General features: G+C 69.3%; 56 protein-coding genes, 1 tRNA gene and 2 pseudogenes (2 of these 59 cut by a window edge). 29 read left to right on the forward strand and 30 right to left on the reverse strand.

Annotated elements, in window-relative coordinates; genetic code table 11:
* The 4 genes from ribA to AC1RTO_RS14275 all read right to left on the reverse strand — a co-directional run.
* Positions 1-863 carry the 5' portion of a GTP cyclohydrolase II gene (gene ribA / locus AC1RTO_RS14260; RefSeq protein WP_493161468.1) on the reverse strand. It extends 196 nt beyond the left edge of the window, so only the first 863 of its 1,059 coding nucleotides appear in the window; the start codon lies at positions 861-863; its stop codon lies off the left edge, out of view.
* The gene (locus AC1RTO_RS14265; protein WP_493161469.1) at positions 860-1,651 is read right to left on the reverse strand and encodes an exodeoxyribonuclease III; all 792 of its coding nucleotides are present in this window, start codon (positions 1,649-1,651) and stop codon (positions 860-862) included. Before AC1RTO_RS14265 ends, ribA begins: the two co-directional genes overlap by 4 nt.
* A gap of 443 nt (positions 1,652-2,094) precedes the next feature.
* A complete protein-coding gene (locus AC1RTO_RS14270; protein ID WP_493161470.1) occupies positions 2,095-2,712 on the reverse strand; it encodes a LolA family protein in 618 nt (205 codons plus the stop codon).
* A gap of 125 nt (positions 2,713-2,837) precedes the next feature.
* Positions 2,838-5,153, reverse strand: coding sequence for a DNA translocase FtsK (locus AC1RTO_RS14275; protein WP_493161471.1), 2,316 nt, complete (start codon positions 5,151-5,153; stop codon positions 2,838-2,840).
* 144 nt (positions 5,154-5,297) lie between these two features.
* Between AC1RTO_RS14275 and AC1RTO_RS14280 the strand changes: the two genes are divergently transcribed.
* Both AC1RTO_RS14280 and AC1RTO_RS14285 read left to right on the forward strand, forming a co-directional pair.
* Complete coding sequence (locus tag AC1RTO_RS14280; RefSeq protein WP_493161472.1) at positions 5,298-6,512, forward strand: UbiH/UbiF/VisC/COQ6 family ubiquinone biosynthesis hydroxylase; 1,215 nt, start codon at positions 5,298-5,300, stop codon at positions 6,510-6,512.
* Complete coding sequence (locus AC1RTO_RS14285) at positions 6,509-7,033, forward strand: MAPEG family protein (RefSeq protein WP_493161473.1); 525 nt, start codon at positions 6,509-6,511, stop codon at positions 7,031-7,033. The genes AC1RTO_RS14280 and AC1RTO_RS14285 overlap by 4 nt, the downstream gene beginning before the upstream one ends.
* Before the next feature lie 3 nt (positions 7,034-7,036).
* Here AC1RTO_RS14285 and AC1RTO_RS14290 read toward each other — a convergent pair whose 3' ends face one another.
* The 5 genes and pseudogenes from AC1RTO_RS14290 to AC1RTO_RS14310 form a co-directional block, all read right to left on the reverse strand.
* Positions 7,037-7,210 (reverse strand): Trm112 family protein, encoded by a 174-nt coding sequence (locus AC1RTO_RS14290; RefSeq protein ID WP_493161474.1) that lies wholly within the window; start codon positions 7,208-7,210, stop codon positions 7,037-7,039.
* Positions 7,207-7,833, reverse strand: a complete 627-nt coding sequence (locus AC1RTO_RS14295; protein WP_493161475.1) for an LON peptidase substrate-binding domain-containing protein — start codon at positions 7,831-7,833, stop codon at positions 7,207-7,209. The genes AC1RTO_RS14290 and AC1RTO_RS14295 overlap by 4 nt, the downstream gene beginning before the upstream one ends.
* Positions 7,830-8,723 (reverse strand): tetratricopeptide repeat protein, encoded by an 894-nt coding sequence (locus tag AC1RTO_RS14300; protein WP_493161610.1) that lies wholly within the window; start codon positions 8,721-8,723, stop codon positions 7,830-7,832. The genes AC1RTO_RS14295 and AC1RTO_RS14300 overlap by 4 nt, the downstream gene beginning before the upstream one ends.
* 227 nt (positions 8,724-8,950) lie before the next feature.
* Positions 8,951-9,202: pseudogene (locus AC1RTO_RS14305) on the reverse strand (flagellin); the annotation flags it as partial.
* A gap of 1,320 nt (positions 9,203-10,522) precedes the next feature.
* Positions 10,523-10,930: pseudogene (locus AC1RTO_RS14310) on the reverse strand (flagellin N-terminal helical domain-containing protein); the annotation flags it as partial.
* A gap of 271 nt (positions 10,931-11,201) precedes the next feature.
* Between AC1RTO_RS14310 and AC1RTO_RS14315 the strand changes: the two are divergent.
* The 18 genes from AC1RTO_RS14315 to fliS all read left to right on the forward strand — a co-directional run bounded on the left by AC1RTO_RS14315 (position 11,202) and on the right by fliS (position 28,291).
* On the forward strand, positions 11,202-12,536 hold the full coding sequence (locus AC1RTO_RS14315) for a sigma-54 interaction domain-containing protein (protein WP_493161476.1): 1,335 nt from the start codon (positions 11,202-11,204) through the stop codon (positions 12,534-12,536).
* Positions 12,533-12,895: a flagellar hook-basal body complex protein FliE gene (fliE, locus tag AC1RTO_RS14320; protein ID WP_293875904.1), complete on the forward strand. Its 363-nt coding sequence runs from the start codon at positions 12,533-12,535 to the stop codon at positions 12,893-12,895. Before AC1RTO_RS14315 ends, fliE begins: the two co-directional genes overlap by 4 nt.
* A 3-nt stretch (positions 12,896-12,898) precedes the next feature.
* Entirely contained in the window at positions 12,899-14,581 is a 1,683-nt protein-coding gene (gene fliF / locus AC1RTO_RS14325) for a flagellar basal-body MS-ring/collar protein FliF (RefSeq protein ID WP_493161477.1), read from the forward strand.
* Positions 14,578-15,603 (forward strand): flagellar motor switch protein FliG, encoded by a 1,026-nt coding sequence (gene fliG, locus AC1RTO_RS14330; RefSeq protein ID WP_493161478.1) that lies wholly within the window; start codon positions 14,578-14,580, stop codon positions 15,601-15,603. Before fliF ends, fliG begins: the two co-directional genes overlap by 4 nt.
* Positions 15,596-16,354 carry a FliH/SctL family protein gene (locus AC1RTO_RS14335; protein WP_493161479.1) on the forward strand — a complete coding sequence of 253 codons (759 nt, stop codon included), beginning with the start codon at positions 15,596-15,598 and terminating at the stop codon, positions 16,352-16,354. The genes fliG and AC1RTO_RS14335 overlap by 8 nt, the downstream gene beginning before the upstream one ends.
* Positions 16,354-17,679: a FliI/YscN family ATPase gene (locus tag AC1RTO_RS14340; protein WP_493161480.1), complete on the forward strand. Its 1,326-nt coding sequence runs from the start codon at positions 16,354-16,356 to the stop codon at positions 17,677-17,679. Before AC1RTO_RS14335 ends, AC1RTO_RS14340 begins: the two co-directional genes overlap by 1 nt.
* Positions 17,672-18,103 (forward strand): hypothetical protein, encoded by a 432-nt coding sequence (locus AC1RTO_RS14345; RefSeq protein ID WP_493161481.1) that lies wholly within the window; start codon positions 17,672-17,674, stop codon positions 18,101-18,103. The genes AC1RTO_RS14340 and AC1RTO_RS14345 overlap by 8 nt, the downstream gene beginning before the upstream one ends.
* Before the next feature lie 39 nt (positions 18,104-18,142).
* A complete protein-coding gene (locus tag AC1RTO_RS14350; RefSeq protein ID WP_493161482.1) occupies positions 18,143-20,896 on the forward strand; it encodes a flagellar hook-length control protein FliK in 2,754 nt (917 codons plus the stop codon).
* Positions 20,897-20,918: 22 nt separating this feature from the next.
* Positions 20,919-21,539 (forward strand): flagellar basal body-associated FliL family protein, encoded by a 621-nt coding sequence (locus AC1RTO_RS14355; RefSeq protein ID WP_493161483.1) that lies wholly within the window; start codon positions 20,919-20,921, stop codon positions 21,537-21,539.
* Between the two features lie 4 nt (positions 21,540-21,543).
* Entirely contained in the window at positions 21,544-22,482 is a 939-nt protein-coding gene (locus AC1RTO_RS14360) for a flagellar motor switch protein FliM (RefSeq protein ID WP_493161484.1), read from the forward strand.
* A complete protein-coding gene (gene fliN, locus AC1RTO_RS14365; RefSeq protein ID WP_293875895.1) occupies positions 22,479-22,778 on the forward strand; it encodes a flagellar motor switch protein FliN in 300 nt (99 codons plus the stop codon). Before AC1RTO_RS14360 ends, fliN begins: the two co-directional genes overlap by 4 nt.
* A gap of 8 nt (positions 22,779-22,786) precedes the next feature.
* On the forward strand, positions 22,787-23,044 hold the full coding sequence (locus AC1RTO_RS14370) for a flagellar biosynthetic protein FliO (protein WP_163957265.1): 258 nt from the start codon (positions 22,787-22,789) through the stop codon (positions 23,042-23,044).
* Positions 23,041-23,940: a flagellar type III secretion system pore protein FliP gene (fliP, locus tag AC1RTO_RS14375; RefSeq protein ID WP_493161485.1), complete on the forward strand. Its 900-nt coding sequence runs from the start codon at positions 23,041-23,043 to the stop codon at positions 23,938-23,940. Before AC1RTO_RS14370 ends, fliP begins: the two co-directional genes overlap by 4 nt.
* A gap of 10 nt (positions 23,941-23,950) precedes the next feature.
* Entirely contained in the window at positions 23,951-24,220 is a 270-nt protein-coding gene (gene fliQ / locus AC1RTO_RS14380) for a flagellar biosynthesis protein FliQ (protein ID WP_293875893.1), read from the forward strand.
* Between the two features lie 217 nt (positions 24,221-24,437).
* Complete coding sequence (fliR, locus tag AC1RTO_RS14385) at positions 24,438-25,208, forward strand: flagellar biosynthetic protein FliR (RefSeq protein ID WP_493161486.1); 771 nt, start codon at positions 24,438-24,440, stop codon at positions 25,206-25,208.
* Positions 25,208-26,347 (forward strand): flagellar type III secretion system protein FlhB, encoded by a 1,140-nt coding sequence (flhB, locus tag AC1RTO_RS14390; RefSeq protein WP_493161487.1) that lies wholly within the window; start codon positions 25,208-25,210, stop codon positions 26,345-26,347. Before fliR ends, flhB begins: the two co-directional genes overlap by 1 nt.
* Positions 26,348-26,396: 49 nt before the next feature.
* The gene (gene fliD, locus AC1RTO_RS14395) at positions 26,397-27,893 is read left to right on the forward strand and encodes a flagellar filament capping protein FliD (RefSeq protein ID WP_493161488.1); all 1,497 of its coding nucleotides are present in this window, start codon (positions 26,397-26,399) and stop codon (positions 27,891-27,893) included.
* On the forward strand, positions 27,893-28,291 hold the full coding sequence (fliS, locus tag AC1RTO_RS14400) for a flagellar export chaperone FliS (protein WP_493161489.1): 399 nt from the start codon (positions 27,893-27,895) through the stop codon (positions 28,289-28,291). The genes fliD and fliS overlap by 1 nt, the downstream gene beginning before the upstream one ends.
* Positions 28,292-28,319: 28 nt before the next feature.
* Here fliS and AC1RTO_RS14405 read toward each other — a convergent pair whose 3' ends face one another.
* The 5 genes from AC1RTO_RS14405 to argH are packed head-to-tail and all read right to left on the reverse strand — an operon-like array spanning position 28,320 to position 32,910.
* On the reverse strand, positions 28,320-29,273 hold the full coding sequence (locus AC1RTO_RS14405) for a zinc transporter ZntB (protein WP_493161490.1): 954 nt from the start codon (positions 29,271-29,273) through the stop codon (positions 28,320-28,322).
* Positions 29,270-30,031 (reverse strand): precorrin-2 dehydrogenase/sirohydrochlorin ferrochelatase family protein, encoded by a 762-nt coding sequence (locus AC1RTO_RS14410; protein WP_493161611.1) that lies wholly within the window; start codon positions 30,029-30,031, stop codon positions 29,270-29,272. The genes AC1RTO_RS14405 and AC1RTO_RS14410 overlap by 4 nt, the downstream gene beginning before the upstream one ends.
* Entirely contained in the window at positions 30,028-31,290 is a 1,263-nt protein-coding gene (lysA, locus tag AC1RTO_RS14415; protein ID WP_493161491.1) for a diaminopimelate decarboxylase, read from the reverse strand. The genes AC1RTO_RS14410 and lysA overlap by 4 nt, the downstream gene beginning before the upstream one ends.
* A 22-nt stretch (positions 31,291-31,312) precedes the next feature.
* Positions 31,313-31,546 carry a hypothetical protein gene (locus tag AC1RTO_RS14420; protein WP_293875886.1) on the reverse strand — a complete coding sequence of 78 codons (234 nt, stop codon included), beginning with the start codon at positions 31,544-31,546 and terminating at the stop codon, positions 31,313-31,315.
* A complete protein-coding gene (argH, locus tag AC1RTO_RS14425) occupies positions 31,543-32,910 on the reverse strand; it encodes an argininosuccinate lyase (protein WP_493161612.1) in 1,368 nt (455 codons plus the stop codon). Before argH ends, AC1RTO_RS14420 begins: the two co-directional genes overlap by 4 nt.
* A 16-nt stretch (positions 32,911-32,926) precedes the next feature.
* Between argH and AC1RTO_RS14430 the strand changes: the two genes are divergently transcribed.
* On the forward strand, positions 32,927-33,538 hold the full coding sequence (locus AC1RTO_RS14430; RefSeq protein WP_493161492.1) for a TlpA family protein disulfide reductase: 612 nt from the start codon (positions 32,927-32,929) through the stop codon (positions 33,536-33,538).
* On the opposite strand, the gene AC1RTO_RS14435 is transcribed toward AC1RTO_RS14430, so the two are convergent.
* The 3 genes from AC1RTO_RS14435 to AC1RTO_RS14445 all read right to left on the reverse strand — a co-directional run bounded on the left by AC1RTO_RS14435 (position 33,535) and on the right by AC1RTO_RS14445 (position 35,030).
* Entirely contained in the window at positions 33,535-34,092 is a 558-nt protein-coding gene (locus AC1RTO_RS14435; RefSeq protein ID WP_493161493.1) for an isochorismatase family protein, read from the reverse strand. The genes AC1RTO_RS14430 and AC1RTO_RS14435 overlap by 4 nt on opposite strands.
* Positions 34,093-34,099: 7 nt before the next feature.
* Positions 34,100-34,939, reverse strand: coding sequence for a DUF429 domain-containing protein (locus AC1RTO_RS14440; protein WP_493161494.1), 840 nt, complete (start codon positions 34,937-34,939; stop codon positions 34,100-34,102).
* 17 nt (positions 34,940-34,956) lie between these two features.
* Positions 34,957-35,030, reverse strand: a tRNA-Gln gene (locus AC1RTO_RS14445).
* A gap of 172 nt (positions 35,031-35,202) precedes the next feature.
* On the opposite strand from AC1RTO_RS14445, the gene AC1RTO_RS14450 reads away from it, so the two are divergent.
* Complete coding sequence (locus AC1RTO_RS14450; RefSeq protein ID WP_493161495.1) at positions 35,203-36,237, forward strand: Ppx/GppA phosphatase family protein; 1,035 nt, start codon at positions 35,203-35,205, stop codon at positions 36,235-36,237.
* A gap of 25 nt (positions 36,238-36,262) precedes the next feature.
* A complete protein-coding gene (locus AC1RTO_RS14455; protein ID WP_493161496.1) occupies positions 36,263-36,943 on the forward strand; it encodes an RlmE family RNA methyltransferase in 681 nt (226 codons plus the stop codon).
* Between the two features lie 383 nt (positions 36,944-37,326).
* Here the strand turns inward: AC1RTO_RS14455 and rpoZ are convergent, their stop codons facing one another.
* On the reverse strand, positions 37,327-37,671 hold the full coding sequence (gene rpoZ, locus AC1RTO_RS14460) for a DNA-directed RNA polymerase subunit omega (protein WP_254288973.1): 345 nt from the start codon (positions 37,669-37,671) through the stop codon (positions 37,327-37,329).
* 134 nt (positions 37,672-37,805) lie between these two features.
* Here rpoZ and AC1RTO_RS14465 point away from each other — a divergent pair, with 134 nt between their 5' ends.
* Positions 37,806-38,975 (forward strand): phospholipase D-like domain-containing protein, encoded by a 1,170-nt coding sequence (locus AC1RTO_RS14465; RefSeq protein ID WP_493161497.1) that lies wholly within the window; start codon positions 37,806-37,808, stop codon positions 38,973-38,975.
* A 153-nt stretch (positions 38,976-39,128) separates the two neighbouring features.
* On the opposite strand, the gene AC1RTO_RS14470 is transcribed toward AC1RTO_RS14465, so the two are convergent.
* The gene (locus tag AC1RTO_RS14470) at positions 39,129-39,614 is read right to left on the reverse strand and encodes a MarR family winged helix-turn-helix transcriptional regulator (RefSeq protein WP_293875864.1); all 486 of its coding nucleotides are present in this window, start codon (positions 39,612-39,614) and stop codon (positions 39,129-39,131) included.
* A gap of 89 nt (positions 39,615-39,703) precedes the next feature.
* Positions 39,704-40,315: a class I SAM-dependent methyltransferase gene (locus AC1RTO_RS14475; RefSeq protein ID WP_493161498.1), complete on the reverse strand. Its 612-nt coding sequence runs from the start codon at positions 40,313-40,315 to the stop codon at positions 39,704-39,706.
* A gap of 182 nt (positions 40,316-40,497) precedes the next feature.
* On the opposite strand from AC1RTO_RS14475, the gene AC1RTO_RS14480 reads away from it, so the two are divergent.
* Positions 40,498-40,821 carry an antibiotic biosynthesis monooxygenase family protein gene (locus tag AC1RTO_RS14480; protein ID WP_493161499.1) on the forward strand — a complete coding sequence of 108 codons (324 nt, stop codon included), beginning with the start codon at positions 40,498-40,500 and terminating at the stop codon, positions 40,819-40,821.
* Positions 40,818-42,107, forward strand: coding sequence for an MFS transporter (locus AC1RTO_RS14485; RefSeq protein WP_493161500.1), 1,290 nt, complete (start codon positions 40,818-40,820; stop codon positions 42,105-42,107). The genes AC1RTO_RS14480 and AC1RTO_RS14485 overlap by 4 nt, the downstream gene beginning before the upstream one ends.
* On the opposite strand, the gene AC1RTO_RS14490 is transcribed toward AC1RTO_RS14485, so the two are convergent.
* The gene (locus AC1RTO_RS14490; RefSeq protein ID WP_493161501.1) at positions 42,104-43,186 is read right to left on the reverse strand and encodes a metallophosphoesterase; all 1,083 of its coding nucleotides are present in this window, start codon (positions 43,184-43,186) and stop codon (positions 42,104-42,106) included. The genes AC1RTO_RS14485 and AC1RTO_RS14490 overlap by 4 nt on opposite strands.
* A 136-nt stretch (positions 43,187-43,322) precedes the next feature.
* The gene (locus AC1RTO_RS14495; RefSeq protein WP_493161502.1) at positions 43,323-45,614 is read right to left on the reverse strand and encodes a CDC48 family AAA ATPase; all 2,292 of its coding nucleotides are present in this window, start codon (positions 45,612-45,614) and stop codon (positions 43,323-43,325) included.
* A gap of 257 nt (positions 45,615-45,871) precedes the next feature.
* Between AC1RTO_RS14495 and AC1RTO_RS14500 the strand changes: the two genes are divergently transcribed.
* The gene (locus AC1RTO_RS14500; RefSeq protein ID WP_493161503.1) at positions 45,872-46,756 is read left to right on the forward strand and encodes a LysR substrate-binding domain-containing protein; all 885 of its coding nucleotides are present in this window, start codon (positions 45,872-45,874) and stop codon (positions 46,754-46,756) included.
* 121 nt (positions 46,757-46,877) lie between these two features.
* Here AC1RTO_RS14500 and AC1RTO_RS14505 read toward each other — a convergent pair whose 3' ends face one another.
* Positions 46,878-47,336, reverse strand: coding sequence for a peptidylprolyl isomerase (locus AC1RTO_RS14505; RefSeq protein ID WP_493161504.1), 459 nt, complete (start codon positions 47,334-47,336; stop codon positions 46,878-46,880).
* Between the two features lie 128 nt (positions 47,337-47,464).
* Here AC1RTO_RS14505 and mgtE point away from each other — a divergent pair, with 128 nt between their 5' ends.
* Entirely contained in the window at positions 47,465-48,868 is a 1,404-nt protein-coding gene (mgtE, locus tag AC1RTO_RS14510; RefSeq protein WP_493161505.1) for a magnesium transporter, read from the forward strand.
* A gap of 43 nt (positions 48,869-48,911) precedes the next feature.
* Positions 48,912-49,313 (forward strand): DUF1489 family protein, encoded by a 402-nt coding sequence (locus AC1RTO_RS14515; RefSeq protein WP_293876031.1) that lies wholly within the window; start codon positions 48,912-48,914, stop codon positions 49,311-49,313.
* Positions 49,314-49,320: 7 nt separating this feature from the next.
* Here the strand turns inward: AC1RTO_RS14515 and AC1RTO_RS14520 are convergent, their stop codons facing one another.
* The 7 genes from AC1RTO_RS14520 to AC1RTO_RS14550 all read right to left on the reverse strand — a co-directional run.
* Positions 49,321-50,022: a GIN domain-containing protein gene (locus AC1RTO_RS14520; protein ID WP_493161506.1), complete on the reverse strand. Its 702-nt coding sequence runs from the start codon at positions 50,020-50,022 to the stop codon at positions 49,321-49,323.
* A gap of 265 nt (positions 50,023-50,287) precedes the next feature.
* Complete coding sequence (locus AC1RTO_RS14525) at positions 50,288-51,022, reverse strand: head GIN domain-containing protein (RefSeq protein ID WP_493161507.1); 735 nt, start codon at positions 51,020-51,022, stop codon at positions 50,288-50,290.
* A 65-nt stretch (positions 51,023-51,087) separates the two neighbouring features.
* On the reverse strand, positions 51,088-51,813 hold the full coding sequence (locus AC1RTO_RS14530; protein WP_493161508.1) for a head GIN domain-containing protein: 726 nt from the start codon (positions 51,811-51,813) through the stop codon (positions 51,088-51,090).
* Positions 51,814-51,969: 156 nt separating this feature from the next.
* Complete coding sequence (locus AC1RTO_RS14535; RefSeq protein ID WP_038664094.1) at positions 51,970-52,503, reverse strand: CarD family transcriptional regulator; 534 nt, start codon at positions 52,501-52,503, stop codon at positions 51,970-51,972.
* A gap of 218 nt (positions 52,504-52,721) precedes the next feature.
* Complete coding sequence (fdxA, locus tag AC1RTO_RS14540) at positions 52,722-53,063, reverse strand: ferredoxin FdxA (RefSeq protein ID WP_163957239.1); 342 nt, start codon at positions 53,061-53,063, stop codon at positions 52,722-52,724.
* 83 nt (positions 53,064-53,146) lie between these two features.
* A complete protein-coding gene (locus AC1RTO_RS14545; RefSeq protein ID WP_293875852.1) occupies positions 53,147-53,440 on the reverse strand; it encodes an RNA-binding S4 domain-containing protein in 294 nt (97 codons plus the stop codon).
* Positions 53,433-54,911 carry the 3' portion of a helicase-related protein gene (locus AC1RTO_RS14550; RefSeq protein ID WP_493161509.1) on the reverse strand. Its footprint extends 1,002 nt past the window's final position, so the window shows 1,479 of its 2,481 coding nt (coding positions 1,003-2,481); the start codon falls outside the window, past its right edge — the gene reads right to left on this strand; its stop codon occupies positions 53,433-53,435. The genes AC1RTO_RS14545 and AC1RTO_RS14550 overlap by 8 nt, the downstream gene beginning before the upstream one ends.

Here is a 54,911-nt window from a genome sequence, read left to right on the forward strand (position 1 = left end):
AAATCGCGGGCGTCGACCGCGAATCCCAGCCGCGTGTTGGCATCGACGGTGTCGTATCCCTGATCCTGTAGGGCATAGGCGCGCAGTTTGTTGACGAGGCCGATGCCGCGCCCTTCCTGACGCAGATAGAGCAGGATGCCCCAGCCATTGGCGCGGATCGCCTGGATCGCGGCGCGCAGTTGCGGACCGCAGTCGCATTTGAGGCTGCCGAGCACGTCGCCGGTCAGGCATTCGCTGTGCAGCCGCACCAGCGGCGGCGATCCGTTGGGCTGGCCGATGAGCAGCGCGACATGCTCGTCGCTCGAATCGGCGGCGCGAAAGGCGACGATCTCCGCATCCTCGGCGCCGTCGACCGGCAGGCGCGCGCGGGTGGCGAGGCGCAGCGTCCCGGCGTCCTGATGCCGGTCGATACCGGCGGGCGTGATCGTCAGTTCGGGGTCGGCGCCGTCGACGAAGAAGGCGGGCAGCAGCCCCGCGATCCGCGCGAGCCGGATCGCGGCGAGGCTGGCGACGGGGCGGGTCACCGCCGTGGTGCGGAAGGGGCCTTTCAACGGGGTCGCGAGATCGAATTGCGGGTCGGCGAGCGCGACGGCGGTGTTGAAGTCGAGCCAGGGTGTCGGCTCGATCACCACCGGCGTATCCGGATCGGCGGCGGCGTGCTGGTTGGTGAGCTTCAGCGTCGCTGCCCGCCCGCTCGAGATCAGCAGCGGAAACCCGCCGGGCGCGAACGCCGCCAGTCCGACCGGATCGGCGGTCTCGACCGCGAGCAGGGGCAGGGGGGGCTCGCCCGGCGCATGGATCGCGATCGGCCAGCCGCGGCGCAGCGCGTCGATCGCGCGCGCGACGTCGCGGGCCGCGGTCAAAAGGCGAACTCGGTCATGATCGGCACATGGTCCGACGGCTTGAGCCAGCTGCGGCAATCCTCGAACACGGTGTGGGCCACCGCCTGTGCGGCGACGTCGCCGGTCGCCCACATATGGTCGAGCCGCCGGCCGCGATCGTTCTTCGTCCAGTCGGGCGATCGATAGCTCCACCACGTATGGAGCCGGGCAGGGGCGGGGTGGAAGTGGCGGCCGAGATCGACCCAGTCGTTCGACGCTTGCAACCGGTCGAGCGCCGCGACCTCGATCGGGGTGTGGCTGACGACCTTGAGCAGCGCCTTGTGACTCCACACGTCGCTCGGCAGCGGCGCGATGTTTAAATCGCCGGTCAGGATCGTCGGCACCGCCAGATCCTGCGACCAGGCGGTCATCCGTTCGACGAAATCGAGCTTCTGCCCGAACTTCGGGTTCACGTCGCGGTCCGGCACGTCGCCGCCGGCGGGGACGTAGACATTCTCCAGCCGGACGCCGTTGGGCAGGCGGATGCCGACATGCCGCGCCTCGCGATTGGCCTGCCAGTCGAAGCGGTCGTCCGCGACGATCGGCACCCGGCTGAGGATCGCTACGCCGTGGTGCATGCGCTGGCCGTGGATGACGATATGTTCGTAGCCGAGCGCGCGGAAGGTCTCGAACGGGAAGTCGGCGTCGATCACCTTGGTTTCCTGCAGGCACAGGATGTCCGGTTCGGCCTCGCGCAGGAACTGCTCGACGATGGCGATCCGGAAGCGGACCGAATTGATGTTCCAGGAGACGATCTTCACACGCCGCATCTAGGTCGGGCGCGGGGGGCGGGCAAGGTCAGGGAGGCGTGCGGCAGGTCGCCGGTCGTGCCGGCGACAGGGACAACATGAACATCTGAACGGAAACGATGTTCTCCCATCGTTTCCTTTTTGCAGCGATAAGAAAGCGCCGGATGCGAAGAGGCGCGGGTAGCGGGTCGATTTCGTGCGGGACAGCGCGTGGCGCTCGGCCTTTTGAATCAGGGCGTTATCGCGAGGATCGTCCAACCCATCGGATGCGATCGGCCAAAGGGTGGTCGACGCAGAAAGGCCCCCGCTCCGGGGGCATGGAGCGAGGGCCGACCTAGCGTTCGTCACGCAGGCGGGAAGTGGTGATTATCGCCCGGGCAACAGGGGGAAAAATCCCGGACGCCCCACATCCGCCCAAGTCTTCTAGGCCAGCAAACCTGTCGCGTGGATGAATGGCGAACCGGTCAGCGGACGTTCGGCCGTCGCGGGTCGTTCCATTTGAACGTTCCGTCGCTCACCGGCACGCCGAACCGCTGATTCGACAGGCGAATCGTCGTGCGGTTGTTCTGGCTGTCGAGCGCGACCCAGCCCTGCAGCGCGAGTCCGGCCGGCGCGGCGCCGTCACGGGCGAAGATCAGCGTGATCTTGCCATATTCGGGATGCTTGGGGTCGTTCGCCTCGACCGAGACGACCCGGTCGTTGCCGGTCTGGACGAGCCGGGCATAGCGGGTGATGTCGCGCGACGGATCGAGCAGAACGCCCAGCGGCGAATTGCGGATCGGCCAGCGCTGCACCTGTCGTACCGAATAATCGATGAAGGTCAGCGCGCCGCCCTCCGCGACGATCAGGATCGGCACGCCCTTCTCATACTGGAAGCGCAGCTTGCCGGGCTTCTTGAGCGTGAAGGTGCCGGTCAGCACCTTGCCGTTGCGGTCGGTCTGGGTGAAGTCGGCGGTCATCGTCTCGACCGACTGGAGGTGGCGCTGCACCGCGGCCAGATCGCCGGACGCCTGTGCGGGCAGGACGGCGGGCGCAGCGAGGGCGAACGGTGCGGCGGCGAGGGCGAAGGCGTGTCGGATCATGGGGGTCCTGTGGATTTTGCGCATTGAATGCCTGCTGAACCGGAGCGTTCCCGTTGCCCTCACCATCGCCGCCTCTCCCTCTGCCGGCGGGAGAGGGAAAACAGGGTCGGGGCAGGCGGGAAACGCTAAATCGCATGCCCTTCGGTATCGCGCAGCACCTCGCGGCGGCCGACATGGTCGGGGCGGCTAACTATGCCGTCCTTCTCCATCTTCTCGATCAGCCGGGCGGCGGAATTGTAGCCGATGCGCAACTGGCGTTGCAGCCAGCTGGTCGAGGCCTTCTGCGATTCGCAGACCAGCTGGATCGCGCTGCGATATTGCTGGTCCTCCGCCGAATCCTCACCCTCCGGCGCGCCTTCCAGCGCGAAGCCGTCCTCGGGCTCTTCGGTGACCGAGCTGATGTAATCGGGCTGGCCCTGGCTGCGCCAGTGATCGGCGATGCCGCGCACCTCGTCGTCGCTGACGAAGGGGCCGTGGACGCGGACGATGCCCTTGCCACCGGGCATGTAGAGCATGTCGCCCTTGCCGAGCAGCTGTTCGGCGCCCTGTTCGCCGAGGATGGTGCGCGAATCGATCTTGCTGGTGACGTGGAAGCTGATCCGGGTCGGCAGGTTCGCCTTGATGACGCCGGTGATGACGTCGACCGACGGCCGCTGCGTTGCCATGATGAGGTGGATGCCCGCCGCGCGCGCCTTTTGCGCGAGCCGCTGGATCAGGAATTCGACCTCCTTGCCCGCGGTCATCATCAGGTCGGCGAGCTCGTCGACGATGACGACGATCTGCGGCAGCGGTTCGTAGTCGAGCTGTTCTTCCTCATAGACCGGTTGTCCGGTCTCGGGGTGATAGCCGGTCTGGACGCGGCGGCCGAGGCGCTGGCCCTTGGCCTTGGCGGCGCGGACCTTGTCGTTGAAGCCCGCCAGGCTGCGCACGCCGACCGAGGACATCTGGCGATAGCGATCCTCCATCGTCTCGACCGCCCATTTCAGCGCGCGGACCGCCTTGGCGGGGTCGGTGACGACGGGGGAGAGCAGGTGGGGGATGTCGTCGTACATGCTCAGTTCGAGCATCTTGGGATCGATCATGATCATCCGGCACTGGTCCGGCGTCAGCCGGTAGAGCAGCGACAGGATCATGCAGTTGAGCCCGACCGACTTGCCCGAACCGGTCGTGCCGGCGACGAGCAGGTGCGGCATCGGCGCGAGGTCGGCGATGACGGGATCGCCGGCAATGTTCTTGCCGAGGATGATCGGCAGCTGCGCTGCCTGATCCTCGAACGTCTGGCTGCCGACGAGTTCGTGCAGGCTGACCGATTCGCGCTTGGCGTTGGGCAGTTCGATGCCGATGACGTTGCGGCCCGGGATCACCGCGACGCGCGCCGACACCGCGGACATGTTGCGCGCGATATCGTCGGCGAGCGCGATGACGCGGCTGGCCTTGATACCCGGCGCGGGTTCCAGTTCGTACATCGTCACGACCGGGCCGGGGCGCACCTCGTTGATGACGCCGTGCACCTTGAAGTCGTCGAGCACGTTCTCGAGCAGGCGGGCGTTGCGCTCCAGCGCCGCCTTGTCGATCGTGCCCTTGGGAACCGGCGGGGCCGGGGTCAGCAGGTCGATCGACGGCAGCGCGAAGGTGTGGCCGAGGTCGAGGCTCTGCTGGCGTGGCTTCTGCCGGGCGGCGGAAGGCGCGAGGTTGCGATCGGCGATGACCGGGGCCGGGCGTGGATCGGGTTCCGCCACCGCGCGCGGCTCGATGACCTTGCGCGCGAGCTGGAGCGGTTCCTCCTCGTCATCCCCGTCCACGTCGTCATAGGCGTCGGCGATGTCGTCGCCATCGGTGCGGAGGCGGCGCAGGCGGAAGCGGCGATCGCCGAGGTCGATCTCGAGGCTCTTGGCCCAGATGATGATGCCGGCGACGCCGATGATCAGGCCGATGCCGCGCGCCGCCCAGCGTTCGGCGCCCGGCTGGCCGAGGAAGGCGAGGCCCCATTCGACGAGATGCGCGACCGACAGGCCGACGACGCCGCCCCAGCCGGCGGGGAGGGCAAGAACCGAGGAATCCGAGACGAAGGCGAGCGCCGAGGCCATCAGCGCGACGCCGATCGTGGCATTGCGCAGCATCGCCAGCCAGCGCCCCGGCGGCTGGTCGCGCCACAGCCGCGCAGCGACGATCGGTGCGATCGGCAGCAGCAGGGCGACCGCCGGCCCGAACACGGTCAGCGCCAGATCGGCGAACCACGCACCCGGCGGCCCGGCGAGATTCTGGATCGGCCCGCCCGACGCGGTGTTGAGCGCCGCGTCGCTGGCGCGATAGCTCGCCAGCGCGAGCACCATGAGCAGGGTGAACAGGAACAGCGCGATCGACGCGATCAGCGCACCGCCGCGTACCGCCCCTGCCTTCACCGTCTCACGCAACAAGCCTGGCTGCGCACGGCTCGCCATCGCCCGATCCCTTCAATGTCGCGAAAATGCCGCGGAATCATCGGGCCGCGCGTGCGTTACGTCAAGGCGGCTGCGGTGGATCGGGCGTCGACCGGATGTGGACCGGCCGTTGGCACACATGCGTTGCGCTTGTAGGGAGGCGATATGGACACAGACGTCATCATCCTGGGCGGCGGCCTGGTCGGCGCCACGCTGGCCCTCGCACTGGACGCGCACGGGGTCACCAGCACCGTCGTCGATCCCGCCGATCCGGCGGTGATGCTGGCACCGGGGTTCGACGGGCGTGCTTCGGCGATTGCGAGCGCGACCGGGCGGATGCTCGACGCGATCGGGATCGGCGCGACGCTGGCGGGGCAGGGGTGCGCGATCCGCCACATCCGCGTCAGCGACGGGCTGGCGCCGGGCAAGCTCGACTTCCGGCCCGACGAGGGCGATGGCGCGCTCGGCACGATGTACGAGAACAAGCTGCTGCGAAAGGCGCTGTTCGAGGCGGCGAGCGCGGCGCGCCACGTCGGCCTGCGCATGCGGACGCGCGCGACCGAGGTGGTGCGCGGGTCGGCCGGCGTCGTCGCGACGCTGGACGATGGCACCACCGTCCGCGCGCCGCTGCTGATCGCGGCGGAGGGGCGTCATTCGCCGACGCGCGAGGCGGCGGGGATCACCGTCGCGCGCTGGCAATATGATCACGCCGCGATCGTCGGGGCCTTCCATCACGCCTATCCGCATGAGGATATCGCCTATGAGATCTTCTATCCGGCGGGGCCGTTCGCGCTGCTGCCGCTGCCCGACGACGAGATCGGCCATCGATCGGCGATCGTCTGGTCGGTGAAGGGCGCGGACGGGCCGGCGATGATGAAGCTGGGCGATCGCGCCTTCCTCGCGGAGGCGACCAAGCGGATGGGCGGGTTCCTCGGCGAGCTCAGTGCCGCCAGCCCGCGCGCGAGCTATCCACTGGGTTTCCACCATGCGGCGCGGATCACGGCGGAGCGGCTGGTGCTGGTCGGCGATGCTGCGCACGGCATCCATCCGATCGCGGGGCAGGGGCTCAACCTCGGCCTGCGCGATGCGGCGACGCTGGCGGAGGTGCTGGTCGACGGCAAGCGGCTGGGCCTCGACCTCGGCGATCCGGCGCTGCTCGAACGCTACCAGCGCTGGCGGGGGCTCGACACCTTCATGGTCGCGGCGGCGACCGACACGCTGACCCGGCTGTTCGGCATCCCCGGCCGGACGGCGAGCGCGGTGCGCCGGTTCGGGATCAGTGCGGTCGACAGGCTGCCGCCATTGAAGGACCGGTTCATGGCCGAGGCGCGCGGCGAAAGCGGGACGCTTCCCAAGCTGTTGCAGGGCCTGATGGTGTGAGCGAGCCGGTGGCGCATCCGCCGTTGCGTAAGGCACAGGGTGGCGTCGCGCGCGGGATCGGCATCGGGCTGGGCCTGACGATCGCGGCGGTCATCATCGGTTACAGTCGCAGCGCCGCCGCGACGCTGGAAAGCCGCATCGCCACGCTGGGCATCGCCGTGCTGGTGCTCGGCCTGTGGCTGGCGGCGGCGATCGGCGTCGTCGCGCGCCGGCGGTTCGCGTCGGACACGGCCATCGACGGTGGCGACCGGGTCGATCCGCGGGTCGATGCGGGCAATGCGATCCTGCGCAACACGGCCGAGCAGGTCCTGCTGGCGGGACTTGCCTATACCGCGCTGACGCTGCTGAGCGATCATGCGCGGGTGCCGGTGGCGCTGTTCGCCGCCTGTTTCTCCGCCGGGCGGCTGCTGTTCTGGACGGGCTATCGCGATGGCGCGGAGGCACGCGCGCTGGGCTTCGCGCTCACCTTCTATCCCAGCGTCGCGGCGCTGCTGATGGCGGCGGTGGCGCTGATCCGGTAGCGATCAGTCCGCGGTCAGCCGCCGGGCTTCCTCGGGCAGCATCACCGGCACGCCGTCGCGGACCGGATAGGCCAGCCCCGCCGCGTCCGACACCAGCTCCTGCGCTGCCGCGTCATAGCGCAGCGGCTGCCGCGTTACCGGGCAGACGAGCCGTTCGAGCAACCACGGGTCGATCATTGCAGCGTCACCTTGTCCTCGCCGTCGTGGCGGCCGAAGAATTGCATCAGCTGGATGATGAGCTCCGCCCGCGTCTCGATATCGGGGGCCTCGAGCAACGCCTGTTTCGCCGCGGTGTCGAACGGAGCGATCTGGGCGATGCCGTTGACGAGGCTCTCGTCGTCCAGCCGGCCGACCGCTTCCCAGTCCACCGTATAGCCCTGCGAATCGGCGAAGCGGCGCGATTCCAGCTCCAGCGACGATCGCCGGCCGAGCGACAGCGCATCCTCGGCATCGATCGGCAGCAATTCGGCCTCGACCTGACGGAACGGCGTCGTCACATCGAGTTCGCGCAACACGCGGAACAGCGCGACGCCTTCCAGCACCAGATTGTAGCGGCCGTCGTCCAGCGCCTCGACCTCGGCGATCCTGCCGACGCAGCCGATGTCGTACAGCGCAGGCGCATCGCCGCCGGCGGCGGATTTGGTCATCGGCTGGATCATGCCGATCCGCCGGTCGCGCGCCATCGCATCGCTCACCATCGCCCGATAGCGCGGTTCGAAGATGTGCAGCGGCAGGTGCATGCCGGGGAAGAGCAACGCCCCCGGCAGCGGAAAGATCGACAGGCGGGTGGGCGTCGTCATCCGAACAGGATCGCCGACAGCCGACGGCGCTGGCCGGACACCCAGGGGTCCTCCAGCCCGACGACCTCGAACAGCTTGAGCAGTTGCTGCCGCGCCGCATCCTCGTTCCAGCTACGGTCGGCGGCGATGATATGGAGCAGGTTGTCGGCCGCACCGTCGCGGTCGCCCGCCGCCATTTGCGCATTGGCAAGCGCGAAGCGGCGCTCGTGATCGTCGGGACTGGCGGCGACCTCGGCCTGCAGGCCGGTAAAATCCTCGACCGGCGGTGCGCTCTGCGCCAGTGCGAGGGCGGCCTTCGCCCGGTCGATGCCGGCATCCCGGATATCGGCGGGCAGCGCGTCGATCGCCGCCTGCGCCTCGTCGGTCAGCCCGGCGGCGACCAGCGCGCGGATCCGGCCGGACAGGACCGCGGGATCGTCCGGCGCCATCTCGACCAATTGGTCGAAGATCGACAGCGCGCGTTCGGTGTCGCCGCTGGCCAGCACCTCCTCGCCCATGGCGATCAGCGGCTCGATCTCGGCGGCGGCATCCGCGCCGGGCGCCTGAATCGGCAATTGCTTGAGCAACTGGTCGAGGATGACGCGCAGCTGCGATTCGGTACGCGCGCTGGTCAGGTCCGCGACCAGCTGGCCCTGGAACATCGCATAGACGGTCGGGATCGACTTGATCTGGAATTGCGCGGCGATGAACGGGTTCTTGTCGGTGTCGATCTTCGCCAGCACGACGCCCTTGTCGGCATAAGCGACGGCGACCTTCTCCAGCGTCGGGCCCAGCGCCTTGCACGGCCCGCACCATTCCGCCCAGAAATCGATGATGACGAGCGACGTCATCGACGGTTCGACGACGTCGCGACGGAAATCCTCGACCGCCTGCTTTTCGGCTGGCGACATTCCTAGCGTGGCCAAGTCATGCTCCTTCGTGATCGGTTGCCGCCCATGTGGGGCAGCAGGACGCCGACGCCAAGGTTTTTGCGGGCGTCGGAGCGTCGCGTATCGCCGATTCGCCGAAAACCCCGGCGGCCTTGGGCCACCGGGGTTCTGGCTTTGCTCGACCTTGGGGGGAAGAGCTCGGTCGGCGCCAACGCCCTTGGGGGGCAGCGCCAGCGCCGATAACCGGATTACTGGAGGAGCTTCAGGACACCCTGCTGGCTCTGGTTGGCCTGCGCGAGCATCGCGGTCGATGCCTGGCTCAGGATCTGCGCCTTGGCGAGCGCCGTCGTCTCGGTCGAGAAGTCGGCGTCTTCGATGCGGCTCTTCGATTCGGCGAGGTTGGTCGTGGTGGTGGTCAGGTTGTTGACCGTCACCTGCAGCCGGTTCTGCACCGCGCCGAGGTCGCCACGCGCCGCCGACACCTGATCCAGCGCCTTGTCGATCGCCGACATCGCCTTCGAGGCGGATGCCTGGCTGGAGATGTCGATCGAGCCGCTGGTGGCGCTGCCGTTGCCGCCCGCCGCTGCCAGACCGGTCGCTGCGAGCCCTGCGGTGGTGCCTTCGATGCTGATCGCCGAACCGTCCGTGGTGCTCAGGGTGATCGAGCCCTTCACGGTGATGCCGGTTGCGTCGATCGCCGTGCCGGCCCCGTTGCCGGCATCCGCCAGGTTGCCCGCCGTGGTCGTGCCCTTGCCGACGGTCAGATCGGCACCGCCGTTCGAGGTCAGCACGATGGCGCCATTCTTGTATTCGGCGGTGACGCCCGTGTTGGCATCGTTGATCGCCTTGGCGACGACCTGCTGGTCGGCGGCCGAGGTCGTGATCGCCGCGGTACCGAGCGAGACGCTCTTGCCGTTAACCGTGATCGCGCCGCTGGCGCCGGCCGTCACGCCCTTGAGGATCGCGGTCGTCGATGCCGTGGCGGTGACGCCGGTCTTGTCGCTGACAGCGTTGATCGCCTTCAGCTTGTCCTGGATCGAGCCGCTGTCGCTCTTGCCGATCGCGGTGCCGTTGATCGTCAGATCGCCGGCGACCATGGCGGTGCCGTTGATCGGCGCGAGGCCGGTCACGGTGTCGCCGCTGCCGACGTTCAGGCCGATCGCGGTCAGGTCCGCGGCCACGCCGCTCGCGCCCAGAGCGATGGAGACGGGCGATCCATCCTTGGACTGCAGCGAGACCGAACCCTGGTAGGTCTTGTCGCTGGTGTTCGCCGCGATGTCGAAGCCCGCCTTGGTGACGTCGCCGCCGGTACCCTTGCCGACCTTGATCTCGGCGCCGGTGTCGTTGGACAGCGTGATGGTGCCGTTGTCGTTCAGGCTGGCAGTGACGCCGGGCGCGTCGCGGTTGATGTTGGCGACGAGTGCCGCGGCATCCTTGGCGCCGGCGATGGCCTTGCCGTTGATGACAAGATCGCTGTCGGTCGTGCCGCCGACGGCGACCTTGCCGGTCGTCAGCGTGTTCGATGCCGTCGCGGTGATGCCGCTGTTCGACGAATTGTTGTTGATCTGCGCGGCGAGATCCTTGGCGGTGTCCGCCGTTGCGGTCGTCACGCTGCCCGACACCAGGTTCTTGCCATTGACGGCGAGATCGGTGGCATCGATCGTCGTGCCAGCCGTCACGCGGCCGCCGGTCAGCGAGCCGGTGACGCCCGAGCCGGCGAGGCCGAGGCTCTTGGCGGACATGCTGCCCATCGACACGGAGACGGTTTCACCCGCGTTGGTCCCGGTCTGCAGCTTCAGATCCTTGACGGAGCCGTCGAGGAGGTTGATGCCGTTGAAGTTGGTCGTCTTGGCGATGTCGTTGATCTGGCTGGTCAGCTGCTTCACTTCGGCCTGCAGCGCGCTGCGCTCCGAGGCGCCGAGCGTGCCGTTGGCGGACTGCGTCGACAGTTCCTTCATGCGCTGCAGCATCGAGGTGACCTCGCTGAGCGCGCCTTCCGCGGTCTGCGCCATCGACACGCCGTCGTTCGCGTTGCGGATCGCGACGTTCATCGACTTGATCTGGCTGCTCATGCGGCTCGAGATGGCGAGGCCGGCGGCGTCGTCCTTGGCCGAGTTGATGCGCTTGCCGGTCGACAGGCGCTCCATCGACGTGGAGAGGGCCTGGTTGGCCGAGCTGGAAGCGTTGGTCGCACGCAGCGACGCGATGTTGGTACCGATGACGGTCATGAGGGTTCTCCAATTGCTGCGGCGCTCCCCGCCGCCCCCAGAGCGGAGGGCCGAGCCGCCAAATGGGGTAACGGCCCGGCCTGCGACGGCTTAAGCGGAAAATTGCGGGCGGAGACCGCGGTAATCCGCCGATCCGGGCCCCTCGTACGGGGGCGTCGCGCGCGCGCGTTGCGAGCGTGCCGCGCCCGGAAATATTTTGCCGGGCGGCAAGCGTTTTAACACCGCGTTTACCCTTCTTGCCGCATGTGCAGGCCGTCCTTGGGGGATAACCATGCGTTCGATTTTTCCTTCCGCTGCGGTGTCGCAGCGTAAATACGCGCTCGTGTCGGGGCTTCGCGCCCAGGGGTTCGGCGTGGGTTCGTTCGAGACGGGCCAGCCCGGCCCGGGCGACCTGTTCCTGATCGCCGAGGGCGAGGCGCCGCCGGCACCGGCGCGGACCGTCATCATCGGTGACGGCGACTCGCGGCACGTCATCCCGTCGCGCGACGGCAACCCGGCGCGAATCGCCTTCGGCCCGCAGGATGCGGCGGTCGGCAACGGCTTCGCCCGCGCGCTCGTCGCCGGTCCCGACATGCCGACCGCGGCCGACCCCGAATCGCTGGCGCTGCTCGCGCTGGCCGAGCGCGTCGCGCAGGCGGACATCACCGTCCTCATCAACGGACCCACCGGCACCGGCAAGGAAGTGCTGGCCCGCGCGATCCACAACAATTCGCCCCGCAAGGCCGGCCCGTTCATCGCGATCAACTGCGCCGCTCTGCCCGAGACGATGCTGGAAGCGCTGCTGTTCGGTCACCAGAAAGGCGCGTTCACCGGCGCCTCCTCGGGCGGCGAGGGCTTCTTTCGCGCGGCCGACGGCGGTACGATCCTGCTCGACGAGATCGCCGAGATGCCGCTCCAGCTCCAGGCCAAGCTGCTTCGCGTGCTGCAGGAGCGCGAGGTGGTGCCGATCGGCGCATCGGTGCCGCAGAAGATCGACGTCCGCGTCATCGCCTGCGCCAACCGCGATCTGCAGGGCGAAGTCGCCGCCGGCCGCTTCCGCGCCGATCTCTATTACCGCCTCTCGGTCTTTCCGCTGTCGACCAAGCCGCTCGCCGAGCGCGTGCAGGACATCCCCGCGCTCGCCGCGACGATGATCCTGCGCCATGCCGGCACGCGCGCGCTGGTGCCGTGGCCGACCGCCGATGCGGTCGAGCTGCTGATGCGCCACGACTGGCCCGGCAACGTCCGCGAGCTGGAAAACGTCATCCAGCGCGCGCTGCTGTTCGCCGGCGGCGACACGATCGAGGCGAGCCACATCGTCTTCGACCGGCCGATCAGCTTCACTTTCCACCGCGATCCCGCGCCGGTGACGCAGCTGTTTCCGTCCGCCGCACCGGCCGAGCCCGCGGCGCCGGCGCCCGTCACCCTCGGCAACGTCGTCCAGATGAGCGAATTCCAGGCGATCCGCGAGATGCTGGCGGCCTGCGGCGGCAGCCGCATCGAAACCGCGCGCCGCCTCGGCATCTCCGAGCGCACGTTGCGCTACCGCCTCGCCAAGGCACGCGAACAGGGTGAGGATCTCGCCCGTCCGTACGGCGCCGATACCGCCTGGGCCGTCTCGGCATGAGCGCGATCGGCGGCGTCGGCGGCGCGATGAGCGTCGACCGCGTGATGCAGCTGCGCGCGCAGATCCTCGAGCGCAACCAGGCGCTGAGCCGGGCGAGCGCGCCGGAGACGGCCGCGCCTGCGGGCGGAGCGACGAAGCCGACGAGCTTCGCCGACACGCTGCAGGATGCGCTGAAGGACGTCAACGCGACGCAGACCAAGGCGTCGGCGCTGTCCGAAAGCTACGAACGCGGTGAGACCGTCGACATCGCCAAGGTCATGCTGGCCCGCCAGCAGGCCTCGGTCGGCTTCGAGGCGACGCTGCAGGTCCGCAACAAATTGCTGTCCGCCTACAAGGACATCATGAGCATGCCGGTGTAATCGATGAGCACTGCACTCGCCACCACATCGCCCTCGGCCCTGCCCGAGAAGTTCGCCAACCCGCTGTTGCAGATCAAGGGCGTGCTCGCGCAGCCCGCGGTCCGCCGCAGCCTGCCGATGGCCATGCTCGTCGCGCTGGTCGCCGCCGCCGCGCTCGCATGGATGACGCTGTCGACGCCGACGCAGAAGACGCTGTTCACCGGCCTGACCGATGCCGACAAGCAGGCCGTGACCTCCGCGCTGACGCAGGCGAACATCAGCAGCCATATCGACGACGGCACCGGTGCGCTGACCGTCGACGAGGACCAGTTCAGCAAGGCGCGGATGCTGCTCGCCGGCCAGGGCCTGCCCAAGCAGGCGCCCGGCGGCTATGCCATCCTCGACCAGCTGCCGATGGGCGTCAGCCGCGCGGTCGAGGGCGAACGCCTGCGGCAGGCGCGCGAGACCGAGCTTGCCCGCTCGATCGAGGATATCGACGCGGTCGCCGAGGCGCGCGTGCATCTCGCCACGCCCGAGGCGTCGGTGTTCGTGCGCGACAACGCCTCGCCCTCCGCCTCGGTCGTCGTCAAGTTGCAGGGCGGCCGTGCGCTCAGCCAGGCGCAGGTCCAGTCGATCATCAACCTCGTCGCCAGTTCGGTGCCGGGGATGAAACCCGAGAGCGTGACGATCGTCGACCAGATGGGGGCGTTGCTGTCGAAGCCCGGTGCCGGCGGTGCCGATGCCTCCGGCGATGCCCGGCTCGAGATGCAGCGCAAGACCGAGGACAAGGTGCGCCAGCAGCTCGTCCAGCTGCTGACGCCGCTGGTCGGTGCCGGCAACTTCACCGCCGAGGTGCAGGCCGACATCAACCTCGACGAGACGCAGGCGACGCGCGAAAGCTACGAGAAGCAGGGCGCCTTGCGTGCCGAGACCGGCAATTGGGTCGGCAATCAGGCCGGTGGTCCGGCGACGCCCGGCGGCATCCCCGGCGCGCTGTCGAACACCCCGCCGCCAGCCAGCCAGCTGCAGACGCCGCAGGCCGCCAACGGCGCCAGCGGTGCGCCCGCCGCCGAGCCGACGCCGGTCGCCGGTGGCCCCGCGCCCAATCCCAACAAGCAGAGCGACAGCTTCCAGCGCGCCTATGACCTCGGTAAGGAAGTGTCGGTGACGCACCAGACGCCGGGTTCGGTCAAGCGCCTGTCGGTCGCGGTGCTGCTGCGCGATCCCGACAAGTCGCGCCGGACCGCGATGGAGATCGGCCAGATCACCGATCTGGTGAAGAGCGCGGTCGGCTTCGACCAGGCGCGGCAGGATCAGGTGACGGTCATCAGCCGCAAGTTCGCCGATGCCGCCGGCGATGCGGACGGCCCGGCCTGGTACGACAATGCGTGGCTGCCGGTGCTCGCCCGCAACGCGACCGCGATTGTCATCGCGCTGCTGGTGCTGCTGCTCGGCGTGCGGCCGCTGGCCAAGGGCCTGATGAAGAAGCGCGAGGAGGCGACCGAGCCGTCGGCGACGGCGCTCGCCGGTCCGGCGGGCAGCCCGGCGGCGGATGGCATCACCGTGCATGAATCGGTCAGCCTCGACCGGCTGGAGGCGACGCAGACGGTCGACGACCGGATCGGCGCGGTCCGCGGCTTCACCCGCGACAATCCTGCCCGCGCCGCGCTCGCGATCCGCGACATGATCAAGGCGGACGCCAAGTGAACGCGGTCACCACCCCGATCGTCGCCGCACGCACCTATACCGGCGTCGAACGCGCCGCGGTGCTGATGATGCTGGTCGGCGAGGAAGAGGCCGCCGCCATCCTGCAAAAGCTCGACCCCGAGGAAGTGCGCCAGCTCGGCTCGGCGATGTTCGCGGTCGCCGACGTTTCCGAACAGGAGATGGAGGACGTGCTCGACGATTTCGTCGGCAAGGCGCGCGAACGGACCGGCATCACCTTCGAACCGCGGCCGCGGATCGAGGCGGTGATGAACCGTGCGCTCGGCCCCGAAAAGGCGGAGAGCGTGCTCGCCCGGATCACCCCGCCGGAAGCGGCGTGCGAGCTCGAGATCCTCGACTGGCTCGAGGCCGGCGAGATCGCGCAGATGATCGAGAAGGAGCATCCGCAGATCGCCGCGGTGATGATCGCCAACCTCGACCCCACGGTCGGCGGGCAGGTGCTCGAATTGCTGCCCGACGCGGTGCAGCCCGATATCCTCCACCGCATCGCGCGGCTGGGGCCGATCAACCCCGATGCGGTCGAGACGCTGAAGGCGGTGCTCGCCAACCGGCGCGGCGGCGGATCGTCCGCCAACGGCCTGACGCTGGGCGGCACGCGCGAGGCGGCGAAGATCCTGCAGGGCGCGCGCAAGGCGACGGAGCAGCGGGTGATGCCCAAGCTGTTCAAGATCGACAAGGACGTCGCCAAGGCGATCGAGGAGGCGATGTTCGTCTTCGACAATCTGCTGGACATGGACGACAAGAATCTCGGCACGCTCATCCGCAACGTCGATGGCGACATCCTGTCGCGCGCGCTCAAGGGCGTCGACGAGACGGCGCGGGGCCGGTTCCTCGGCTGCATGTCGGCGCGCGCCGCCGACGGCATCCGCGACGAGATGGAGGCGCGCGGGCCGATGAAGCTCGCCGAGGTGCTGGAGGCGCAGAAGGCGATGATCGGTATCGCCCGCAACCTCGCCAAGGACGGCACGATCGTGATGGGCGCGAGCGACGACGATTATGTCTGAGTTCGTCGCAGGGTTCGCCGCCCGTCACGATACCGCCGCCAACCTGCTCCAGGCGGCGTTCGCCCCGCCCGCCGGCTTCACGCCGCGCGACATGTGGGCGACGCTGGAACGCGCGATGGGCGGCGAGCGCGAGGAGGCTCGCAGCCGTCCCGCGTCCGCCGGCGGCCCGAAGCATTTCAGCCCTGCCGATCCGGGGGGCGAGAAGCCGACCCACGGCTGGGATCCGCTCGACACGCAGGTGGAGCCGACCGGCTTCATCGATCCGGTCGAGACCGCGCATGCGGCGGGCTATGCCGAGGGACTGGCGGCGGCGGCCGCGGCGGCGCGCGAGAGCGGCGACCGCGACCGGGCGCTGCTCACCGAACTGACCGCGGCGCTCGCCAACGGCCACCAGCTCGACCGCGACCGGATCGCCGGCCAGCTGCGCCAGACGGTGCTGCTGCTGGTCGGCCGGCTGGTCGGCGAATGCGGGGTCGCACCCGCGGTGCTCAACGGCCGGATCGAGGTCGCGGCCGAAATGCTCGCCGACGCCAGCGAATCGGCGCTGCTGCGGCTGCATCCCGACGACCTGCCGCTGGTCGACGGATCGCTGCCCAAGTCGATCTTCGCCGCCGGCGATGCGTCGCTGTCGCGCGGCAGCTTCGTGCTGGAAAGCGCCTCGACCCTGGTCGAGGACGGGCCGGAGCTGTGGCTCGGCCAGCTCGCCGAGGCGATCGACCGCGTGCCGGTGCCGCCGATGGAGGCGCGCTAATGCTCAACCGGTTCACCGCGGATTATCTGGAGACGCTGGGCGTCGCCGATTTCCACCCGACGCCCAAGGTGTCGGGGCGCCTGTCCTCCTATGACGGACTGTTGATGGAGGCCGTCGGCCTGTCGCTGCCGGTGGGGACGATCTGCGAGATCGGCGAACCGAGTGCGAAGGTCGAGGCGGAGGTGATCGGCTTTCGCAACGGGCGGACGCTGCTGATGAATCTCGGCGGTCCCGCCGCGCTGCTGCCGCGCGCGCCGGTCCGCCCCGTCGGCCCGCCGGGTGAGGCGGAGGTGGGGGCCGCGCTGCTCGGTCGCGTCGTCGACGGCGCGGGCAAGCCGATCGACGGGCTCGGCCCGATCCGCGGCGCGCAGACCTGGCCGCTCGCCGGCAAGCTGCAATCGCCGCTCGACCGCGGTCGTGTGCTCCAGCCGATGGACGTCGGCGTGCGCGCGATCAACGGGCTGCTGACGATCGGGCAGGGCCAGCGCGTCGGCATCATGGCGGGATCGGGCGTCGGCAAGTCGGTGCTGCTCGGCATGATGGTGCGCGCGGCGCAGGCGGACGTGATCGTCATCGGCCTGATCGGCGAGCGCAGCCGCGAGGTCGCCGACTTCCTCGAGACAAAGGTCGCCGGCGAGGCGCGCCAACGCGCGGTCGTCGTCGCGGTGCCCGCCAACCACAGTCCCGTGCTGCGCATCCGCGGCGCATTGCGCGCCACCGCGATCGCCGAAGCCTTTCGCAACGAAGGCAAGAAGGTGCTGCTCATCATGGACAGCCTGACCCGCGTCGCGCACGCTGGCCGCGAGATCGGGCTGGCGCTGGGCGAACCGGCATCGGCGCGCGGCTATCCGCCGTCGGCGATCGCGATGCTGCCCAATCTGATCGAACGCGCCGGCACCGACGTGCGCACCGGCGGGTCGATCACCGCGATCTATACGGTGCTCGCCGACGGCGACGACGGCAACGATCCCGTGGTCGATTCGGCGCGCTCGATCCTCGACGGGCATATCGTGCTCAACCGCCATCTGGCCGAGCGCGGCGTCTATCCGGCGATCGACATCGGTCCCTCGGTCAGCCGCGTGATGACCGATATCGCGCATCCCGACCACGTCCATGCCGCGCGCGTGCTGCGCCGCCACCTCGCGACCTACGAGGAGAATCGCGATCTGGTGCTGATGGGCGCCTATCGCCCCGGTGCGGATCCGGCGATCGACGCCGCGATCGCCGCGCATCCGGCGGTGATGGAATATATCAAGCAGGGCAGCGACGAGAACGTTTCGCTGGGCGATGCGATCGCCGAACTGACCGGCGTGTTCGGTGCCTGACGCCAGGAAGCTCGCGCGCATCCACCGCGTGCGTACGCTGCAGCTGGGGCTGACCCGCGCCGAAGAGGTGCGGGCGCACGAGAAGTTCGCGAGCGAGACGACGCTCGCCAACCGGATCCAAGCGCTCGCCGAAGCGGTGTCGCCGACGCCCGCCAGCATGGCGAGCGCCGCGACGCTGGGCGCGCAGGCGCATTTCCGCGAACGGCTCCACCAATCCTCCGCAGCCGCGCAGATGCGCGTCCAGTCGGCCGAGATGTTTGTCAACCGCGCCGCCGAGGCGACCCGCTCCGCCAAGCGCGACCAGAGCGCGATCGAGAAGCTGCTCGAGCGCGCGCGCCGCGCCGCACTCGTCAAGGAGATGCGCGCGATGGAGGATACGCCGCCCGTGTCCCCGCTGAAGGCAAAACGGCACGATCCTTGCTGATCGTCGCGGGACACCTTCGTTCCTGACGAGACCCGCCCCATGATAACCGCCGCCTCTGCCATCGCCCCGACCGTCCCCGGCCAGCCGGCCAAGGGCGGATCGCCGGCCGCTGGCGACCTGTTCGCGCTGTCGATGCTGGCGGTCGGGGCGGGGGAGGGCGCCATGGCCGAGGCCGGCGACGCGCTGGCCCGGCAACCCCTTGCCGCCCCCGGCATCGCGCTGCCGACCGTCGCCGCGCCGGCGATCGATCCGGCGCTCGCCTGGCTGTCGGCGGTCGATATCCCGATTCCCACACCGCTGGAGGTGCCGCCCGCCCTGGCGAAGGTCGTGACGGTTCCTGCGCCGCTCGTGTCCGCGCCCGTCCTGCGGCGCGGGACGGCGGTGGCGGCATTGGCGGTGGCGACGGCCGCGCCTGTCGCCGCAGCGGCAGTGCGACCCACGCCGGTGCCGTCGGCGGACGGGGTGCAGCCGGATGCGGTCGTTGCCGCAGAGCCGGTGACGCCGGTGCCGGTTCCTTCGCGCGTGGCTGCGCCGATGGTGGCGGAGGACGGTGTTGCACAGGATGTCGCGATCGTCCGCGATCCGTCCCGGCCGGTGGTGCCGTCCGCCGTTGCGGACCCGTCCGGCGCGGCGGAGGTCGATGGACGGGTGACACCGGCGATCGGCGGCGAGCCGGTGCCTTCGACGGCGCCGGTGATCGCGGAGGCATCGGTCGAAACGCGGCCGGATCCGGCGCCTGTGCGGGACCTGTCGATGGCGCCGACCACTTCGGGGGACGTGCCGGCGCCGCCGATGGCCGATGCGCCGGAGGTTCCGGGCAGGCCTGCCGTGCGTCCGGAGGTTCCGGCGGACCCTGTCCGGCCGATGGTCGATGATGCGGCCTTGCCCGTGCCGGTCGTGGACGAGGTTGCGCCGTCGCGCGCGCCCGTTGTGGCCGATGCCGACCGGGACGTTCCTGCGCCGATGATGCGCGACGTGGCTGCCGGCAAAGCGACCGCCCCGCGCAAGGTCGCGGGAGACGCACTCGCTCCGCAGCCGGCCGGCCGGTCGGTCGTGGAGCCGCTGCAGGCTGATTCGCCGGCGGTGGAATCGGACGAGGACGATGTGCGGGATGCGGCAGAGGTCGTGCCGCTCGTCCAGCCCGATCCCGGAGCGGCGATCCTTGCGCTCGTTCCACATCCCGTCGCACTGCCGATCGATCGCCCCGTAGCGCCCGCCGCGCCAGTCCGCGCGGCGCCGGATGCTGTCGACGCGGCGCCGGTGGTCGGGATCGCGGCGTCGCGGGCTCCGGTGGCGACGGTGGTGCCCGAGGGCGTGTCGGTCGACGCCTTGCCGCCATCGCTCGCCACGGCCGTTCCGGCCGAAGGTGCCACGCCGCGCGCCGATCCCGAGATGCGGGGTGCGCAGGACGCTTCAGTGTCTGCTCAGCCGGACACCGCGGGCAGGGCCCGTGAGCGCACGCCGGTCCGGTCCGATTCTGCCGCGGCGGCCATCGCTTGGCCGCCTGCTGTGCCGACAAGGGTTGCCGATGATGCGCAGCCGGCTGCGGTATCGACGGCGCCACAAGCCATGGTCGAGCCCGCAGCGATGCCGATCGCGCGCGAGGCGTCGAAGACCCGGGTGTCGCGTCCGTCGCAGGTTGGGGCCGACGTTGCCGCTGCACCGGTCGCCGCGCCGCCGCGCTCCGATACGCGCGCCGCTGCTCCGCAAGCCATTGTCCGCACGGCGCCGCCGCTTCCGGTCGCTCCGATACGCCCGCGCGCGCAGCGATCTGCCGCGGCGGCCGATACCGGTGCCGCGCCGGTCAGCGCGCCGAACGCTACGCCGGCTGTGCCGACCGCGCCCGCCCCGGTTCGGGCCGAGGCCGTCGTCGCGCCCGCGTCGGCGCCCGTGACGCCGATCGTGACGCCCGTCATCGCCGTCGCGGCGCCGGTGTCGGTCGCGACCGCGCCCATGGTCGATGCGCCGGCGACGGTCGCGCCTGCGGTGGCGGACGTCGCGACGTCGCCGGTCGAGCCGCGGCCGACGTTCATGCGCGAGGTATCGGGCAACGCCCGCCAGACCGTCGCGCTGCGTCCGCAGGCCGCTGCACCGGTGCAGCCGGTAGCGGGAACGACCGCGCCGGCGGCGCAGGTGTTCGGTGCCGCGATGCATGCCGCCGCGGGCACCGAGGATCGGGTACGTGCCGAGCCGGTCGATCCGGCGATCACCGCCACGGCGGTGGCGGCGCCGGTGCGCGAGGTGGCGGCGGTCGCCGATGCCGGCGCGCCGACGCTCGACATGCGCCAGAGCGGCTGGCCGACGCATATGGTCGATCACATCGAGGCGCTGCGCGATGCCGCCAACGCCAACGATACGCGCATCCGCCTCGTCCCCGATGCGCTCGGCGCGATCGCCATCGCGGTGCGGACGGTGGGCGATGCGATCCACGTCCGCTTCGCCGCGGAGGATCCGGTCACCCGCACGATGATCGAGGACGCGCAGCCGCGCCTCGCCGAGATCGCGCAGGAGCGCGGGCTGAAGATCGGCCAGACGATCGTAGAGCCCGCCCCCGCCGCCGGCCAGGCGAATGCCGGCCAGTCGGGCAGCGGCCAGTCGGGCCAGCCGTCCACCGGCCAGTCGCCCGCGGGCAACGGCCAGCAGCAGCCCTCCGCCCAGGCGCAGGCGCAGGCGGGCCAGCAGCAGCCGCGCCAGCAGCCGCAGCAGCAGGCCGCCACCGGCCGCCAGCCGGCCGCGGCTGCCCGCGCTTCCACCCCCGATAAAGATGCGGCGGCCAACGGCCGTATCGCCTGATGTCAACTGAGGATCCACGACGATGAGCGACAAACCCGAAGACGCCGGCCCCAAGAAGAAGGGCGGCAAGATGAAGATCATCATCATGGTGGTGGCGCTGCTGGTGCTGGTCGGCGGCGGCGTCGGTGCCGGCGTCTATGCGGCGAGCAGCGGCCTGATCGGCGGCGGCCACGCCGCGGCACCCGAGGACCACGGCCCCAAGCTGGTGCCGAAGTCCGAACAGAAGCGCGCGGCCGCGGGCGGCGAGGGCGAGGGCGGCCATGGTGGCGGCGAATCGGCCGGCAGCGGCGGCAAGCACGTGCCATCGGGCGGGGACGGCGATAAATTCGCCTCCAATTACTACACGATGGACCCGCAGTTCACCTCGAACCTCCAGGATTCGGTCCATGTCGTCCAGGTCGGCATCGCGGTGTCGACGCCCTATGACGACACGGTCATCGAAAACATGAAGACCAACGACATCGCCGTCCGTTCGGCGGTGCTGCTGGCGCTGGGCGATACGCCCGAGGAGCAGGTGTTCACCTCCGCCGGCAAATTGCAGATGCAGCAGCGGCTGACGAAGGCAATCAACGCCGTTCTCGAGCAAAAAGAGGGATTCGGCGGCATTAGTAACGTCTACTTTACCAATTTCGTTGTTCAGTGAGGTCATGGTTAACGCCGAGGCAACCTCTGATCGACGGACGCGGGATCGCCAGCCCGCCGCGCATGCGGTGGGGCTCGGTGCGACCAAGCTCAATCCGTTCGGCGACCTGCACACGCTGCAGCATCTGTCCGCGCGCCTCGCGCGGTCGCTGCGCGGTGTGTTCGAGCCGTTGCTGCGGCGCGAGGTGCGCGCCTGGGCCGAACCGCTCGTCGTCCAGCGCTTCGGTGACTATCGCTCGGAGAAGGGCGACCTGCTGACCGCCTGGCTGCCGATGACGATGTCGCCGCAGGGCGCCAGCGCATTGTGCGTCCTCGACGGCGTCTTCGTGCTGCGGCTGCTCGACCTGTTCTTCGGTGGCAACGGCGCGACGCCGCTGCTGATGCCGACCGAATTCTCGCCCGCGGCGGATGCGATGGTGACCAAGATCGGCCAGACGCTCGCCGGCCCGCTGCGCACCGCCTGGGAGCCGCTGGCGCGAATCGACTTCACCCCGACGCATGTCGAATCGAACGCGGCGATGCTGGCGGCCGATACCGACGATGCGATGATCGTCACCCGCTTCGGTATCGCCGCCGGCGACGACGCCCCGGTGTTCGTCGACCTGATCTATCCGGTCACCGCGCTCAAGCCGCATGCGCCGACGCTGACCGGCAAGGTGCTCGACAAGCAGGAGGCGGACCCCGCCTGGCGCACGTCGCTGACCCGCGCCGCGATGAACGTCCGCTTCCCGATCCGCTCGGTGCTCGCCGAACCGGTGGTGCCGCTGGCGCTGCTGATGAACCTGAAGGCGGGCGACGTGATCCCGATCAGCTTCGACGCGCAGGTGCCGGTGATGGTCGGCAACGACTGCCTCGGCCGCGGTACCGTCGGCACCTCCAACGGCCATGCCGCCGTCCGCCTTACCTCCCTTGCCCGATTCGACGACGAAGGACCTGACGCATGAACGACATGACCGGCGGCTTCCCGCTAGATGCCGGAGTGGCCGCCAATTTCCGGCTGCTGCAGGATGTCGACGTCAAGCTGACGGTCGAGATCGGCTCGACCTCGCTGACGCTGCGCGAACTGCTCGCGCTCGGCGAATCGAGCGTCATCGAGCTGGATCGCCAGGCGAACGAGCTGCTCGACGTGTTCGTCAACGGCACGCTGATCGGCCGCGGCGAGGTGGTGACGGTCGGCGATCGCTTCGGCGTGCGCATGACCGAGCTGGTCACCCCCGACAAGTCCGCCGGCCGGAACTGAGGCGCGATATGCTCTGGTCCTATATCCTCAAGCTCGTCATCCTGCTGCCGCTGGTCTGCGGCCTGATGATCGGCTGCCTCTATGCCTGGCGGAAGCTGGAGACGCGGATGCCCGGCGGCAAGCCGACCAACCGCCTGATCGCGGTCAAGGAAACCATGATGATCTCGCCCGGCCTGCGCCTCGCGGTGCTCGACTTCGAAGGCAAGCGGCTGCTCGTCTCGGTCGGGCGTGGCGGCGTCAACCTGATCGACAAGGTGGACCAGTGACACCGACGATCACGCGGCGCGGCCACGGCCCCGCCCTGTTCAAGCCCGCGCGCCGTGCGCCCGCCGTGTCGACGCGCGGCTACAAATGGGTGTGGGCGATCCTCGCCATCGCGCTCGCGCTGCTGGTCGCGATGCCCGCCTTCGCGCAGGTCGCACCCGCGGCGGCACCGGCGGCGGCGCCCGCACCGGGCGTCGGCGATGCGGTGGATCGCGCGCTCGGCCAGCTGAGCGCGGGCGCGGCATCGGGCGGCGGCGCGCAATCGGCGCCGCTGTCGCTGTCGCTGCAGGTGCTCATCATCATGGGCCTGCTGACGATCCTGCCGGGCATCCTGCTGATGATGACCAGCTTCACCCGGATCGTCATCGTGCTCGCGGTGCTGCGCCAGGCGCTGGGTTTGCAACAGACCCCGCCGAACCAGGTGCTGATCGGCCTCGCGCTGTTCCTGTCGCTGTTCATCATGGCGCCGACGATCAGCCAGATGAACAGTCAGGCGATCCAGCCCTATGCCGCCGGCCAGCTCGCCGGCACGCAGATGATCGAGCGCGCCGGTGCGCCGCTCCACGCCTTCATGGTCAAGCAGACGCGGATCAAGGACGTGACGATGTTCGCCGAGATGGCGAAGTCGGGCCCCTATGCCTCGTCCAACGACATTCCGTTCGCAGTATTGCTCCCCGCCTTCGTGACGTCGGAGCTCAAGACCGCGTTCCAGATCGGGTTCCTGATGTTCCTGCCGTTCATCGTCATCGACCTCGTCGTCGCGACGGTGCTGATGAGTCTCGGCATGGCGATGCTGTCGCCGACGATCATCTCGCTGCCGTTCAAGCTGCTCCTGTTCGTGCTGGTCGACGGTTGGGCGCTGACCATGGGCAGCCTCGCCAATTCGTTCGCGACCTGAGGATAGCGTCATGGATGCAGACTATTTCCTCACCGTCGCCAACCAGACGATGTGGGTGCTGGCGCTGGCCAGCGCGCCGATCCTGATCCCCGCGCTGCTCGCCGGCCTGATCCTCGGGATGATCCAGGCGGCGACGTCGATCAACGAGCAGACGCTGAGCTTCGTGCCGAAGCTGCTGGTCGTGGCGTTTTCGATCATGGTCTTCGGCAGCCTGATCCTCGGGTTGCTGACGGATTTCACGGTCGGTATGTTCGAGCGCATTCCGGATCTGGTGAAGTGAGGCGTCGCGCCAGCGCGGCTACGTCCGCGCGACCGGCGCAAGCCCGGCCGGCCTCGGCACTGCCGAGGTTCGACGACGCGGCTTTGCCGCGGCGCCCGCGCAGGAGCACGCAAGGTCCCGCCGCGGCAAAGCCGCGTCGATCGGGTTCGGCGCTGCCGACCCGTCGGCCGGGCTTGCCTGCGTGGCGCGCGGCGCGCGCGCTCTCGCAGGCTGCGCCATGCTAGGCTTCGGCCTCGCCATCGAACCCAGGCTGTGGGCGCTGATCTTCGTCATGGTGCGGATCGGGGCGGCGTTCATCGTCGCGCCGGTGTTCGGCGCGGTATCGATCCCGTTGCCGGTGCGCATCGGCCTGTCCGGCGCGATCGGCATCTTCGTGCTCGCCGTCCACCCGATCGTGCCGCCCGCGCAGATCTTCGCGGTCGCGACCTTTCTCGCGATCTTCGCCGAGGCGCTGGTCGGCGCGGCGATCGGCTTCATCCTCCAGATCGCCTTCGCTGCGCCGATGATCGCGTCGGAGATCATCGGCGGGTCGATGGGGATCGGCTTCGCCTCGTCGATCGATCCGCAGAACGGCCGGTCGTCGCCGGCGCTCGGTCAGTTCTTCACGATCATGCTGACGCTGCTGTTCCTGTCAGTCGACGGCCACCTGATCCTCGTCGAACTGCTGGTGAAGAGCTATGAGACGATGCCGCCCGGCACCTGGATCGCGCCCGACCGGCTGAAGCAGATCGCCTTCTTCGGCGGCTATGCCTTTCTCGCCGGGTTGCTGCTGGCGCTGCCGGTCGGCTTCCTGCTGCTCTGCCTCAACCTGATCGTCGGCATGGTCAGTCGCGCCGCGCCCGCGCTCAACCTGTTCTCGGTCGGCCTGCCCGCCAGCCTCGCGGTCGGGGTGATCGCGCTCGCCGTCGCCTTTCCGGCGATGGGCGATTACATGCTCGTCATCGTCCGCGAAGGCCTGTCGGCCACGCAAAGCCTGGTGGGCCGCTGATGTCGGAAGGTGGCGACAAGACAGAAGCCCCGACACCCAAGCGCAAGGAAAAGGCCGCCGAAGACGGCAATATCCTCAAGTCCAAGGATCTTGCGACGGCGCTGGTGGTGATGGCGGGGGTGGCGTGGCTGATCTTCGCCGGCCCGTCGCTGATCGCGGCGTGCAAGGCGGTGATGGCCGCCAGCTTCCAGTTCGACCGCGGCGACGTCGAGGATTTCTCGCCGTGGCGGCCGTTGCAGGAGGCCGGCACCAAGCTGTTGCCCTCGCTCATCACGCTGTTCGCGGTCAGCGTCGTCGCGACGATCGTCAGCTCGGCCGGGCTCGGATCGCTGACCTGGAACAACAAGTTGATCGCGTTCAAGGGGAACCGGATCAATCCCGCGTCCGGCCTGAAGCGCATCATCGGCCCGCAGGGGTGGATCGAGCTCGGCAAGTCGCTGCTCAAGGTGATCCTGCTCGGCGTGATCGGCGGCTATATGCTGTGGAAATCGAGCCGCACCACCCTCGGCCTGTCCTCGTCCAGCCTCGGCGATGCGGTGGCGGCGCTGGGCGGCACCTTTACCGGGATCATGATCGCGATGGCGGGCGGGCTGTTCGCGATCGCGTTGTTCGACGTGCCGATCCAGATCGTCCAGCTGCTGTCCAAGCTGCGCATGACCAAGCAGGAGGTGCGCGACGAGCATAAGGAGACCGAGGGTTCGCCCGAGGCCAAGGGCCACCAGCGTGCGATGCAGCGGGCGATGGCGACCGGCGGGGTGCGCAAGGCAGTGGCGGAGGCGCATGTCGTGCTGACCAACCCGACGCATTTCGCGGTGGCGCTGCGCTACGATCGCGGCAAGGATCAGGTGCCGGTGGTGGTCGCCAAGGGCCGCGGCGCGACGGCGCTGGCGATCCGCGAGGTGGCGGGCGAGGCGCGGGTGCCGATCCTCGAATATCCGATGCTCGCCCGCGCGGTCTATTATACCAGCCGCGAGGGGCAGGAGGTGCGCGACGACCTGTACGTGGCGATCGCCACCGTGCTCGCCTTCGTCTTCAACCTCAACGCCGCCGCGGGCGGCACCGGCCAGCCGCCGATCGAGGTTCCGGAGAGCGCGCGGTTCGACGAACACGGCATCAGGATCGAGCGGAAATCCCCTTAAAGCCGCCCGGTTGCGGTCGTTAACAGTGATGAAGCGCGGAGTTCGAGTGATGGCCACTACCACAGCAACGACGAGCACCCCGACGCCGACCCCCACGGCCGCGACCTCGACCGCGGGCGTCACCAAGAGCACCGCGCAGAGCATCCTCACCTCGCTCAATGCCGGGTCGGGGATCGACACCGACACGCTGGTCAACAAGCTGGTGCAGGCGCAGTTCGCCGCCAAGAATGCCGCGATCACCGCCCGCAATACCAAGCTCACCGCGCAGATCTCGGCGACCACGACGCTCAAGAACACGATCAGCCAGTTTTCGACCGCGCTGGCCAGCCTGGCCGGCGGCGGCACGGTGCAGACCCAGCCGGTCAGCTCGAACGCGAGCGCCCTGTCGGTCACTGCGATCAGCGGCGCGAAGGTCGGCAATCTCGCCTCGACGATCACGATCGACGCGCTCGCGTCGGCGCAGGGCGCCCGCTTCGCCGCGGTGGCGAACCGGACCGATCCGATCGCCACCGGCACGCTGACGCTGACGCTCGGCACCGGCACCTACAACGCCGCCGGCACCGCGATGACCGGTTTCACCGCGGGCAGCGCCGCCGCGGTATCGATCGAGGTCACCGACGGCAGCCTCGACGGCATCGCCAGCGCGATCAACGCGGCCAAGTCCGGCGTCACCGCCAGCGTCATCACCGATCAGGACGGCAAGGCCGTGCTGTCGCTGAAGGGGACGAGCGGGTCGACGCAGGCGTTCACGCTCAAGGCCGATACGCCGGGCAGCGCGCTCGAACAGTTCAACGTCGGTATCGGCACCGGCACGCTGACCGGCACCGCCGCCAATGCGCAGCTGACCGTCGATGGCGTCAGCGTCCAGCGCAGCAGCAACACGATCACCGACCTCGTCCCCGGCGTGCGGTTGCAGCTCGGCGCGGTGACGACCACCCCGGTGTCGCTGACCAGCACGCGACCGACGACCGCCCTGTCGCAGGCGATGGGTGATTTCGTCGATACCTTCAACCAGGTCTATGCCTCCGCCAAGGCGCAGACCGACCCGGTGACCGGCGACCTGAAGACGGACCCGGCGGCCAAGGCGCTGCTGCGCTCGCTGTCGGGCCTGACCACCCGGACGCTGACGTCGGGCGGCAGCGCCGGCGCGCCGACGACGCTGGCGCAGATCGGCATCTCGACCAATCGCGACGGCACGCTGGCGGTCGATACCGCCGCGCTGAACCGGGCGATGGCGGCCTATCCCGACGAGGTGGAGGCGATGTTCGCGACCACCGCCGGCAACGCGCTGGGGCTGAGCAGCACGATCACCGGCATTTCGATCTCCGCCTCCAGCAGCAGCACCGGGCTGGGCGCGTCGGTGACCCGCTACAGCAAGGCGCAGACCGACCTGGCCGCAGAACAGGAGAAGATCACCAACGATTCCGTGGCGATGACGACGCGGATGACGCAGCAATATTCGAGCATGAACAGCAAGGTCACCGCCTACAAGGCGACGCAGACCTTCCTCGATAACCAGATCAAGGCGTGGAACAAGAACAGCTGATGGCCTACGCAACGCTCCTTTCCGGCGATCCCTACGCCACGTACCGCCAGATCGACGTCGTCGGCCGCACCGCCGAGGCGCAGGGTCCGGGCCTCGTCCAGCTGCTCTACGAGGAACTGGTGTCGGCGTTGCGCGCCGCCGCCTGGGCGGTCGAGAACAACCAGCTGCGCACCAAGAGCGAACGCGTCACGCGCGCGACCGCGATCCTTTTCGCGCTCGAATCGGGCCTTGATTTCGAACGCGGCGGCGAGGTGTCGCAGACGCTCGCGCGGCTGTACGGCGGCATCCGCCGGACGATCGTCGAAGCATCGATCGGCACCGATCCGCGTCCGTTCCGCGCCGCGGCGAGCAGCCTCAGCGAGATCGCCGAGGCATGGCGCACCGCCCGCGCGGCCTGACCCGTCCGCCCCGAACCGGGGCGGGGCGCTATTTCTGGAACCAGTGCCGCCGGGCGAAATAGCCGACGACCAGCACTGCGATGGCGATGCACAACCCCATGATCGCATCGAACGCCCATGGCTCCTGCGCATAGGGCAGATCGGCGACGTTCATCCCGTACAGGCCGGTGATGAAGGTCAGCGGCAGGAACACCATCGCCGCGATCGAGATCGCCAGCGAGCGGCTGTCGATCTGTTCGCTGCGCAGGTCGGTCAGCGCCTCGTGCATCAGCGAGGCACGCTCGCGGATCGATTCGAGCTCCTCGGCCATGCGCGCCGCCCGGTCGGCGGCGGCGGCGAGGTGGCGGCGATCGTCCTCCGCCAGCCACGCGCCGGGCAAGGTCGCGAGCTTTTCCAGCGCCGCGCGTTGCGGCGCGAGGAAGCGGCGATAGCCGATCGCGGCGACGCGCACCCTGGTGACCGACCGACGCAGGTCGAAGACGCGGTTGGCGTCGAGCCGCTCCTCGCAATCGTCCAGTTCGTCGCCAAGGTCGGCGACGTGCGGATCGAGGTCGCTGGTGATCGCGGTCGACACCGCGGCGATGAAATCGCCGGGATCGACGATCTCGCCCTTCGCCATCTGTTTCTCGACCTCGGCGATGCCGATCAGCGGCCGCCGCGTCACCGAATAGACGCGGCCCTTGATCGCCCAGATCCGCACCGAGGCGAGCGGATCGCCGGACGACATCTCCTCCGACGAGCGGCCGCGCAGGTTGAGCAGCGCGCCCGCCTCGAACGCCTCGCAGCGCGGCCGCGTCTCGGTCGCGGTGAGCGCGTCGACGACATAATCGTCGAGCTTCGCGGCGTTGCGCAGCCATTCCTGCGCCTGTTCCTCGTTGGTGTTGAGATGCACCCAGACGAAATCGGCGGTGCAGGCCAGCGCCTCCTTCACCGCGACGCGCATCGCCTTGCCGCCGACCACCCGGTAGCCGAAACCGCTCATGCCATATCCAGTTCGACGGTCAGCCCGTCCTGCGGCGCCAGCCCTTCGTGCCACGGCTGGCGCATCGCATCGGCGCGGGCGCGGTCGAGGATGGCGGCAGGGACGCCGGGATGGTGCAGCACGCGATCGGCGTTGGCGAGGCTGCGCGCCTGCCGCAAGGTGAGGTCGTCGGGATCGGCGGAGGTCAGCCGGATGCGGACATGCCCCGCCTCGCGCCGTTGATCGCTTGCCAGCCAACCGCCGACGTCCGCGCCATCGCCGAGGGGATCGAGCGGTCCCCCTGCCGCCAGCGCCGCGCCCAATGCCCGCCGCCGCGCACCGCCGTCGGGATAGCGCCGCCGCAACGCCGGTCGTGCCGCCTGCAACCGTTCGGCGAGCGTGCCGAGGCTGGCGGGCAGCAAGGCCTCGAGCCGCTGGCGCAGCGCTGCCGCCAGTCCCGCCGAGACGCCACCGGTGCCGATCGCGAGCAGGACGGGCGCGCGATCGATGATCGCCGGCGTGGTGAAGTCGCAATGGTCGGGCCGGTCGACCGCATTGACCAGGATCCCGCGCGCCTTCAGCCGTGCCACCGCCGCCAGTGCCTCGCCCTCGTCGTCGATCGCGACGATCGCCAGCGTGGCCTCGTCGTCCTCGCCGACGATCGTCGCACCGGCACGTTCGAGCAGCCGCCGCTTGGCGTCGGCGGGTTCGCCCTCGCCAAGCAGGATCACCGGGCGGCCCGCCAGCCGCACGAACAGCGGCAGGCTGTGCAGCGTCACCGGTTCAGCCACTCCGGCACGCGCTCGGCGGCGAGGATCGTCTCGGGTACGATGCGGTCGGCGACCACCGCGAACCGGTCGCCGTCGACCAGCACCTCCGGCACCAGCGCGCGGCTGTTGTAGGTCGAGGCCATCGTCGCGCCATAGGCGCCCGCGGTGCGGAACACGGCAAGGTCGCCGCTCTTCACCGCGTCGATCTCGCGCCCCATCGCGAAGGTGTCGCCGCTCTCGCACACCGGGCCGGCGATATTGGCGGTCATCCGCTCGCTGGTCTGCGTCACCGCGTCGAAATCGTGCCACGCATCGTAGAGCGCGGGCCGCGCGAGGTCGTTCATCGCCGCATCGACGATGACATAGGGGTTGGTGACGCCGGGCTTGACCCAGATCACCTCGGTCAGCAGCACGCCCGCATTGCCGGCGATGACGCGGCCGGGTTCGAACATCAGCTCGACGTCCCAGCCTGCGGTCGCGCGTGCGACCATCGCGCCATAGTCCGCCGGGCTCGGCAGCACGTCGCCCTGACGATAGGGCACGCCGAGGCCGCCACCCAGATCGACGCGGCTGATCGTGTGACCGCGCGCGCGCAGCTCCGCGACCAGTTGCCCGATGCGGCGATACGCCTCCTCCAGCCGCGACAGATCGGCGAGCTGGCTGCCGATGTGGCAGGCGACGCCACGCAGATCCAGCCCGTCGAGCGGTGCCAACCGGTCGAACATGCCCGGCGCCTGGTCGATCGGCACGCCGAACTTGTTCTCGGCGCGCCCGGTCGAAATCTTGGCATGCGTGCCGGCGTCGACGTCGGGATTCACGCGCAGCGTGGCGGGCGCGACCTTGCCCTTGGCATGCGCGATCTGCGCGAGGACGACGCCCTCTTCCTCCAGCTCAAGATTGAATTGGCCGATGCCCTCGTCGATCCCGCGCGCGAGCTCGCCGCGGGTCTTGCCGACGCCCGAAAAGACGATGTCCGCCGCCGGGATGCCCGCCGCCAGCGCACGCGCCATCTCTCCGCCCGAGACGACGTCGGCGCCATAGCCCTCGTCGGCGAGCACGCGCAGCACCGCGACGTTGGGATTGGCCTTGATCGCATAGGCGAGGTGGACGCGGCCGACGTCCTTCAGCCCGTCGCGGAACACCTGCGCATGGCGGCGAAAGGTCGCGGTCGAATAGACATAGACCGGCGTTCCCACCTCTGCGGCGATGCGGGTGAGCGGCACATCCTCGCAATGGAGCACGCCGTCGCGGTAATCGAAATGGTTCATCGGGCCTGATTCTGACTGGGCATCAATTGGGCGGCAGGTCGAATTCGTCGCTGCGGCGCTGTTCGGAGCTCTTGAGAAGCTCGTCGCTGCGCTGCGGACGCTGCTGCGTGGTCGGGGTGAGCAATTGCTCGGGGGTGGGCGTCGCCTTGGCGCCATAAGGCGCGGGCGGCAGCGATGCGCCCTCGGCCGGCTGCAGTTCCTTGGCGGCGCCGCAGCCGGCGAGCGCCAGCGCGAGCAGGGGGATCAGGCGTTTCATCGCAGGCTCTCCCGTGCGGCGGCGATCGCGGCGCGCACATTGGCGGGCGCGGTGCCGCCGAAGCTGGTGCGGCTGGCAACCGAGGCGTCGACCGACAGCACGTCGTACAGGCTCTCGTTCACCCGCGGATCGATCGCCTGGAATTCCGCATAGGCCAGCTGGTCGAGCCGCACGCCCAGTTCCTCGGCACGTTTCACCGCGCGGCCGGTCACGTGATGCGCCTCGCGGAACGGCAGCCCCGCCTCGCGCACCAGCCAGTCGGCGAAATCGGTCGCGGTGGCGAACCCGCTTTCGGCAAGGCCGCGCATCCGGTCGGTGCGGAACGTCGCGCTCGCGATCATGCCGGTCATCGCCGCGATCGACAGGCTGAGCAGGTCGTGCGCCTCGAACACCGGCGGCTTGTCGTCCTGCATGTCCTTCGAATAGGCGAGCGGCAGGCCCTTCATCGTCACCATCAGCGCGGTCTGGCAGCCCATGATCCGCCCGGCATGGCCGCGAACCAGCTCGGCGGCGTCGGGGTTGCGCTTCTGCGGCATGATCGAGCTGCCGGTCGACCATTGGTCCGACAGGGCAACGAAGCCGAACGGCTGCGACGCCCACAGCACGAATTCCTCCGCCAGGCGCGACAGGTGGAGCGACGTCTGCGTCGCGCAGGTCAGGTAATCGATCGCGAAGTCGCGGTCGCTCACCGCATCGAGGCTGTTGCGCGTCGGCCCGTCGAAGCCGAGCGCCTGCGCGGTCATGGTGCGATCGAGCGGGAAGCTGGTCCCCGCCAGCGCCGCCGATCCGAGCGGGCACAGGTTCATCCGGCTGCGCGCATCGCGGAAGCGCGAGATGTCGCGTGCGATCATCTCGACATAGGCCATCAGGTGATGGCCGAGGGTCACCGGCTGTGCCGATTGCAGATGGGTGAAGCCCGGCATCACCGCATCGGCATGCTGCTCGGCGCGGGTCAGCAGCGCGTCGGTCAGCCCGGCGAGCGCGGCGAGCACCTCGTCGATGGCATCGCGCACCCAGAGGCGGAAATCGGTCGCGACCTGATCGTTGCGGCTACGCGCGGTGTGTAGCCGGCCGGCGACCGGGCCGATCGCCTGCGCCAGCTTCGCCTCGGTCTGCATGTGGATGTCTTCGAGGGCGAGATCCTCGGCGACGCCGTTCGCGGCATAATCGGCGGCGACGGCATCGAGCCCGGCGTCGATCGCGGCAGCATCCGCGGGCGAGACGATGCCCTGCTGCGCCAGCATCGCGACATGCGCCTTCGATCCGGCAATATCCTGCCGCCACATGCGCTTGTCGAACGGAATCGAGGCGTTAATCTCACGCATCACCGCCGCCGGGCCTTCGGCAAACCTGCCGCCCCACATCGAATTGGAACCGCTCATGTCCTCAGGCCTGTCCTCGCGCGTCGCGATCGTCTGTCTCCTGGCGCTCACCGCCGCCGGCTGCGATAGGCAAAGCGCCGCCCCCGAGCAAGCCAACGTCGTGCAGGCGAACGTCGCGCAGGCCGATGCCGCGACGGCATCGCCCGACGAGGCGAGCGGCTCGTCCTCCACCGCCATGGTCGGCGTCGATCGCAGCCACAAGGGCGAGGCGGCACCGACGACCGCGTTCAAGGACGCCGCCGGCAAGCCGACCACGCTCGCCGCCTTCCGCGGCAAGCCGGTGCTGGTGAACCTGTGGGCGACCTGGTGCGGCCCCTGCGTCGCCGAACTGCCGACGCTGGAGGCGCTGGCGAAGGGCGGTCGCGTGCGGGTTGCGGCGATCAGCCAGGATACCGGTGCCGCCGCCAAGGTGCCGGGTTTCCTCAAGGAGCATGGCGCGCCGTCGCTGACGCCCTATCTCGACAACAGGATGGCGCTGTCGCTCGGCTGGAACGCGAACCTGCCGACGACGATCCTGTTCGATGCGGCGGGCAAGGAGGTGTGGCGCTGGAACGGCGGCAATGACTGGAACGGTGCCGCCGCGGCGAAACTGATCGCCGAGGCGGCCTAACCCAGCTCGACGTCCGCCACCGTCACCACCCGGGCGATCTGCGGCAGGATCTGCTGAATCGCGAAATCGTGCAGCGCTGCCGAGCGCGAGGTGCAGGCATCCTCAACGATCACGACGTCATAGGACAATTCCCACGCGGTCCGCGCGGTCGATTCGACGCCGAAGTTCGTCGCGATCCCGGCGATCACCACGGTCGTCACGCCGCGGCGGCGCAATTGCAGGTCGAGGTCGGTGCCGGTGAAGGCGCCCCAATGCCGCTTGAGCACGACGGTGTCGCCGTCCGCCTGCAGGCCATCGACCAGTTCGCTGAACGTCGGCGGCGTGCCGTCCGCCGGCAGGCGCGGCTGGTCGACGTTACGGCTCGGCATCGTCGCGGGAGTGAAGCCGACATGGACCAGCATCACCGGCGCGCCCGCCGCCCGGAACCGCGCCGCGAGCGTCTTGCCCGCCGCGACCACCGCCTCGGCGCCGTGCGGTCCCTTGTCGCCGGCGACGATACCGCGTTGCAGGTCGATGAGGATGAGGGCGGTGGAGCGGGGATCGAGCGGGGTCATGCCGCGCTCAACCGGTCGCCGGCGGCTCCGTTCCGTCGCCCCGCGGCACCCAGATCGCCGAACGGTCGTCGCCATAGGCGTCCGCGTGCCCGGTCAGCGCGGTGACGCCGACCCAGGCGCAGACGATCGCGTCCAGCATATCCTCGTGCGCCTTGCGCGCGACACCGGTCGCCGGTTCGGCCAGCGTGGGCAACTGATCCGCCACGCCGTCGAGCCGCGTCGCCAGCAGCGCCGCGATCCGCTGCCATTGGTCGGCGAGCAGCGACCGCCGCACCGCGATCGATTCGCCCGGCCAGTATCGGGCGCTGTTGCCCGCCTTGTACGGCAGGCGCCGTGCCGCCTTCGCCAGCACGACCAGCGCGGGATGCGGATAGACCTCGATCAGCCCGCCACCGCGCGCGTTACTGGTTTGCAGCGGATAGCCCGCCGCGGCGAAGCCTGCGCGAAGATCGTCGCTGAGTGGTCCCGGTCGTGCGACGCTCGGCGAATGAGTCGAGCAATGCCGCGCGCCGAATGCGCGTGCGATGGCGTTGTCCGATACCCGTCGCCCGGTGATCGGGTCCAGCGACAGCGGCATGTCGATCGCGACCAGCCCGACCGGCGCGCCCGCCAGCCGCTGCGACGCGTCGAGCAATGCGGCGACGTCCGGCGGCGCGCCGGTCGGCACCGCATCGAGCCGCTCGCCCCGTGCCAGCGCGAGGAAATGTGGGTAGGACGGCGCCACTGCACGCAGGCACCAGCGGCCGGCCTGCTGCACGACCAGGGCGACGCCGCTAGGCTTGCCTGTCGTCCACGCGGCATCGATGCCGAGCACGACCTGGGGACACCGACGATGGGGGATGCTCATAGCGAGCGGCTGGTAAGTGGATGCCCGACAAGGACTCGAACCTTGATTGACGGAGTCAGAGTCCGCTCTCTTACCATTAGAGGATCGGGCAACGAGGAGGCGCGTTTAGGGGGCGCCGGCTGGCCTGTCAACACGGCAAACGCGCCTCCGCTTGTCGCACGCCTCCACCCGCGCTACCTAGGGGGCAAGCACCGATCGGGTATCGTCCCGTGAGGCAGACAGAATAGAGAGTTACCACGGCTATGGGGGACGGTTCCGCCCGAATGCCGTACCGGCAGGATGTCCCTGCCCGTCCGGCGCCAGGCCGGCCGCAGCGCGGCCGCTGGTCCGATGCGCAGGCGTTCGCGGCGCTCGATCTCGGCACCAACAATTGCCGGCTGCTGATCGCCCGGCCGCAGGGCGACGGCTTTGCGGTCATCGACGCCTTTTCGCGGATCGTGCGGCTGGGCGAGGGGCTCGCCGCCACCGGCCGGCTGAGCGATGCCGCGATCGAGCGCACGATCGCGGCGTTGCGCGTCTGCTCGGACAAGTTGAAGCGCCGCAACGTCACGCTGGCGCGCTCGGTGGCGACCGAGGCATGCCGCCGCGCCGCCAATGGCCCCGAATTCATCGCGCGCGCGCTGGCCGAAACCGGCATCCACCTCGACATCATCTCGGCCGAGGAGGAGGCGCGGCTGGCGGTGCTCGGCTGCCATGCGCTGATCGAGCCGGGCGACGACCCCGCGCTGGTCTTCGACATCGGCGGCGGATCGACCGAACTGGTGCTGATCGACACGACGCGCGGCGCGATGCCGCGGGTGCTGGACTGGCATTCGGCGCCCTGGGGCGTGGTGTCGCTGACCGAACATGCCGGCGGCGGCGATAACGTGCTGGGGGGCGAGGCCGCCCGGCTGGCAGCCTATGAGCGGATGCGCGGGATCGTCGCGGACAGTTTCGCCGGTTTCGCCGCCCGCCTGCCGAAGAAGGTCATGCGGCCGCGGCTGCTCGGCACCAGCGGTACGGTGACGACGCTCGGCAGCGTGCATCTCGGCCTCAGCCATTACGACCGCGCGCAGGTCGACGGGCTGATCGTGCCGTCCGCGGCGATGCGGCGGATCAGCGAAGACCTGTCGCGCAAGTCGGTACGCGAACGCGCGCAGCTCGCCTGCATCGGCTCCGAACGGGCCGATCTGGTCGTCGCCGGCTGCGCGATCCTCGAAACGATCCTCGATTTGTGGCCCGCCGAGCGGCTCGGTATCGCCGACCGCGGCATCCGCGAGGGCATATTGCGACGCCTGATGGGCAGTCCGCGACCGTGACCCCGACCGTTACAAGGAACAGAGTATGAGTCGCGACGGTGGTGGCCTGCGAACGCGGGTGAAGACGGCGCGCGGGCGCACCGCGCAATCGACGCGCTGGCTCGAACGCCAGCTCAACGACCCCTATGTCAAACGGGCCAAGGCGGAGGGCTATCGCAGCCGTGCCGCGTACAAGCTGATCGAGCTCGACGAACGGTTCGGCATCATCCGCGGATCGCGGCGCGTCGTCGACCTCGGCATCGCGCCAGGCGGCTGGAGTCAGGTGATCCGGCGACAGGCGCCCAAGGCGACCGTGGTCGGCATCGACCTGTTGCCGGTCGATCCGATCGACGGGGTCACCATCTTCCAGATGGACTTCATGGACGATGCCGCGCCCGACCGGCTGATGGAGGCGCTGGGTGGCGCACCCGATCTGGTGCTGTCGGACATGGCGGCGAACACCGTCGGCCACCCGCAGACCGACGCGCTGCGGACAATGGCGCTGGTCGAGACCGCGCTGGCGTTCGCGGTCGACGTGCTCGACAAGGGCGGATCGTTCGTCGCCAAGGTCTTCGCCGGCGGTGCCGATTCGCAGCTGATCGCGGAGATGAAGCGCAACTTCAAGACGGTGAAGCACGCCAAGCCGCCATCGAGCCGCAAGGGTTCGGTCGAATGGTTCGTGGTGGCGCAGGGGTTTAAGGGCAGGTCAGCGGAGCAGCAGGGCTGATCCGCGTCGCGGACCTGCCCCGGCCAGCGGACCGAATGTCCGACTGACGACGCGGCTTCGCCGCGGCGCGCCTGGCCCCCTCCGTCGTCCCCGCGCAGGCGGGAATCCGGAAGCACTGACGCCGATTCCGGAAGGTCGAGGCCGGCGCGTCTGGATCCCCGCCTGCGCGGGGATGACGCATTCGGGGATACCTATCGCCTAACTACCGCCGACGGGGCGATACCGCGCCGTCAGCCCGCTGGCCGCGGATCGGGCCCGCTGCTCCGCCGACCGATCCCGCAAACGCAAACGACGCGGCAAAGCCGCGTCGTCAGTCGGGCCTCACGCCCGCTGGCCGTAGACCGGCCCGAGATTCGGATCAGCTTCGCCAATCCGCGGACCGGTCACCCGTCGTAATCGGCCCCGAGATTCTGGTTGCGCGGCGGCGCGGCGGCGGTCAGGCGCAGGGCCTCGGCCGATGCCGACAGCGAACCGACCGCGTCGACCTCGTCCTCGTCGTCGATCTGGACGCGCTGCAGGCTGTTCACCACCGCCTCTTCGAGGTTGTCGGGGCGGACCAGCTCGTCGGCGATCTCGCGCAGCGCAACGACCGGGTTCTTGTCGCGGTCGCGATCGAGCAGCAGTTCCGCACCGCCAGAGATCTGACGCGCGCGCTGGGCGGCGAACAGGACCAGATCGAAACGGTTGGGAATCTTGTCGACGCAATCCTCGACGGTAACGCGCGCCATGGACGCTTTCCTTCGCAAATACCGATGCAGTGAAGGCGGGGACCTAGGCAAAGGCGGCGGCGGAGTCAAGAAAATCGGCCCTGCGTACCCCGGCACCTTGTGCCGCCACGCCCCAGCGGCCACAGCATGGCCCGATGGACGCGCCCGCCCCCCAACCCACGTTCACGGTGGACGGCAACCGCCTGACCCTGCTGGATACCGGCCCGCGGCGGCTGGATGCGCTGCTCGAACTCATCGCACACGCGCGCGTCGACCTGCGCATCCTCTATTACATCTATGCCGACGACGAGACGGGGCGGCGGGTCAATGCGGCGCTGATCGCGGCGGCGGGGCGCGGCGTTGCCACCGCCTTGGTCGTCGACGGATTCGGCAGTGAGACCGACGAGGCCTTCTACGCGCCGTTGCGCGACGCGGGCGTCTCGGTCTGCCGGTTCGCGCCGCGGCTCGGCCGCCGCTACCTGCTGCGCAACCATCAGAAGCTGGCGCTGGCGGATGCCGATACCGAACGGCAGCGGATCATCATCGGCGGCTTCAACGTCGAGGACGATTATTTCGGTACCCCCGCGCAGGAGGCGTGGCGCGATCTCGGCCTGCTGGTCGAGGGGCCGGCGGCCGGACGGCTCGCGGGCTATTTCGACGCGCTGCACGACTGGCTGAAGAGCCCCAAGGGCAAGGTCCGCCCGCTCAACCGCGCGCTGTCGCAATGGAGCGAGACCAAGGGGCTGACGCGCTGGCTGATCGGCGGCCCGACGCGGCGGCTGTCGCCTTGGGCGCGGGCGGTGCGCGACGACCTGCGCCGCGGCAAGCGTATCGACATCATCGCCGCCTATTTCACGCCGTCGCCGACGATCCTGCGCCGGCTCGACAAGGCGGGGCGGCGCAAGGCGAAGGTGCGCGTCGTCACCGCGTCCAAGTCCGACAACAATGCGACGATCGCCGCCGCGCGCTTCACCTATGCCGGGTTGCTGCGCAAGGGCGTGCAGCTGTTCGAATATCAGCCGACCAAGCTGCACACCAAATTGTACGTGATCGACGACGCCGTGCATGTCGGATCGGCGAATTTCGACATGCGCAGCCTGTTCATCAACCTGGAGCTGATGCTGCGGATCGAGGATCGCGCCTTCGCCGACCATGTCCGCGGCTATATCGAGGGAGAGATCGCGCGGTCGCAGCCGATCACCAAGGCGTGGTACAAGGCGCATACCGGCGTGGTGCAGCGCGTGCGGCAGTTCTTCGCCTATCTGATGATCGCGGTGGTTGATCCCGGCGTGTCGCGCGGGCTCAATTTCGGGATCGACGAATGAAGGGAGCGGCCTGGGGCCGATCGACATTCAGAAGATGACGTGCCGAAAACGGTGGTTTTGCGTGACCCGGAGCGCAGCCTACTATCGGTACGTGAGTACCGGAAGCGCGCAAAACCGCCGTTTGCAGGTCGTCAGGGCTGAATGGCGATCGGCCTAGCGGCCCAGCGCGTCGACGTGAACGCGTGCCGCTTCCGGGATCAGCGCTTCGAGCACGGTCCAGTAACCGGCGACCGCATCCTGCCCGGCATGCGAATAGGCCTGCGCCATCTTTTCCCGCTGTTCTTCGTACAGCGCCTTTTCCAGAGCACTGCCGGTTTCGCTCAGCCGAAGCAGACGATGCCGGCGATCGAGGTCGCCATGACGCATCTGGACAAGATTGCGGTCGACCAGATCCTTCATCACCCGGCCCAGCGATTGCTTGGTAACACCAAGTAACGTCAGCAATTCCCCGACGGTGATATCGGGCTTGCGACTGATGAAGTACATCGCGCGATGATGCGCGCGACCCAATCCCATCTCCGCCAACTTCTCGTCGGCGCTGCGGACGAAACGGGACTGGGCGAAGATCATCAGCTCCATGCCCCGCCGGATCGCGGAATCATGCAGGAACAGGGCCGAGGATAGCTTTTGTCCGTCCATAACGGACCCGCTACCTTAACGCCCGTTAAATGAAAAGCGCTGTTTGCTTGGACGGTGATCGATAATGTCGCAGAACGAAACGGCTGCGATCAATCCTTCCACGCCCAGTACAATTGGGCGGGCGGCACGTTCCACCATTCCATGTCGTGATCGATCGTGTCGAAATGGGGGGTGAGGAAGTGTTTCACCTTGGGCGAGAATTGATAGACGAGGAACGCGCCGCCGACGCGGATCACGCGGTGCGTCGCCGCGGCGATCGCCGGGCCGACGCCATCGGGCAGGGTCGAGAAGGGCAGGCCGGACAGGACGTAGTCGGCATGGTCGTGACCGTGTTCGCGCACGATCCGCTCGACGTCCGCCGCCGACCCTTCGACCGCGACGAAGCGGGAATCGGTGATCGTGTGATCGAGGTAGCGAATGAAATCGGCATTGGTGTCGATCGCGATCAGCATCGCATCGGGCGCCATCCGTTCGAGGATCGGGCGACAGAAGGTGCCGACGCCGGGGCCGTATTCGACGAACAGCTTGCACGCGCCCCAATCGACCGGGGCAAGCATCTTGCGGATCAGCTTGTCCGACGACGGGATGATCGAACCGACCATCACCGGATGCTTCAGGAAGCCCTGGAAGAACATCGCGACCGGACTTGGCACGCCGGCAGGACGGGTATTGCGCCGGGCGGCGGTGGTCGGACTGGGCATCGGAATCCTGTCGTTGTCGCGTGATCGTCCCGCGTGGACACGCGGGTGACACACCCGTGCCACGTTTCCCGAACGCGTTTCAAGACGTGCGGTTGCGTAAAGCGCCGCGGTTCGCCGCACGCCGGCCGCGCTTGCCCTGTCGGCAAGGCGCCCTAGGAGGGGGAAAAGGGAGAGGAATCGGCATGGAGCAGCGGCAGGTCGGCGAAGTGGCGGTGATCTTCGCCTCGCAGCGCAACGGGGCGGACCGGGCGGGCTATGACGCCGCGGCGGTCGCGATGGACGCGCTCGCCGCCCGCCAGCCGGGCTATCGCGGGGTCGAGAGCGTGCGCGACGCGGACGGCGCCGGCATCACGATCAGCTATTGGGCGGACGAGGCGGCGGCGGTCGCATGGCGCGACCATCCCGATCATGCCGCGATCCGCGATGCCGGCCGGGCGCGCTGGTACGATTCCTACCGCGTCACCGTCTGCACCGTCAGCCGCCGCTACGACTGGATCCGGCCATGATCGCGACCCGGGCGGCGACGGACCGTCGCTTCGCGTTGATGTTCCTCGTCATGCTGACGATCGCGGCGGGCAATACCGCGCTGCAATCGATCCTGCCGGCGCTCGGCCGCTCGCTCGGCGTCGCCGACCGCGCGGTGGCGGCGGCGTTTTCGGTGTCGGCATTGTTGTGGGTGCTCGCCGCGCCGTACTGGGCGAACCGGTCGGACACGCGCGGGCGCCGATCGATGATCCTGCTCGGCATGGGCGGGTTCGCGGTGTCGCTGAGCCTGTGCGGCGTGTTCCTCGCGGCGGGGATCAACGGCTGGATCGGCGGCACCGCCGCATTCGGCCTCTTCATCGCCGGGCGGCTGATCTACGGCACCTTCGGCTCCGCCGCGCCGCCCGCGGTGCAGGCGCTGGTCGCCGGCGAGACCAGCCGCGAGGAGCGGACGCGGGCGCTGACCCTGCTGGCGAGCGCGTTCGGGCTGGGGACGATCCTGGGACCGGCGGTGGCGCCCTATCTGCTGCTCGGCAGCATCGGCGGGGTCGAGATCGGGCTTGCCGGGCCGGCGTTCGTCTTCGCGGTGTTCGGCGTCGGCGTGTGGATCACGGTGCGCACGATGCTGCCCGACGACCGGCTGTCGCCGCATCACGAACATGGCGCATCCTCCGCCTATCCCTCGATCGGCGGCGCCCCGACCGGCGCGAGCGTCACCGCCGCGACGCAGCCGCACGTCGAACATGTCGGCTATTTCGATCCGAGGGTGCGCGGCTGGATGATCGCCGGGCTGGTGATGGGGCATGCGCAGGCGATGACCAGTCAGGCGATCGGGTTTCTGGTCATCGACCGGCTCGGGATCGCCCCGGCGCTGGCGCTGGAGCCGACCGGCATCGTGCTGATGATGGGCGCGGGCGCCGCTTTGCTGGTGCAATGGGGGGTGATCCCGCTGCTCGGCCTCAGCCCGCGGCGGCTGGTGCTGATCGGGCTGGTGCTGGCGGCGGCGGGCGTGGCGCTGACCGGGCTGGCAACCTCGCTCTATGGAATCGCGACCGCCTATGCTTTGGCCAATCTCGGCTTCGGCTTCACCCGGCCGGGCTTCACCGCAGGGTCAAGCCTCGCGGTCGGCGCGGCGGCGCAGGGTTCGGTCGCGGGCAAGGTGACGAGCGTCAATGGCGCCAGCTTCGTGCTGGGGCCGTCGATCGGGGTCGGCCTGTACGAGATCTCGCGGCCGCTGCCCTATCTGACCGCGGCGGCGGCGCTGGTGGTATTGTTCGCTTATGCCTGGGCCGCGTTGCGCGAGCGCTAGTCGGCGCGGCGCAAGGTGATGCGGGTCAGTTCCGACGGCCGGCCGAGGCGCAGGGCGAAGCCGGGCCAGAGCGCGGTGCCGTTGTTGACGTAGAGCGTCATGTCGCCGACCGCATAGCGCCGCGACACGAACCCTCCATTGGGGCCGGCGAACAACCGGTCGAAACCGGCGATCATCCCGCCATGCGTGTGCCCCGACAATTGCAGCGCGACCCCGCGCGCGGCGGCGTTGCGGGCGTTCCTGGGCTGGTGATCGAGCAAGACGATCGGCGTATCCGCAGGCGCGCCGGCCAGCGCCGCGGCCAGATCGGGGCCGGGTCGTCCCGTCGCCGGGGCGGAGGCATCGGTGACGCCGGCGAGCACCAGCCGTCCGCCGTTGCGGCTTAGCACCGCATGACGGTTGGCGAGGATGGTCATCCCCATGCCGGCGAAATGGCGCATATAGGCTTCGTAGCCGAAGAAATATTCGTGATTGCCGGGGATCGCATAGACACCGTCGCGGGCGCGCAGGTCGCGGAGCGGTTCGACATCGGCGCGGCGGGCGTCGAGCGTGCCGTCGATGAAGTCGCCGGTGACGACGATCAGGTCGGCGTCGAGCGCATTGGTGCGATCCACCACCGCCCGGCTCCAGCGCACCGGGAACAGCCGGCTGATATGCATGTCGGTGAGCTGCACCATGCGATAGCCGTCGAACTGCGGCGGCAGGCCGGGAATCGCGACCTCGACGTCCTCGAGCGGCGGCACGCGGATCGCGTTGGCGACGCCGAGGCCGGCGAGCAACGCGGCGACGCCGGCCATGGCATAGCGCAGGCCGTCCGGCACGACCGGCCAATGGCCCAGCACGGGCCTGGCGAGCAGCAGGATCGCGTCGGTGACCAGCACCAGCATCGCGAGTAGCAGGATCGCGCCGAACGCCCAGTTGAACAGGATGACGAACGGCCGCGGGAATTCGGGCGAGAACACCGATCCGGACGAGAGCCGGTTCCACAGATGATATTGCGACGCCGCGATCAGCAACAGCGCGACGACCGCCTTGATCCCCAACGGCAGCGCCAGCGGCCAGACGAAGCGTGCGAGCACGAGCAGCGCGGGCAGGCTGAAGATCAGGTGAAAGATCGTGTGTCTCCGAATGCGGACGCGCCGCTCGCTCCCCCTCCCGGCGGGCGAAGGAGCAAGCGCCGCCACGGAAGGGGGAGGGCGACACCCCTGTCCAGCGTTATACGTCCGCCTTGCTGCCGCGGCTCTGCAATTGCCCGGGCGAGATGAAGCCCAGCGGCTGGATCGCCGCCGCGTCCTGCTTCAACCGCGCCGCGATCTGCTCGTAATCCTTTTCCATCTCCGGCGTGACGCTGGCGCGCGATTCGGTCAGCGCCTCGGTGAAGTCGGCCATCGTCACCTCGGTCGATTGCAGCGAGCGGCGCAGCGCGGTCAGGCCGGCGCGGCGGACGACATCCTCCAGATCGGCACCGGTGAAGCGGTCGGTCGCCCCGGCCACCTCGTCCAGATCGACGTCGCCCGCCAGCGGCATCTTCTGCGTCTGGATCGCGAGGATGCGGCGCCGCCCCTCCGTATTGGGGACGCCGACATAGACCAATTCGTCGAACCGGCCGGGTCGCAGCAATGCCGGATCGATCAGGTTCGGGCGGTTGGTCGCGCCGATCACGACGACCGACTGCAATTCCTCCAGCCCGTCCATCTCGGCGAGGATCGTGTTGACCACCCGCTCGGTCACCTGCGGCTCGCCCGCGCCGGAGCCGCGCGCCGGCACGAGGCTGTCGAGTTCGTCGATGAAGATCACGCAGGGTGCGACCTGTCGCGCGCGCTGGAACAGGCGGGTGATCTGCTGTTCGCTTTCGCCATACCATTTGCTCAGCAGGTCGGACGATTTGGTTGCGATGAAATTCGCCTCCGCCTCGCGCGCGACCGCCTTGGCCAGCAGCGTCTTGCCAGTGCCGGGCGGACCGTAGAGCAGGAAGCCCTTGGCCGGACGAATACCCAGACGACGGAACGCGTCGGGGTCCTTGAGCGGCAGTTCGACGCCTTCCTTCAGCCGGTTCTGCGCCGCGTCGAGCCCGCCGACGTCCTCCCAACGCACCCGCGGCGCCTCGACCATCACCTCGCGCATCGCGCTCGGCTGGACGCGCTTCAGCGCCTCGAGGAAATCCTCGCGCGTCACCGACAGCTCGTCGAGCACCTCGGGCGGCACGGTGCGCTCCTCGAGGTTGAGGCGCGGCATGATCCGCCGCACCGCCTCGATCGCCGCCTCGCGGGTCAGCGCGGCGAGGTCGGCACCGACGAAGCCGTAGGTGGTGCGGGCCAGCTCGGCGAGATCGACCTTGTCGCCCAGCGGCATGCCACGGGTGTGGATGCCGAGGATCTCGCGGCGGCCGCGCTCGTCCGGCACGCCGACGACGATCTCGCGGTCGAAGCGGCCGGGCCGGCGCAGCGCCTCGTCGATCGCCTCGGGCCGGTTGGTCGCGGCGATGACGACGAGGTTGGCGCGCGATTCGAGCCCGTCCATCAGCGTCAGCAGCTGTGCGACGACGCGCTTCTCCGCCTCGCCCTGCACGTTGCCGCGCTTGGGGGCGATCGAATCGATCTCGTCGATGAACACGATCGAGGGCGCGGACTTGGCCGCCTCCTCGAAGATCTCGCGCAGCCGACCTTCCGATTCGCCATAGGCCGAGCCCATGATCTCCGGCCCGTTGATGAGGAAGAACGACGCGTCGGATTCGTTGGCGACTGCGCGGGCGAGGCGCGTCTTGCCGGTGCCGGGAGGGCCATAGAGCAGCAGCCCCTTGGGCGGATCGACGCCGAGCCGCTGAAACAGCTCCGGGTAGCGCAGCGGCAGCTCGACCATCTCGCGCAACTGGTCGATCGTCTGGCCCATACCGCCGATATCGTCATAGGTGACGTCGGCACGCCGCTGCGTCGGCTCCTCATATTCGGGGCGCAGCTCGATCTCGGTATTCTCGTCGATATGAACGACGCCCTTGGGGCTCGCCGAAACGACCGCCAGCCGGATCTCCTGCAACGCATAGGCGGGCGCGTTCATGAACTGCTGGATGCCCGGCGGCATGTTGCCGACGCGCTGGTGGCCGGCGGTCGCGACGACGTCGCCCTGGCAGAGCGGCCGACCGAAGAAGGTGCGCTTCAATGCCTGCGGCTGGCCCTGCAGGCGCAGATTGGCCTGCGCCGGCGCGAAGACGACGCGCGTCGCGGGTTTGGATTCGACCGCGCGCACCTCGACGAAGTCACCCGCGCCGACGCCGGCATTGGCGCGTTGCAGGCCGTCGATGCGCAGGATCTCGATTCCCTCGTCCTCGGGATAGGGGCCGACCGCGCGCGCCGGGGTGGATTGCTTGCCGACGATCTCGATCACGTCGCCCTCGCCCACCCCCAGCGCGGCCATCAGGCTGCGCGGCAGGTGCGCGAGGCCGCGGCCGGAATCCTCCGGTCGGCTGTTCGCCACCTGGATCTTGCGGGTGGGGGTATCGCTGTCGGCCATCAAATACGTTCCTCGAAACTCGTTCGAAGCGCGCGAGATAGGAAGCCGGTTCCGGCTGTGCGAGGGTAGCCCCCGCTCGGGGCAGGACAAAAAAAGGGCCGGCGCATGAAGCGCCAGCCCGTGAAAGTTTTAGGAGAGGATGCCTGAAAGGCACGGGCTTTTTGTCGCCGGCAGCTTTATGTTGCAAGTGCGAAAAGATCCGGTACGATTGCAGAAGTTGCATTCGTTGACCCGCAGGACGGGCAAGGAGGAGAGTGATGCGCAGGCTGCCGCCGCTGGGCGCGATCGAAGCCTTCGTCCAGGTCGCGCGGCTGGGGTCGGTCAAGGCGGCCGCGACCGAGCTCGCGCTGTCCGCCCCCGCGCTCAGCCGCCGCGTCCAGTCGCTCGAACGGTTCATCGACCGCCCGCTGTTCGAACGCCGTCACCAGGCGATGGTGCTCAACGCCGACGGCGAACGCCTGCTAGGCCAGATCGCGCCGGTGCTCGACAGCCTGTCGGACGCGGTCGAGGGGATGACGGGGACGGTCGAGGTGCTGCGGCTGCGGCTCGGTATTCTCCCGCTGTTCGCCTCGCAAAGGCTGTTTCCGCGCCTGGGCGAATTGCGCGCGGCGCATCCCGAACTCCATCTCGACATCGACACCGCCGGCCATGGCGTCGCGCGGCTGGGTGAGGGGCTGGACGCGGTGATCGCGCTGTCGCGCGAGATCGAGCCGACGCTCTACGCCAAGCGGCTCGACCGCAATTCGGTCTATGTGATCGGCACCAGAACGCTGCTGGAGGGGCCGGACCCGGTGACGCGGCCCGAACAGCTGTCCGGCCTCACCGCGCTGATCCATCGCGAAATGCCCGACACCTTCACCGCATGGCGCGAATCGGCGGGCGTGCACGACGTCGAGCCGCTGGCGATCGACTTCTTCGATTCGGGGGCGCTGATGCTGGAGGCGGCGGCGCAGGGCCTCGGCGTCGCCTTCATGCACGAAAGCCATTTCCAGGACGCGCGCGACCCGCGGCTGGTGCGCCTGTTCGATATCGTGGTGGAGAGCCCGTACAGCTACTGGTTCGTCTGCCGCCCCCGCGCGCTGCAACAGCGGCCGGTGCGGATGTTCCACGACTGGCTGATCCGGACGCTGGGCGAGGTTTAGGGTTCAGGATCGCCCGACAACCGTCATCCCCCCGCAAGCGGGGATCCAGCAACGCACATGATGCGACTCGATCACGACCAGAGCGTCTGGATCCCCGCCTGCGCGGGGATGACGAAGGGGATTACTCCGCCTTCGCCTTGACGATCTTGCCCGGTGCGCGGGGCGGCTCGCCCTTGGGCAGCGCGTCGATCAGTTCCATGCCGGACGTCACTTCGCCCCACACGGTGTACTGGTTGTCGAGGAAGCGCGCGTCGTCGAACACGACGAAGAACTGGCTGTTCGCCGAATTCGGATCGCTGGTGCGCGCCATCGAACAGATGCCGCGGACGTGCGGCTCCTTGCTGAATTCCTGCTTGAGGTTGGGCTTGCTCGACCCGCCGGTGCCGTCGCCGCGACCGCCGTCGCCGCCCTGCGCCATGAAGCCGGGGATGACGCGGTGGAATGGGACGCCGTCGTAGAAGCCCTCGTTGGCGAGCTCGGCGATGCGCGCGACATGGTTGGGGGCGAGATCGGAGCGCAGCTTGATCGTGACGTCGCCGTCGTCGAGGCTGAGCGTCAGGGTGTTGAAGGTATCGGCCATGATCTATCCTTTATGGTTGATGGCGCAATTAGTGTCGCAAGTGCCGAAGGGCAAATTTCCGCGGGTGGCCATTCGTTCCGTCGCGGGCTAGACGCCCCCCACGCACGCCAGACCGGGAAGGAGCAGCGATGAGCGACACCGAGCTTCCCGACGCCCCCGTCGTCGAACAGGACGAACTCGACGAGGACGACCGGCTGCGTCCCGAATTCGTTCGCGCCGTGCTCGACGCGGTCGCCGACGGCGACGACGAGGCCGCGCGCGCGCTGGTCGAGCCGCTGCACCCGGCCGACATCGCCGACCTGTTCGAACTGACCCCGCACGAGGATCGCGGCAGCCTCGCCAAGGCGCTGACCGACCTGCTCGACGGCGACGTCTTCGCCGAGATGAACGATTACGTCCGCGAGGACCTGATCGATGCGCTGACCCCGACGCAGGTCGCCGACCTCGCGTCCGAACTCGATACCGACGACGCCGTCGCGATCATCGAGGACATGGAGGAAGCGGACCAGCGCGCGGTGCTGCGCGCATTGGACCCCGACGATCGCGCCGCGATCGAGGAGGCTTTGTCCTATCCCGAGGAATCCGCCGGCCGCCTGATGCAGCGCGAGCTGATCGCGGTGCCGGATCACTGGACGGTCGGCGACGCGATCGATTTCCTGCGCCATCACGAGGAGCTGACGACCGACTTCTGGGAGATCTTCGTCGTCGATGCCGGCCATCACCCGGTCGGCACCTGCCAGCTGTCGTGGATCCTGCGCACGCCGCGCAGCATCGCGATCGGCGACGTGATGAAGCGCGAACAGACGCTGATCCCGGTCGACATGGATCAGGAAGAGGTCGCGCTCCGCTTCCAGAAATATGCGCTCATCAGCGCCGCGGTGGTCGATTCGGCGAACCGGCTGGTCGGCATGATCACCGTCGACGACATCGTCCACATCATCCAGGAGGAAGCGGGCGAGGATACGCTGCTGCTGTCCGGCGCGGGCGACGGCGACATCAACGAACCGATCCGCTTCACGGTGCGGACGCGGCTGATCTGGCTGACGATCAACCTCGGCACGACGATGCTCTCGGCCTCGGTCGTCGGCCTGTTCCAGGGCGAGATCGCGCGGTTCGCCTTGCTCGCGGTGTTGATGCCGATCGTCTCGGCGATGGGCGGCAACGCCGGTACGCAGACGCTGGCCGTCATGGTCCGCGCGCTCGCCACCAACCAGCTGACCAGTTCGAACACGTGGCGGATGGTGGTGCGCGAATTCCGCATCGCGATCGCCAACGGCCTGTCGCTCGGCATGATCGGCGCGCTCGGCACCTATGTCATCTTCGGCAATGCCGACCTGTCGCTGGTGTTCGCGATGGCGATGGTCATCAACAGCCTGATCGCCGGGATCACCGGCGTGGTTGTGCCGGTGACGCTCGACCGGTTCAACATCGATCCCGCGGTTTCCTCCGCGGTGTTCGTGACGACGATGACCGACGTGATGGGCTTCTTCTCGTTCCTCGGTCTGGCGACCCTGTGGGGGCTGGGCGCCTAGGCGCCTTGCGGGCGGTGCGGGCATGACCCACATCGCCATGTCCATGCTGCACCTCACCAAAGTGGCCTTCGGCGCGACCAGCGTCGAGCATCTCGCCGAGCGTCTGACCCTGCGCGCCGCCGACGGCCCGGTGTTCCTGACCACGCGCTATCTGCCCAAGCGGCACGAGGAGGTGGCGGGGCAGGGCTCCCTGTTCTGGATCCTGAAGCACCAGCTCGTCGCCCGTTCGCCGATCCTCGGCTTCGGGGAGGCGGAGGGCGGCCGCGTCGCGATCCACATCGATCCCGTGCTGGTGCTGGTGCAGGCCCGCCCCAAGCGTGCGCATCAGGGCTGGCGCTATCTCGAGGCGGCGGATGCCCCGGCCGATCTGGGCGGCGAGGCGGACGGCCTTGCCGCGATGCCCCCGGCTCTGGTCGGCAAGCTGGCCGAACTCGCGCTGATCTGACCGGCGGTCAGGGCGCCGTGCCGCAGGTCACCGGCGCGCCGGCGCTGGCGGTGACGCGGCATTTCGGTCGCCCGGCGACGCTGATCGTCCCGAGGCCGGTGCTCGACAGCTGCGCAGTGTAGCGCGCGCGGGCGGCGATCGATCCCAGTCCGTCGAGATGCGCGGTGAGGTCGCCCGCATCCAGCGCGCCGGCATCGATCGCGCCCGATCCGTTGGCGAGCAGCCGCGCCGTCGCGACGCGGCCGGCGACGGTGACCTTGCCCTCGCCGATCAGCTGGACGTTGAGCTGGTCGCCCTCCACCGCGCCCGCGGCGATCGCGCCGCTGCCGGTCGCCGCGAGATCGATCCGCGCGCCGGTCAGCCGCGACACCGCGACCCGCCCGCCGCCGACCACCGCGACGCCGGCCAGCCGCGGCGTGGTCAGCACGATCTTCACCGGCGCCGTCGCCATCGCCTGGCCCTGCTCGCTCCACCGACCCGCGGTATTGCGCCTTATGGTCAGCGTCGCGCCTTCGGCATGCAGGTCGATGTCGCCGATCACGCCGCGATCCGCGATCACCGTCGCGCCGGGCGATCCGCCGGTGGTGACGGTGACGTCGAACGCGCCGTTCACGCGCAGTTTCTCGAAACTCCCCAGATTGACGCGACGCTCGTCGGCGGACGCGGCGGCGGGGACCAGCAGGAGCAGGGCGGGAAGGAAGCGGAGCATGATGCGAGCGTCGCACCGGCACGACGCGGGGGCAAGTCGGGATCGTCCTGCGCTCGTCCGGTTCGCCATCCCGTCCCTCTCCCGGCGGGAGAGGCAGGTGCGCAAAGGCGGAACGTCGACGCTAGGCCGGATCGACGTTCAGATGATGACGTGCCGAAAACGGTGGTCTTGCGTGACCCGGAGCGCAGCGTACTTTCGGTACGTGAGCACCGGAAGCGCGCGAAACCGCCGTTTGCAGGCCGTCAGGGCTGAATGGCGATCCGGCCTAGCGCCCGCAGCGCACCGAGCCCGACCCCATCTTCTCGACCTTGCACGTCGCCGTCGCACCCAGATCGACGTCGCCCGATCCGAGCAGCTCGACCTTCGCCTCGCCGGACACCGCCGCGCGGACGTTGCCCGATCCGGCGACCGATACCTTCGCCCGTTCGACGCGCAGGCCGGCGGCGTCGAGGCTGCCCGAACCCGCGATGCCGACCTGCAGCTGCTTCACCGCACCCCCGGCGCGGACGTTGCCCGAACCGGCGATCGAAACCTCCGCCTCGTCGGTGGTCAGCGCGGCGATGTTGAGGTCGCCCGATCCGGCGATGTTCGCCTCGAAACTGCCGCCCTCGATACGGTCGACCGCCATCGTCCCCGATCCGGCGACGTTCGCCTCGGCCAAGCGGGGCAGGGTGACGTAGATCTTGACCTTCGATCCCCGGCCGAATCCGAACCCGAAGGTGTTGCGCTTGCGGCCGATCTCCAGCGTCTCGCCGTCCCTGGCGATGCGCAGCCGGTCCAGTTCGTCGCTCGGCCCCTCGGCGCGCACCGAAAAGCCGGTGCCGGCGCGGACGTCGACATCGTCGCTGCCACCCAGCGCGATCTTCGAAAAACCGTCGGCGGCATAGCTGCGGGTCGTGCCGCTGCCGGTCGGCGCGATGCCGGGTCCGTCGTCGCTGCCGATGGAACAGCCGGCCAGCGATCCCGCCGCCGCCAGCATCACGATCGCCCCGTAGCACATGTCCGATCCTCTTGTTGTGTGTTGTTGATATAATACACAACGAGAGGACAGGCAAGCGTGGTCGATCAGCCGCCGCAGCGCACCTTGCCGCTGCCGACCTTGCTGACCCGGCAGCGCGCCTGTGGCCCCAGATCGACGCTGCCGCTGCCGGCCATCGACACGCGCGCGTCGCCGGTCACGGCCGCGCGCACGCCGCCCGATCCGCCGACCGAAATGTCGGCGCGGGTGGCGCGCAGCGCCGGCGCGTCGAGCGTGCCCGATCCGCCGATGCTGGCCTTCAGCGCGCCGACCATGCCCGCGGCCCGGATCGCGCCCGATCCGCCGATGCTGAGCTCCGCAGCCTGCGCGTCGATCCGCGCGATTCGCAGGTCGCCCGATCCCCCGACCGACCCCGAAAAGCGCGGGCCGGCGGCGCGATCGGCGTCGATGCTGCCCGATCCGCCGATGCTCGCCGCGGCCAGCGTCGGCAGCGTGACATGGACGGTGATGCGCCGCTCCAGCGGATTGTTGCGCCCGTCGTAGCGGCGCCCGACCTCCAGCGTCCGCCCGTCGAGCGCGACGCGGAAGTTGGCGAAGGCCGCCGCCGGTCCGTCGGCGCGCACCGAAAAGCCCGGGCCGGCATGGATGATCACGCGGGCGGCGCCCGCCAGGCTGACCGTGTCGAACCCGCGTGCCGGATAGACCAGCGCCTCGCCCTGCCGCTGTCCCGGCAGCCCCGGCCCCCGGTCGCGCTCCGCAGCCATCGCACCGACGGCGGCAAGCGGGATCAGGGCGAATGCGAGCGACTTCATGGGGCCATCCTCTACTGTGGTAGCCGGATGATACGGCGCGTCGCCTACAGGGGTAAACGGCTTTTTCGACACGGTGGCGGATGGTATCGGTGCGTACGAAAAAGGCGGCCCCTCGCGGGACCGCCTCTGTCGCAACCTTTGGATGAGGCGCCGGACTTATGCCGGCACCTTCTCCTTGTTGTAGATCGCTGCCGCGGCGCGGAGGATGTCGAGGATCTTCTCCTGCGCCTTGGGCTCGTCGACCTCTTCCATCGCGGCGAGTTCGCGGGCGAGGCGGCTGCACGCCGCCTCGAAGATCTGGCGCTCCGAATAGCTCTGCTCGGGCTGGTCGTCGGCCCGGAACAGGTCGCGGACCACTTCGGCGATCGACGCGAGGTCGCCCGAATTGATCTTCGCCTCATATTCCTGCGCGCGGCGCGACCACATGGTCCGCTTGACCTTGGGCTTGCCCTTCAGCGTCTCCATCGCCTCGCGCATCGTCTTGTCCGACGACAGCTTGCGCATGCCGACCGACTCGGCCTTGTTGGTGGGGACGCGGAGCGTCATGCGCTCCTTTTCGAAGCGGAGCACGTACAGCTCGAGGCTGGTTCCGGCGATCTCCTGCTTCTGCAGCTCGATCACACGGCCCACGCCATGCTTCGGATAAACGACGTAATCACCGACATCGAAGGACAATGCCTTGGCAGCCATGAACGGGCCTTTCTGGGTCGCATCGCTCGTCGTGGACGGTCCGTGGCGGCAAAGCGCTGGTCGGGACCGACGAGGATGGTTGGTACGAGTGTCTCCTGAGCAGGCATGACTCGTCATGCCCGTCATGGACCCTTTTAACACACTCGCAATAAAATTACCAGCGCGGATCGGTCAGTCAGGCTGACGCAGATCGGCTTTTTCCCGCAGATTTCCGGCCCTCAGTCACCCGCGCCCGGTTCGGGGGAGAAGAACTGGTCGTATTTGTTCTCGACGCCCTTCATCGCATCCGCGTCGGGCGGGGTCTGGTCCAGCTTGCGCGTGACGTTCGGCCATTGCGCGGAGAAGGTCGTGTTGAGCTCCAGCCACTGCTCCAGCCCGGATTCGGTATCCGGCAGGATCGCCTCGGCCGGGCATTCCGGCTCGCACACGCCACAGTCGATGCATTCGCTGGGGTTGATGACGAGCATGTTCTCGCCCTCATAGAAGCAATCGACCGGACACACCTCCACGCAGTCCATATACTTGCAGCGGATGCAGGCATCGGTGACGACGTAGGTCATGCGGGTTCCTTGCGGCCTTATAGCGCGACCTCACGCGAGGCCGGGTATGAACGCGAGGCTGCTATGCCCCGTTCCCCTCCACGTCAATCGATAGGGGGCGATTGCGATACGTTTGCGACCAGCTCCTGGTAGCAGGCCTGCGCTTCCGGGGCGGGGCCGCGCCGCGTCGGCAGCGCCTCGACCCGCAACACCCGGACGCGGTTGCCGTCTGCAAAGGTCAGGATATTGCCGATCCGCACCGGCGCCGCGCTGCGGTCGACGACGCGGCCGTCGATCCGCATGCGGCCGTCGCAGGCGATCTCCTGCGCGCGTTGCCGCGTCTTGGCGATCCGCACGAACCACAGGAAGCGGTCGAGCCGCATGCTCGGTTCAGCCATGGCGGTTCCAGCCCGCCAGCGCCGCGAACGCCCCGGTCGGCGGCGGCGCGGGTCGTTCGTCGCGCCTGGGCGGACGGCGGCCGTGCCAGACCCAGGCCGGCGCCGCCTGGCCGTCGCCGCGGATCGTGCGGAAGCCGAGTTCCGCCATCAGCCGCTCGAACGTCGCCGGCTCGACCCCCATCGAGGTCGCCAGCGTCGGATCGGGTGCGAACGGCTTGCGGCCCTGGCGCGCGTCATGCGCCGCACGCGCGATCCGCTCGATCAGGTCGACGCGCACCGCCTGCGCCGCCAGCGGCCGGAACCCGGTGGCGAGCGTCGCCCCCGGCGCACCGCGCGGCAGCACGCTGGCGCCCTCGCGCGGCAGCGGCGGCACCGCGCCGCGGATCGCCAGCAGCGCCTGCCGCCAGCGCGCCGCGCCCGGCTTGAGCAGCCGCGGATCGAACAGGTCGAGCGCACCGATCGTGATGCCGATCCGCCGCAACCGCTTGCGTTCGTCCTGATCAAGCGCGTCGAGCGGGTCGCGCAGGGCCAGCCGCGCGAACAGCCCGCCCGCCGCCTCCAGCTCGCCCGCGACGACGCGCAGCGCCGGCGTCGCCTGCGGATCGCGCGCCGCTTCCGCCAGTGCGGCCAGCGCCGGCACCTGCCGCGCCATCGCCGCCGCCAGCCAGTGCGCCAGCCGCGCCTGCACGGCCTCGCGCTGGCCCTTGTTCAGGCAATCGAGGTCGCGGTCCAGCTTCACCTGCGGCCGCGCCAGCGACGGCCCCGGCGTCAATTGCGCCACCGCATGCCCGCCCCACACGATCCGCGGCCCGTCGAGCACGAACGCCGCATCCTCCGCCGCGACCAGCGCCTCGGCGCGCCGCGTGCGTTCGCCGGCCAGCCGCTTCTCCGCCGCGGCGAGCAGCAGCCGGCGGTCGCCCGCCCGCGCCGCCGGATCGACGGTGAAGCGGAATCCGTCCAGCCGCCCGATCGGATGATCCTCGACCAGCACCTCGCCCTCCGCACCGATCACCACCGGCAACAGGCTGGCGTCCGCGCCGATCTGGCGGATCAGCGCGGTGGTGCGCTTGTCGACGAAGCGCTGCGTCAGGCTGGCGTGGAGGCCGTCGGACAGCCGCTCCTCGATCTGGCGGGTGCGTTCGGCGCCGTGCGCGGGGTCGGCGAGCCAGTCGGGCCGCTGCGCGATATAGGCCCAGCTGCGGATCGCGGCGATGCGGCCGGCGATCGTCTCGACATCGCCTGCGATCGTGTCGAGCCGCGACACCTCGTCGGCGAACCACTGGTTCGGCACCACCCCGCGCCCTTCGGACAGATAGCCGAACACGCGGCTGACGAAGCGCGCATGCGGGTCGATCCCCAGCTTGCGGAAATCGGGCAGGCCGCACGCCGCCCACAACCGCTTGACCATCGCCGGCGAGCGCGCCCGGTCGCGCACCCATTGCTCGTCCGCCAGCCGCTTCAGCACCGCAAG

It is taken from the genome of Sphingomonas sp. GW821-FHT10F09, assembly GCF_058809195.1.

Excerpts from the sequence above, each read along its gene's own strand:
- fliF (WP_493161477.1), top strand. The coding sequence starts at position 12,899 with ATGAGCACTGCACTCGCCACCACATCGCCCTCGGCCCTGCCCGAGAAG.
- AC1RTO_RS14455 (WP_493161496.1), top strand. The coding sequence starts at position 36,263 with ATGAGTCGCGACGGTGGTGGCCTGCGAACGCGGGTGAAGACGGCGCGC.
- AC1RTO_RS14295 (WP_493161475.1), bottom strand. The coding sequence starts at position 7,833 with ATGACGACGCCCACCCGCCTGTCGATCTTTCCGCTGCCGGGGGCGTTG.
- AC1RTO_RS14350 (WP_493161482.1), top strand. The coding sequence starts at position 18,143 with ATGATAACCGCCGCCTCTGCCATCGCCCCGACCGTCCCCGGCCAGCCG.
- argH (WP_493161612.1), bottom strand. The coding sequence starts at position 32,910 with ATGTGGGGCGGCAGGTTTGCCGAAGGCCCGGCGGCGGTGATGCGTGAG.
- AC1RTO_RS14300 (WP_493161610.1), bottom strand. The coding sequence starts at position 8,723 with ATGTCGCCAGCCGAAAAGCAGGCGGTCGAGGATTTCCGTCGCGACGTC.
- fliD (WP_493161488.1), top strand. The coding sequence starts at position 26,397 with ATGGCCACTACCACAGCAACGACGAGCACCCCGACGCCGACCCCCACG.
- AC1RTO_RS14430 (WP_493161492.1), top strand. The coding sequence starts at position 32,927 with ATGTCCTCAGGCCTGTCCTCGCGCGTCGCGATCGTCTGTCTCCTGGCG.
- fliQ (WP_293875893.1), top strand. The coding sequence starts at position 23,951 with ATGGATGCAGACTATTTCCTCACCGTCGCCAACCAGACGATGTGGGTG.
- AC1RTO_RS14530 (WP_493161508.1), bottom strand. The coding sequence starts at position 51,813 with ATGAAGTCGCTCGCATTCGCCCTGATCCCGCTTGCCGCCGTCGGTGCG.
- AC1RTO_RS14520 (WP_493161506.1), bottom strand. The coding sequence starts at position 50,022 with ATGCTCCGCTTCCTTCCCGCCCTGCTCCTGCTGGTCCCCGCCGCCGCG.
- fliR (WP_493161486.1), top strand. The coding sequence starts at position 24,438 with ATGCTAGGCTTCGGCCTCGCCATCGAACCCAGGCTGTGGGCGCTGATC.
- AC1RTO_RS14535 (WP_038664094.1), bottom strand. The coding sequence starts at position 52,503 with ATGGCTGCCAAGGCATTGTCCTTCGATGTCGGTGATTACGTCGTTTAT.
- AC1RTO_RS14485 (WP_493161500.1), top strand. The coding sequence starts at position 40,818 with ATGATCGCGACCCGGGCGGCGACGGACCGTCGCTTCGCGTTGATGTTC.
- fdxA (WP_163957239.1), bottom strand. The coding sequence starts at position 53,063 with ATGACCTACGTCGTCACCGATGCCTGCATCCGCTGCAAGTATATGGAC.
- AC1RTO_RS14280 (WP_493161472.1), top strand. The coding sequence starts at position 5,298 with ATGGACACAGACGTCATCATCCTGGGCGGCGGCCTGGTCGGCGCCACG.
- mgtE (WP_493161505.1), top strand. The coding sequence starts at position 47,465 with ATGAGCGACACCGAGCTTCCCGACGCCCCCGTCGTCGAACAGGACGAA.
- AC1RTO_RS14355 (WP_493161483.1), top strand. The coding sequence starts at position 20,919 with ATGAGCGACAAACCCGAAGACGCCGGCCCCAAGAAGAAGGGCGGCAAG.
- flhB (WP_493161487.1), top strand. The coding sequence starts at position 25,208 with ATGTCGGAAGGTGGCGACAAGACAGAAGCCCCGACACCCAAGCGCAAG.
- fliS (WP_493161489.1), top strand. The coding sequence starts at position 27,893 with ATGGCCTACGCAACGCTCCTTTCCGGCGATCCCTACGCCACGTACCGC.
- AC1RTO_RS14500 (WP_493161503.1), top strand. The coding sequence starts at position 45,872 with ATGCGCAGGCTGCCGCCGCTGGGCGCGATCGAAGCCTTCGTCCAGGTC.
- fliE (WP_293875904.1), top strand. The coding sequence starts at position 12,533 with ATGAGCGCGATCGGCGGCGTCGGCGGCGCGATGAGCGTCGACCGCGTG.
- lysA (WP_493161491.1), bottom strand. The coding sequence starts at position 31,290 with ATGAACCATTTCGATTACCGCGACGGCGTGCTCCATTGCGAGGATGTG.
- AC1RTO_RS14440 (WP_493161494.1), bottom strand. The coding sequence starts at position 34,939 with ATGAGCATCCCCCATCGTCGGTGTCCCCAGGTCGTGCTCGGCATCGAT.
- AC1RTO_RS14435 (WP_493161493.1), bottom strand. The coding sequence starts at position 34,092 with ATGACCCCGCTCGATCCCCGCTCCACCGCCCTCATCCTCATCGACCTG.
- AC1RTO_RS14495 (WP_493161502.1), bottom strand. The coding sequence starts at position 45,614 with ATGGCCGACAGCGATACCCCCACCCGCAAGATCCAGGTGGCGAACAGC.
- AC1RTO_RS14515 (WP_293876031.1), top strand. The coding sequence starts at position 48,912 with ATGCTGCACCTCACCAAAGTGGCCTTCGGCGCGACCAGCGTCGAGCAT.
- AC1RTO_RS14265 (WP_493161469.1), bottom strand. The coding sequence starts at position 1,651 with ATGCGGCGTGTGAAGATCGTCTCCTGGAACATCAATTCGGTCCGCTTC.
- AC1RTO_RS14370 (WP_163957265.1), top strand. The coding sequence starts at position 22,787 with ATGCTCTGGTCCTATATCCTCAAGCTCGTCATCCTGCTGCCGCTGGTC.
- AC1RTO_RS14505 (WP_493161504.1), bottom strand. The coding sequence starts at position 47,336 with ATGGCCGATACCTTCAACACCCTGACGCTCAGCCTCGACGACGGCGAC.
- AC1RTO_RS14545 (WP_293875852.1), bottom strand. The coding sequence starts at position 53,440 with ATGGCTGAACCGAGCATGCGGCTCGACCGCTTCCTGTGGTTCGTGCGG.
- AC1RTO_RS14335 (WP_493161479.1), top strand. The coding sequence starts at position 15,596 with ATGTCTGAGTTCGTCGCAGGGTTCGCCGCCCGTCACGATACCGCCGCC.
- AC1RTO_RS14450 (WP_493161495.1), top strand. The coding sequence starts at position 35,203 with ATGCCGTACCGGCAGGATGTCCCTGCCCGTCCGGCGCCAGGCCGGCCG.
- AC1RTO_RS14470 (WP_293875864.1), bottom strand. The coding sequence starts at position 39,614 with ATGGACGGACAAAAGCTATCCTCGGCCCTGTTCCTGCATGATTCCGCG.
- AC1RTO_RS14405 (WP_493161490.1), bottom strand. The coding sequence starts at position 29,273 with ATGAGCGGTTTCGGCTACCGGGTGGTCGGCGGCAAGGCGATGCGCGTC.
- AC1RTO_RS14475 (WP_493161498.1), bottom strand. The coding sequence starts at position 40,315 with ATGCCCAGTCCGACCACCGCCGCCCGGCGCAATACCCGTCCTGCCGGC.
- AC1RTO_RS14270 (WP_493161470.1), bottom strand. The coding sequence starts at position 2,712 with ATGATCCGACACGCCTTCGCCCTCGCCGCCGCACCGTTCGCCCTCGCT.
- AC1RTO_RS14275 (WP_493161471.1), bottom strand. The coding sequence starts at position 5,153 with ATGGCGAGCCGTGCGCAGCCAGGCTTGTTGCGTGAGACGGTGAAGGCA.
- AC1RTO_RS14340 (WP_493161480.1), top strand. The coding sequence starts at position 16,354 with ATGCTCAACCGGTTCACCGCGGATTATCTGGAGACGCTGGGCGTCGCC.
- AC1RTO_RS14525 (WP_493161507.1), bottom strand. The coding sequence starts at position 51,022 with ATGTGCTACGGGGCGATCGTGATGCTGGCGGCGGCGGGATCGCTGGCC.
- AC1RTO_RS14480 (WP_493161499.1), top strand. The coding sequence starts at position 40,498 with ATGGAGCAGCGGCAGGTCGGCGAAGTGGCGGTGATCTTCGCCTCGCAG.
- AC1RTO_RS14360 (WP_493161484.1), top strand. The coding sequence starts at position 21,544 with ATGGTTAACGCCGAGGCAACCTCTGATCGACGGACGCGGGATCGCCAG.
- AC1RTO_RS14290 (WP_493161474.1), bottom strand. The coding sequence starts at position 7,210 with ATGATCGACCCGTGGTTGCTCGAACGGCTCGTCTGCCCGGTAACGCGG.
- AC1RTO_RS14315 (WP_493161476.1), top strand. The coding sequence starts at position 11,202 with ATGCGTTCGATTTTTCCTTCCGCTGCGGTGTCGCAGCGTAAATACGCG.
- AC1RTO_RS14420 (WP_293875886.1), bottom strand. The coding sequence starts at position 31,546 with ATGAAACGCCTGATCCCCCTGCTCGCGCTGGCGCTCGCCGGCTGCGGC.
- fliN (WP_293875895.1), top strand. The coding sequence starts at position 22,479 with ATGAACGACATGACCGGCGGCTTCCCGCTAGATGCCGGAGTGGCCGCC.
- AC1RTO_RS14465 (WP_493161497.1), top strand. The coding sequence starts at position 37,806 with ATGGACGCGCCCGCCCCCCAACCCACGTTCACGGTGGACGGCAACCGC.
- rpoZ (WP_254288973.1), bottom strand. The coding sequence starts at position 37,671 with ATGGCGCGCGTTACCGTCGAGGATTGCGTCGACAAGATTCCCAACCGT.